Origin of the sequence: Bacillus halotolerans (genome assembly GCF_001517105.1) — a bacterium.
Lineage (GTDB): Bacteria > Bacillota > Bacilli > Bacillales > Bacillaceae > Bacillus > Bacillus halotolerans.
In genome coordinates this window covers 1-57,671 of record NZ_LPVF01000010.1, presented here as the reverse complement: position 1 = coordinate 57,671, position 57,671 = coordinate 1, and the positions used below count along the sequence as shown (strand labels likewise).

General features: G+C 45.8%; 17 protein-coding genes and 3 pseudogenes (1 of these 20 running past the window's edge). 3 read left to right on the top strand and 17 right to left on the bottom strand.

Annotated features, from left to right (window positions below; translation table 11 throughout):
• The 3 genes and pseudogenes from AU387_RS10960 to fabD form a co-directional block, all read right to left on the bottom strand.
• A protein-coding gene (locus tag AU387_RS10960; RefSeq protein WP_059335679.1) for a non-ribosomal peptide synthetase crosses the window boundary here: on the bottom strand, positions 1 to 11,337 show its 5' portion. The gene continues 4,752 nt to the left of window position 1, outside the view; 11,337 of the gene's 16,089 nt are visible here — the first part of the coding sequence; the start codon lies at positions 11,335 to 11,337; the stop codon falls past the left edge of the window.
• Positions 11,338 to 11,382: 45 nt separating this feature from the next.
• Positions 11,383 to 23,327, bottom strand: a pseudogene (locus AU387_RS10955) (non-ribosomal peptide synthetase/type I polyketide synthase).
• Between the two features lie 19 nt (positions 23,328 to 23,346).
• A complete protein-coding gene (fabD, locus tag AU387_RS10950; protein WP_059291722.1) occupies positions 23,347 to 24,549 on the bottom strand; it encodes an ACP S-malonyltransferase in 1,203 nt (400 codons plus the stop codon).
• Between the two features lie 891 nt (positions 24,550 to 25,440).
• On the opposite strand from fabD, the gene AU387_RS10940 reads away from it, so the two are divergent.
• The 3 genes from AU387_RS10940 to uptA all read left to right on the top strand — a co-directional run bounded on the left by AU387_RS10940 (position 25,441) and on the right by uptA (position 27,469).
• Positions 25,441 to 25,899, top strand: coding sequence for a GtrA family protein (locus AU387_RS10940; RefSeq protein ID WP_082687888.1), 459 nt, complete (start codon positions 25,441 to 25,443; stop codon positions 25,897 to 25,899).
• Positions 25,900 to 25,905: 6 nt separating this feature from the next.
• Positions 25,906 to 26,799: a UTP--glucose-1-phosphate uridylyltransferase GalU gene (gene galU / locus AU387_RS10935; RefSeq protein WP_059335677.1), complete on the top strand. Its 894-nt coding sequence runs from the start codon at positions 25,906 to 25,908 to the stop codon at positions 26,797 to 26,799.
• 73 nt (positions 26,800 to 26,872) lie between these two features.
• Positions 26,873 to 27,469, top strand: a complete 597-nt coding sequence (gene uptA / locus AU387_RS10930; protein WP_014113955.1) for an undecaprenyl phosphate transporter UptA — start codon at positions 26,873 to 26,875, stop codon at positions 27,467 to 27,469.
• 46 nt (positions 27,470 to 27,515) lie between these two features.
• Here the strand turns inward: uptA and AU387_RS10925 are convergent, their stop codons facing one another.
• The 14 genes and pseudogenes from AU387_RS10925 to fenE form a co-directional block, all read right to left on the bottom strand.
• Positions 27,516 to 28,715: a DHH family phosphoesterase gene (locus tag AU387_RS10925; protein WP_024121607.1), complete on the bottom strand. Its 1,200-nt coding sequence runs from the start codon at positions 28,713 to 28,715 to the stop codon at positions 27,516 to 27,518.
• Between the two features lie 168 nt (positions 28,716 to 28,883).
• Complete coding sequence (locus AU387_RS10920) at positions 28,884 to 30,413, bottom strand: acyl-CoA carboxylase subunit beta (protein WP_059335676.1); 1,530 nt, start codon at positions 30,411 to 30,413, stop codon at positions 28,884 to 28,886.
• A gap of 19 nt (positions 30,414 to 30,432) precedes the next feature.
• On the bottom strand, positions 30,433 to 31,215 hold the full coding sequence (locus AU387_RS10915; protein ID WP_059335675.1) for an enoyl-CoA hydratase: 783 nt from the start codon (positions 31,213 to 31,215) through the stop codon (positions 30,433 to 30,435).
• Positions 31,216 to 31,231: 16 nt separating this feature from the next.
• Positions 31,232 to 32,134: a hydroxymethylglutaryl-CoA lyase gene (gene ldeG / locus AU387_RS10910; RefSeq protein ID WP_059335674.1), complete on the bottom strand. Its 903-nt coding sequence runs from the start codon at positions 32,132 to 32,134 to the stop codon at positions 31,232 to 31,234.
• 15 nt (positions 32,135 to 32,149) lie between these two features.
• Positions 32,150 to 32,371 (bottom strand): acetyl-CoA carboxylase biotin carboxyl carrier protein subunit, encoded by a 222-nt coding sequence (locus tag AU387_RS10905; RefSeq protein ID WP_024121611.1) that lies wholly within the window; start codon positions 32,369 to 32,371, stop codon positions 32,150 to 32,152.
• 13 nt (positions 32,372 to 32,384) lie between these two features.
• On the bottom strand, positions 32,385 to 33,719 hold the full coding sequence (locus AU387_RS10900) for an acetyl-CoA carboxylase biotin carboxylase subunit (RefSeq protein ID WP_059335673.1): 1,335 nt from the start codon (positions 33,717 to 33,719) through the stop codon (positions 32,385 to 32,387).
• A gap of 13 nt (positions 33,720 to 33,732) precedes the next feature.
• A complete protein-coding gene (locus AU387_RS10895) occupies positions 33,733 to 35,382 on the bottom strand; it encodes an AMP-binding protein (RefSeq protein ID WP_059335672.1) in 1,650 nt (549 codons plus the stop codon).
• 41 nt (positions 35,383 to 35,423) lie between these two features.
• Entirely contained in the window at positions 35,424 to 36,566 is a 1,143-nt protein-coding gene (locus tag AU387_RS10890) for an acyl-CoA dehydrogenase family protein (RefSeq protein ID WP_059335671.1), read from the bottom strand.
• A 79-nt stretch (positions 36,567 to 36,645) separates the two neighbouring features.
• Complete coding sequence (locus AU387_RS21500) at positions 36,646 to 36,876, bottom strand: TetR/AcrR family transcriptional regulator (RefSeq protein ID WP_063623053.1); 231 nt, start codon at positions 36,874 to 36,876, stop codon at positions 36,646 to 36,648.
• Between the two features lie 331 nt (positions 36,877 to 37,207).
• Positions 37,208 to 38,743, bottom strand: coding sequence for a glycoside hydrolase family 10-like protein (locus AU387_RS10880; RefSeq protein WP_059335669.1), 1,536 nt, complete (start codon positions 38,741 to 38,743; stop codon positions 37,208 to 37,210).
• 144 nt (positions 38,744 to 38,887) lie between these two features.
• Entirely contained in the window at positions 38,888 to 39,280 is a 393-nt protein-coding gene (locus AU387_RS10875; protein ID WP_010334451.1) for a DUF1360 domain-containing protein, read from the bottom strand.
• Positions 39,281 to 39,403: 123 nt separating this feature from the next.
• On the bottom strand, positions 39,404 to 43,228 hold the full coding sequence (fenB, locus tag AU387_RS10870; RefSeq protein ID WP_059335668.1) for a fengycin non-ribosomal peptide synthetase FenB: 3,825 nt from the start codon (positions 43,226 to 43,228) through the stop codon (positions 39,404 to 39,406).
• Positions 43,229 to 43,260: 32 nt separating this feature from the next.
• Positions 43,261 to 54,058, bottom strand: a pseudogene (fenA, locus tag AU387_RS10865) (fengycin non-ribosomal peptide synthetase FenA).
• 25 nt (positions 54,059 to 54,083) lie between these two features.
• Positions 54,084 to 57,671: pseudogene (fenE, locus tag AU387_RS10860) on the bottom strand (fengycin non-ribosomal peptide synthetase FenE); the annotation flags it as partial.

The window sequence follows — 57,671 nt, the reverse complement described above, 5'->3', positions numbered from 1 at the left end:
CTGACGGTTCAACTTCCCGTTTGGCGTCAGCGGCATCTTATCCAGCTGCACAAAATGAGCCGGTATCATATATCCCGGTAAATGCCGTGCCATACTTTCGCGAAGTTCACTGATCTGTATTGGATTATCCGCAGTATAGTATCCGCATAGGAAATAATCTCCATCCGCATCTTTAAGGGCAATTGCGGCGGCTTCTTGAATATCGGGGATGTTCAACATTACCGATTCGATTTCACCGAGTTCGATCCGAAAACCGTGAATTTTCACCTGATGATCAATCCGGCCGATAAATTCAATATTTCCATCCGGCATAAGGCGGGCCAGATCACTTGTTCTATACATTCGGTCCGTCGAGACAAACGGATCGGCAGAAAATTTTTCATCCGTTAGTTCCGGCAGGTTCAAGTAACCCCTTCCGACACCGTCCCCTGCAATATACAGCTCGCCTTGAACGCCAGCCGGCTGCAGCCGTTTTTTCGAATCCAAAATGTACATGCGGTTGCTGCCTAACGGCTTGCCTATCGGAACATGAATTTGACTGCGTGCCCAAGCCTCGGCAGAAAATTCTATGTTGAACAGGGACGCGTCTACGCAAGTTTCTGTAGGCCCATATACATTGGAGATCGCAGGCGCATCCCCAGGATTGCCGAATACTTGCACGAACTTATTTACCGTCGTTTTGGAAAGCGCCTCTCCTCCGATTAACAGATGCTGAAGCGGGACTCCCTGCAAATCACCTGCAGCTATTAAAAGTTTTAAGTGAGCAGGTGTTCCGTCAGTTATATCAATGCAATGCTGCCGATAGTAACGGCATAATGCTGCGCCGTCTGACACGACATCCTTGGGAACAATAAACAAGGTATGACCTAACAGCAAGGAAGCATACATCTGCTGAACAGAAGCATCAAAATAATATGGCGCAAGCATGGCAACATTCAGCTCCGCATCATAGGCAGAGTAAACTTGGCTGCTCAGTCCTTCAATCAAGTGAATGACCTGGCGATGTTCAATTAACGTGCCTTTAGGCTTGCCTGTCGTGCCGGAAGTATAAATGGCATAGGCCAGTTGACTCGACTGATAAGAGAGCGCAAGGCCGCTGTCTTTTTCGTGATAGGCATGTTCCTCCATGAGATCGATACATGTTCCCGAGAAGCAGATATTATCCTGCAGCTTTCCGCGATAAAGCAATACACTGATGCCTGAATCACTAAAAATATAGCGAATGCGTTCAGGCGGAGAATCAGGATCTATCGGCAAATATGCACCGCCCGCTTTTAAAACTCCCAAGATGCCTACAATCATCTCCAGCGATCGTTCAGTCATAATGCCGACAAGCTGATCGGACTGTACTCCCTTTGCCTGCAAGGTTCGCGCAAGCTGATTGGCCCGCCGATTCAGTTCCCCGTAGCTTAATTGGTTACCCTCGAATACAACCGCCGTATGGGCCGGCGTACGATGCGCTTGTTCCTCGAACCACTCATGAATCGTTTGTTCGCGCTGATATTTCTTGCCGACAGACTGAAAATGGCTGAGCAGGTCTTCTTTTTCTCGTTGAGTCAAAAGCTCCAATTCGTCTAATTTGACAGATGGCTGCTTCAATACTTGCTGCATGAGCTGTTCAAAATGTCCGCAGATCTGCTCCACTTGTGATTTTTCATATTCATTTTCATTAAAACCGAAATGAACGGCCAGCTGTCTGCCAGGAATGACAACCACATTCAAATCATAATGGGAGTGTTCCTGCATATGAAAATTCATGACGTTCAGTTCCGTATCATAACGGCTTGCCTCTTCAACCTGCTGCCCTATCGGATAGTTTTCAAAGATCATGATATGGTCAATCAGGTTTTGCTTCAGTTCCGTCTGGGCCTGAATTTCGTATAAAGGATAGGTATCGTATGCTTGGGAAGCCAGTGCGTTTTGTTGAACCATTTGCATCGTATCAGCAAAAGAGCTGTCCTCATCACAGCGGATGCGAACCGGAATGGTATTGATGAACAGGCCGATCATCTGTTCTACACCAGGAATTTCCGCAGGCCTTCCCGACACGACACTGCCAAATACAACGTCCCCGGACCCGCTGTATTTCTGTAATAAAACCCCCCACAATGTTTGGATCAACGAATTTAATGTCACTTGATGCTGATTTGCGATCTGCTGCAACCGTTTTGTCTGTTCTTGGTCTAATTCGCAGATCACATTGGCATAAGCATATGCTTTTTGTTCATGCTGAGGTCGTTTATGAAGAAGCCTGGTTTCACCTTTATACCCTTCAAGATACTCGCTCCAGTACCGTTTGGCCGCTCCCTGATCTTGGAGGTCAAGCCACTCGATATAGTCGCTGTAAGGAGCTGCAGATGGTGGTTCTGTTTCCCTGCCTTCTTGCAAGGCGCTATAATGCTCAAACACTTCCTTCGTGATAAGAGACAGGCACCAGCCGTCCATAACAATATGATGGAAGCTCCAAATCAAATGATATTTGCTGTCTTCCATACGGATAATCGCTATGCGCATCAGCGAATCCCGAGCTAAGTCAAATCCTTTTGCCTTGTCTTCTCTTTCATAGGCTGCGATTGCATCCTCACGCAGATGCTCCTCTATGTCACGCAAATCTGCAAAATGAATTTGCGGTTTTTGCGTTTTATAGACAATTTGTAAAGGAGTATCGTTCCAGCCGCTGTAAAAACGGGTTCTGAGCACGGCGTATTTTTCAAATAATCGTTCCAAGCTTGCTTTAAACCAATCAATCTTTAACTCTCCCTGCAAATCGAATGATGCTTGTTCAAAATAAGATCTTGTGGCCTCATCCAGCAAGCTGTGGAAGAGCATTCCTTTCTGCATCGGAGTGAGCGGATACACGTTTTCGATCTCACCTGAATACGGCAGTTGAATGAGGAGCTGGTCCAATTCATCAATGGTCATGCCTTTTAACAAAATATCGCTTGGTGTCAGTTCCGATTGTTCTTTATGAACGCAATGCGTAATGATTGTCCGCAGGCAGCTTTGAATCGTTTCCGATAGCCGCTTGATCGTTTCTCTTGCGTACTGTTTGCTGCTATAACTGATCGCAATCCTCATCCGGCCCTCTGTTATCATTCCGTTTATATTCAATACATACGGTCTGGCTTGATTCCCGCTTGAGTCTGAACCGCAGGAGTAGGAGGATAATTGAATCGCATGCTGCTGCAAATCTTGGTCAAACTGCCCCAGGTAGTTAAAACTAATCTCCGGATTCAGTTTTGATGGCATTGACCCGCTTAAGTATCTTGCTATTCCATATCCGATCCCTTTATGCGGAATTTGGCGCAGTCCTTCTTTGGTCATCTTGATATAATCAGAGATTTCTTTGCCTGGCTGCGCGTGAAGCACAACCGGATACAGACTTGTGAACCATCCAACCGTACGGGAGATATCCATATCTTGAATCGTCTGTTCTCTTCCGTGTCCCTCTAAATGTATCGGAATCTGTTCAAGTCCTGACCAATGCGATATGGAAAGACCCAGAGAAGTTAAAAGCAAATCGTTTATTTGAGTGTTATAAGCGCGATTCGCTTGTTTTAATAACAGCTCCGTTTCTTCTATAGTCCATTCCACGGTTTCTGTTTGACTGTCCTTTGAGGTCGTATGTGTTTCATGAAAATCCTTAGGCAGCGGTTTCACATCGGTTTGTTCGATCTCTGTCCAATATTCCTGTTCTTGTTTTATGGTTTCACTTTGCGCATATTCTGAAAGCCTCTTGGCCCATAATTGGAAAGAGTCTGTTTTTTGCGGCAGTTGAATCACTTGCCCGTTCTCAGCTTGTTTGTAGCCATTAGCCATATCATCCAATAAAATGCGCCATGAAACCCCGTCTACAATCAAATGATGGATGGCAATCAGCAAGTGATCTCCATCTGCACATTGAAACAATCCGGCCTTCATTAACGGCCCGTCACATAAACGCATACAGCCTTGTATCTCATTAGCCTTGGCTTCAATTGTCTGCCCCGGGTCGGATTCTGCTTTCAGATTCAGGACTTCAAGGTGGTACAGCCCGCTTTGAGCAATCTCTGCAATCTGTGCCTCGTACCCCTTTTCCGTCTGCTGGAACGTCATGCGGAGCGCATCATGATGTTCTGCAAGCTTTTGCAGGGTTTGACGAAGCGGCGTTTCCCGAAAACCTTCCGGTGCATACAGCATGACGGCTTGATTATAATAATGCGGTTCTATTGTTATGTGATCAAAGAACCAATGCTGAATAGGAGTCAGGCTGACTTTTCCTTTGACTTCACCCTGATCGGCTATACGCAGATTCTGCTTGATATGCGGACTCAAATCGGCAATCGTTGCATATTGAAACAAGTCTTTGATTTCCATTTTGTATCCGCTCTGTTTTAATCTTGATGACACTTGGATTGATTTAATAGAATCTCCGCCAAGGTCAAAGAAATTATCCAGAATACTGACGTTCTCCGCACCTAATACAGCTTCCCAGGCGGAAACTAATATTTCTTCCACTTTTGTTCGGGGAGCCTTATACTCTGCTCTGTCCTGCAGCCCGAAATCCGGAGCCGGCAGCCCTTTTCTGTTTATTTTTCCGTTGGAGGTTAAAGGCATTTCATCCAGCTCGATAAAATAGGCCGGAACCATATAACTTGCCAGAGTATGAGACAATTGTTTCCGGAGCCGGGAAACCGTTATTTGCCCGCCGCTCACGTAATATGCACACAATTGTTTAAACCCGTGGATATCTTCTCTAGCTGTAACAACAGCTTCCTTAATCGCTTCTTCTTGATGCAGTGCCGCCTCGATCTCGCCTAATTCGATACGGTAGCCTCTGATTTTCACTTGTTCATCCATTCTGCCCGCATATTCAATGTTTCCGTCAGCCAGCCACTTCGCCAAATCTCCGGTCTTATACATCTTGGCTCCGGGTTCAAACGGGTCATCGACAAATTTCTCTGCCGTCAATTCCGGCCGGTTCAAATATCCTCTTGCCACACCGGCACCGCTGATATAGATTTCTCCTGGAACACCGACCGGCGCGGGTTTCATATTCTCATCCAGCACATAAATGCTCATGTTTGCTGCAGCCGTTCCAATCGGTACCGATTCCCGCCTGTCCTTCACGGCATCGTAACGGTAAATCATGCAGCCGACAACGGTTTCCGTCGGTCCGTACTCATTGCATATTTCAATTCGGCCTTCAAACTGTTTATGAATACTTTGGGCTAACCGGGTGCTTAGATTCTCCCCGCCCACAATCATTCTTCGGACAGCCGTTTTATGGGCGATATTCATTTCTTTCAAAACCTGTAAATGGGCCGGCGTCAATTTAATGATATCCACCCTCGGGTCCTGCACAATCGATGCAAGCAGTGCTGTTTTGTCCTCTCCGTCATAGACGATGATCGTATTGCCTGTGACAAGCGGTGTGAAAATAGAAGTCACCGTTAGATCAAAAGAGATTGACGAATACAACGAGAAGTTGGTTTTCTCGCCTTTTACATAAACCTCTTTCGCCCACCAAATATAATTGGTCAAACCTCGGTGCTCGATTAATACGCCTTTTGGCCGGCCTGTGGAACCTGACGTATAAATGACATATGCCAAATGGCTAGCATCACTTATCGGTGCAAGGTCAGAGTCATTTTGGTGATACGAGCTTTCATCATCCAGTAAAACCGTGACGCCTTCATAGGCAAGCTGTTCCCTGACATCTCGCTGCATCAAAACGATTCCGGCTTGAGAGTCATCCAGCATATACCGGATGCGGTCTTGCGGATATTCCGGATCTATAGGGACGTAGGCTCCACCTGATTTTAAAACGGCAAGGATCCCGACTACTGATTCGATACTGTTTCTGCTGATGACAGCCACAGGATGATCCGCCTGCACGCCCTTCGCTCTTAACGTTCGCGCCAGTTGGTTTGCCCGCTTATTGAGCTCTCCGTACGTGAGCTCCCTGTCCTTATCGATGACGGCCGCTTGATCGGGCGTACGCTGCGATTGTTTTTCAAATAATTGATAAACCGGCGTCTGCGGAAATGGTGCAGCCGTGTCGTTAAGAGTATGAAGAAGGGTTCTTTTTTCGTTTTCCGTTAACAATTCCACTTGCTCCACTTGGATATCCGCATCTGTCATGACTTGATGCAAGATTTGCATGAAATGTTCCCGAATCCGCTCTATACTTGAGCGATCATACACACTGGCATTGTATTCAAAATAGATGTTCATCGCTTCGCCCGGTACAACGGTCAAATGAAAATCATAGTTGGTCTGTTCTTCCATTTGCACGTTGGAAATTGTGATGGATGATCCGTTTTGCCGGCCTATGCTTTCCATATACTGATCAACAGGATAATTTTCGAATATCATTAAATGTGTAATTAAATCTTGCTTTTGCGTTGTACGTGCTTGAATATCGTATAGCGGGTACGTCTCAAATTTTTGAGACGCTACTGCTTTTTCCTGCGCTTCTTTCATAAGTTCGGTAAACGTTGTCCCGGCTTCACATCGGATCCGGACGGGAATGGTGTTAATGAATAAGCCAATCATGGTTTCCACGTTTGGAATTCCAGCCGGTCTTCCGGATACAACACTTCCAAAAACAACATCTCGGCTTCGGTTATATTTCTGCAGCAAAACCGCCCATGCCGTCTGCAGCAGCGTGTTCAGCGTGACATGGTGTTTGCCGGCCGTCTGCTTCATTTTCAAAGTGAGGTCGGTGCTTATTTCACATGTCACTTTCTCCGGAATGTATCGCTCATCTTCCGCCGCATGGTGATCCTTAGGGAGGATGGTTTGCTCTTCATATCCCTCCAAATACTGATCCCAATAACGCATGGCCTCTTCTGCATCTTGCCGGCCGAGCCATTCAATGTATTGACTGTACGGAGTAATCGACGATTGTTCAGGCTGCTTTTGCTGAAGCAAGGCAAAGTAATGCTCGAATATTTCTTTTGTAATCAGCGGCAGGCACCAGCCGTCCATCAAAATATGGTGAAAACTCCATATAAAACGGTATGTCGCGTCATCCGCACGAAGAATGAGTAACCGCATTAACGCGCCTCTTTCTAAGTCAAACCCCTGTAACTTATCTCTTCTGGCATATTCCTGAATCATCTCTTCTTTATGTGATTCCTTCATTTCGCGTAAGTCAATGAATTCAAAACCGATTTTTTTCGTTTTGAATATGATTTGCAGAGGCTGATCCTTCCAGCCTCTGTAAAAATTCGTGCGGAAAATATCATATTTTTTCGATAAGCCATCCAAGCTTTTCGAAAATGAAGCAATATTCAGGTCTCCATGCAGATCAAACATCGTTTGCTGAAAATAAGCACCAGAACTCGGGTCAAACAAGCTGTGAAACAGCATACCTTTCTGCATCGGTGTTAATGGATAAATGTTTTCCGTTTCGCCCAATTCACTCGTCTGCTCCAAAAGCTGTTCCAGTTCGTCTATTGTGATATCCTTTAACAGGATGTCACTTGGCGTCAGGGTAGTCTGCTGCCGGCTTATGCAATGCGCAATGACTTCCTGCAGACTTTCTTTCAAACTCCGTGCAAATTTCGCCATAGTCGATCTTTCGTATTGTTTGTTGCTGTAGCTCAGCGTCAGCGATAATTTCCCTTCTGCAATCATGCCATTCAAATCTAGCACGGCTGTTCTCTCTTGGTTTTCATTCATCGATAACCCTGTGGAAAAAGGTGATATGCGGAAAGCTTGATGCTTCAGATCTTGGTCAAATTGTCCCAAGTAATTAAACGATATTTCCGGATTCAGCTGCAGGCTTACGGCTTCCGGGCGCCCGGATACATATTTGACGATGCTGTAATTCATCCCTTTATCAGGGATACGGCGCAGCCCTTCTTTCACGCTCTTAATTCGCTGCGACAGGTCTTTGCCGGCTTCCATCTTCAGTACGACAGGGTATTGGCTTGTAAACCATCCAATCGTGCGGGAGATATCCGCATCCGGAATAATTGGCTCTCTCCCGTGGCCTTCCACATTCACGACAATGTCTTCTATGCCAGTCCACCTGTGAACGGCGAGTCCTAATGAAGTCAGCAGCAGATCATTGATTTCCGTGTTATAGGCGCGATTCGCATGTTTTAATAATTGCTCTGTTTCCTCTTTTGTCCATTGAATCTTTACTTCTTCGCTGTCTCTTAATAACGAACCTTCGCTTATGTTGTCCTTTGGCAATGACTGCGGCTTTATGCTTGTAAGGTCAGCCCAATAAGCGATCTCCTGTTCTATGTCGGTTTCCGCTGCATACTTGGACAATTGATCCGCCCAGAATGGAAATGAATCTGTTTTTTGCGGGAGCTGGATTGTTTGCCCGTGCTCTGCCTGCTCATAACCGCTTGCAAAATCCTCAAGTAAAATGCGCCAGGATACCCCATCAATCACCAAGTGATGAATCGCAATCAGCAAATGATCTCCGTCCGGACATTGGAACAAACCAAGCTTCATCAAAGGCCCCTGGTCTAATACCATGCTGCTTTGAATCTCATTCGCTTTATCGGCAATCGCTTGAGCCGGATCGGTTTCCCCTTTATAATTCATCACGTCCAGATGGTATAATTCACTTTCATCTGTCCCTGTAATTCGCGGAGCGTATCCATTCGGCGTTTCTTCAAAAATCATTCTCAAGGCATCGTGATGAGATGCGACACGTTCCATCGTCCGGCGAAGCGGCTCCTCTTTAAAGCCTTCCGCCGAATATAACATGACGGCCTGATTGTAATGGTGTGCATTCGGCATTTTTTGTTCAAAAAACCAATGCTGAATCGGGGTCAGATTTGTCCGGCCGTTCACTTCCTCTTGATCAGCCTTCCTGCCAACCGGCGCTACAAATTGACTTAGGTCAGCAATCGCAGGGTATTTAAACAAATGCTTCATATCAACCTTGTATCCGGCTTGATATAATCTCGAAGACACCTGAATTGATTTAATCGAATCTCCTCCAAAATCAAAGAAATTATCGAGAATCCCTATACGCTCAGCCCCTAATACTTCTTGCCAGATAGACGCCAGCAGTTCTTCTGTTGGGTTTCGCGGGGCTATGTATTCGTTATCCATCCGTGTTTTTTCTTCGGCAGCAGGCAAAGCTTTCAAATCAATTTTTCCATTGGAAGTGAGCGGTATGTGTTCCAAATGGATAAAATAGGAGGGAATCATATAATCCGGCAGTTTACGGGACAAATCGTCTCTGAACTGCGCAGCGGTCAAAGAAGGCTCACCGACATAATAGGCATACAATTGCTTGGCTCCGTCTTCGTCTTCCCGCGCAACGACAGCAGCTTCACGAACTTTTTCAAGATTGAATATGGCGGCCTCTACCTCGCCGATCTCGATACGGTAGCCGCGAATTTTCACTTGATGATCGATTCGCCCTAAATATTCGATTCTTCCATCTGGCAGCCACCTGGCAAGGTCACCCGTTTTATACATCTTTTGACCAGGGAGATGCACATGCTGAACAAACTTTTCTTCCGTCAATACAGGCTGATTGAGGTAGCCGCGGGCCACTCCCGCTCCTCCGACATACAGTTCTCCCGGTACGCCGATCGGCTGGATTTGAAGGTGCGCTCCTAAAATATAGGCTTGGTGGTTGGCCACCGGTTTGCCGATTGTGATCTGTTCATCTGCGGACTGAACAGGGTGAAATGTAGATACCACACTATTTTCGGTCGGTCCGTATTCATTATTGATTTGAATGTGAGGCTGCAGAGAATATAGCTTCTCAACTGTATCTATTTCCAGCTGCTCGCCGCCTACAACAACATGCTGAACATGAATAAAGTCCTCTGCGTTCATTTGTTCGATCATCGTTTTCAGAAGACGGGGAGAAGTTGAAAAATGTGTAATTCTCTCTTGTTTCATCGTGTTTTGAATGGCGAAAAGGTCTTTGTTCTCTTCATTTGGCAAAAGGTGCAAGGTTGCACCTGATATAAGAGGGCTGAAGAAATTTAAAATGAATGCATCAAAAACATAGGGATATAAGACAAGCACGCGATCCTTGGCAGAATGCTTGAAAAACGCCTTCTTCCACTGAAGCGAGTTCACAATGCCGCCGTGTTCAACCATGACCCCTTTCGGCAATCCTGTTGTGCCTGAGGTATAAATGACATAGGCTAAATGGTTGTGTTCCGCTACGGGTGATAACAATGAGCAGTCCGTATGATAAGATGATTCATCATTCAGATCGATTGTTGGTCCGTCAAAGGTGAGGCTGTTTTTGAAATGACGCTGAACAAGGAGAACGTCTGCATTCGCATCATGAAGCAGATATTGAAGCCGCTCTTTTGGATATTCAGGGTCCAGGGGCACATAAGCGCCCCCCGCCTTCCAAATGGCAATAATAGACACGATCATTTCTAATGAACGATCAGCCAGAATGGCGACCAACGTATCAGCTTGAACGCCGCAGTTACGCAATGTTCTTGCCAAACGGCTGGCCTTTTCATTCAATTCTCTGTAGGTCAGATGGCTGTTTTTGAACTTGACGGCTGCATGCTCAGGCGTTCTTTGTGCTTGTTCTTCAAATAATTGATAGACGGTTCTGCTCCCGGAGTAATCTGCGCCGGTGTCATTAAAATCGAACAATAGTTTCTGTTTTTCTGTTTCGGGTACGACCTCTGCCGTATGGATCGCAGCCTGAGGCTGAAACAAGATTATAGAAAGCAGCTGATCTAAATGGGCTGCAATTTGATCCATATAGCCCTCGTCGTACAGATTGCCGTTATAAAAAAGCTTCAATTGAATTCCATCGTTCTCCAAATCGAAGTGAAATAGCGTATCGGTCGCAACATCTTCTTTAAATTGCAAGGAATGAATTTCGTTAAGCGAAACGACGGTATGAATCAACGGCATACGCTCGTCATTGTATTGCACATTTAGATGCTGAACCATTTTTCGGAACGGCAGGTTTTGATTTTTCAGCGAATCATGAACGGCTTCTTTTAATTGCTCGAATACGGTTTTAAACGTGCTCTGGCTTGTAAGCCTGTTTTTCAAGAGGACAATGGTGTTAACAGCTGACTGGCTGCTTTTTTGCTTCGATATCGTTGGAATGCCAAGAATCAGGCTCGTTCGATCCGTATATTTATACAACAAGCATTCAATACCTGCCAATAAAATCAAATAGGCAGCCATGTCAGAATGATTAGCCATTGTCATTATTCTTTGAGATACTTCCGGAGATAAGGAACGGCAGATGCATTTTTCCTGATAGCCGGTACGGGACAATGACGTGTTGTCCGCCGCTTTAAAGTAAGGGAATGCGCTTAGGCCGTCATCTTCATCAAATAAGTTATCCCAGTACATTTCTTGAGTTTTAAAAACCGACATTGGAGCACCTCATTTTGTATAATGTAAAGAAATAAATACTTTTCTCTAAAAATTCAATTGAATAGAATCCAGCATGTTCTCTTCTTCCTCATTGCTCCCGCTCAATTCGATTTGTTCGATTAGAATGCTTGGTTGTTCCAGAATCACGGATAGAATGTGTAAGTAGTCGTTTGATAAAGCCTCAATTCTGCTTTTCTTAAACAGTTTTTTCGAATATTCAAACAGGCCGTGATAGTTGTCTTGGTCTGCCTGAATCGACAAGGTTAAATCGAATTTGGCAACCGGATGATGAAACTGATACGGCTTGAGTTCAAGAGAATCGAATGTCAATTCAGCGTGATCGAGATTTTGCAGCACAAACATCGTATCGAACAAAGGATTGCGGCTTGGATCTTTCGAAAGCTGTAAATCCTGAATCAATTCTTCCAACGGATAGTCTTGATTTTTATAGGCATTCAGCATGTTTTCCTTTACTTCGTTTAAGTAGGCATCAAATGTTTTACGGCCCGCCGGGTGATTGCGGATGACTAACGTATTGACGAACATTCCAACGACCGCCTCCACATCCAAATGAGTCCGCCCGGCAGATGGCGTTCCGACGACAATATCCTCTTGTCCGCTGTATTTGGACAAAAGAACCGTATAGGCGGCCAATAAAATCATATACAGTGTTGCTCCTGTGTTTTCTTCCATTTGTCTTAAGCGCTGTTTCAAGTGTTCCGGTATAACAAATTCAAAGGATTCGCCTTCGTAATCGCGTATGGCAGGCCGTTCGTAATCCGCAGGCATATCCAGTACAGGAATATCATCGCGAAACTGATCGACCCAGTACGCCTCCTGGCTCTTGATACTCCGTTTCTGAATGTCCGATTGCTGCCAAACTGCATAGTCTTTATATTGAACAGGAAGCGGATCGAGTTCGTATCCCTCGTAGAGCCGGCTTAAATCTTTCATCAGAATATTGACGGACACGCCGTCAGAAATGATATGGTGCATATCAACCACAAGCACATGTCGCGAAGGCTCTAGTTCAATCAGTCCGGCCCGCATCAGCGGCGGCTTAGCTAAATCAAACGATTGGATGAAATCAAGCACACGAGCTTCCGCTTCTTCTTCGCTTGCTTGAATTTGTTCTATTGTAAATTCGACGGTCTGATGGATACGCTGTGCCGGTTCGCCTTCATATAATTCAAAGCTGGTCCGCAAAGCTTCATGGCGCTCGATTAATTTTTGGAAAGCGGCGTTTAACCGGGCGGGATCGACCGTCCCTTCCACGCTCATGGCACCCGTCATATTGTAAGTCAGCTCGCCGCCTTCTGCGTGACTTAACAAATACATCCGCCTCTGAGCAGAAGAAACCGGATAATAGGGCATTTCTTTTGCGGCCGGGATCGGTGCATATCGATTTTTTTCCATGTGTAACGCCTTGTCAGCCAATTGTTCAATGGTAGGAAACTTGAATATGTCTTTGAGAGACAGATTCACATCCAGCTCTTTGTGAATTCTGGCGGCTAAGGCCGCCGCGCGAATGGAGTTTCCTCCAAGATCAAAGAAATTATGTTTGATCCCCGCATGGCTTATTCCGAGTACTTCCTTCCATAAATCTGTCAGTTTGGACTCCACCTCATTGCCCGGCGGAACATATTCAGCTGTCTGATGCAGACTCGCTTCGGGCGCGGGCAATACTTTACGGTTTATTTTCCCGTTGGATGTTAAGGGCATATGCTCAAGGCGGACAAAATAGGAAGGAACCATGTAGTTCGGAAGCTCCAATGACAATTGTTCCCTAAGCTGGGCAGCAGGTATAGATTTTTCACTTACGTAATACGCGCACAATTGTTTTAAGCCGTCTTCTTCTTCCCTGACTGTAACGGCGGCCTTTTGCACCGCTTCCACGTTATGCAACGCTGCCTCGATTTCACCCAGTTCGATTCGGTGTCCCCTGATTTTGACTTGTTCATCGATACGGCCCACATATACGAGATTTCCATCTCTCAATCGCTTAGCCAAGTCTCCTGACTTGTACATCTTCGCTCCCGGGATATACGGATTTTCAACGAACTTCTCTGCCGTCAAATCCGGGCGGTTCCAATACCCTCTGGTAACACCGGGTCCGCTGATATACATTTCGCCGATTACCCCGATCGGAACCAGATTTTTGTTTGCATCCGCCACATAAATGTCCGTGTTGGCAGCCGGAGTGCCGATCGGCACAAATTCCCGCTTGTCCCGTTTTGCGTCGTAACGGTAAATCATACAGCCGACGACAGTTTCCGTCGGTCCGTATTCATTGAAAATGTCCAGCCGTCCTTTAAACTGTTCGCTGACACTTTTGGCCAACCGGGTGCTTAAATTTTCTCCGCCCACAATCATTTTTCGTATGGCGGTGCCATCGGCTACATTCATTTCCTTCAGTACATGCAAATGTGCCGGTGTTAATTTGATTATATCTATTCTTGAGTCCCGCATAATCGCAGAAAGCACTTCACTTTTGTCTTCTCCATCGTAGATAATGATGGTATTTCCCGTAACCAGCGGTGTAAATATTGAAGTCACTGTTAGATCGAAAGAGATGGAAGAGTATAATGGGAAGTTGGTTTTCTCGCCCCTCACATAAACCTCTTTCGCCCACCAAATATAATTGGCCAGTCCCTGATGCTCAATGAGCACACCTTTCGGATTGCCCGTGGAACCCGAGGTATAGATCATGTAGGCTAAATCATGCGTATTGCTGAACAAGTCAAGATTTGAGCGGTCCTCATGATAAGAGTTTTCCGCATCCAAAAGCACAACGTCACCATCATACGGTAATTGATCCAGCAGGCGTCGCTGTGTCAACACAATCTCCGTTCTTGAATCACTCAGCATATATTGGATCCGATCCTCCGGATATTGAGGGTCAATGGGCACGTATGCGCCGCCGGATTTCAGAACAGCCAAAATACCAACAATCAGCTCGATGCAGTGTGGAGAGATAATGGCAACGAATTGGTCCGCTTGTACGCCTTTTGTCCGTAACGTTCGCGCCAATTGGTTCGCCCGTTCATTGAGCTGTCTGTACGTATACCGCTCATTGCCAAAAATAACGGCATCATGATCAGGCCGCTGATCCGCCTGCACTTCAAACCATCGGGAAACCATTTCGTTATGCGGATACGGTGTCTTTGTGTCATTAAACTCCGTGAGCAATTGCTGAAGTTCGGTTTCAGACAGCATGGGAATGGAGGACAACATCATCTCCGGCTGTTTTGCAAGGCTGTTCAAAATGCTGGTATAGTGTCTCGTGATCTGTTCAATGGTGTCTTTTTCAAACTGTCCCGGCTTAAAATCAAAATGCAACTCTATCTGTTGCCCGGCATCTTCGACCGTCAGCATCAAATCATATAAAGAGACTCCGGGGTTTCGCTCTCTTACCTTAAACGTACATTCATTGTGCCGGATTTCATGAAATTCAATATTTTGAAACACAAACATCGTGTTAAACAGTGATTTTCCTGTTGTTTCCCGCTGCACTTTTAATTTCTCCACAAGCTTGTCGAATGGATAGTCTTGGTTTTCGAAAGCATTAAGCGTTTGCCGCTTTACTTCTTCCAAATAATCCGTAAACGTTCTATTGGCGCGCGGCTTCGTCCGGATTCCGACCGTTTGAATGAAAATACCGATGATATTTTCAATATCCGGATGATTTCTTCCTGAAGCAGGCGTGCCTACGACCATGTCTTCTTGTCCTGTATATTTGTGAAGCAGCACTTTGTAGGCGGCCAGCAGCACCGTATAAAGAGTGGTTTCCGTCTTTTTCGCCAGATCTTGCAGCGAACGGATGACATCCGGCTGTAGGGAGCACGTCACGCGCTGTCCCTCGGAAGACCGTTCCGCCGCTTTTGAACCGTCTGTCGGCAGTTGAAGGACCGGAATTTCGTCTTCAAATTGTTCCAGCCAATATGTCTCCTGCTGCTTCATGGCATCCTCATTCAGCCATTGGTTTTGCCATTCTGTGAAATCTTTATATTCAAATTCAATGTCCGGTAATGGTTTCCGGTGATATAAAGCCAGCAATTCATTTGTAAGTATGTTGATGGAGTAACCGTCCGAAATGATATGATGCATATCGATGAGCAGCTCAGCCTGTTCGTTATCAATCTTGATCAGCTCCGCGCGAACCAAAGGAGCTTGTTCCAAGCGGAACGGTTTTACAAACCGGTCTGCATAGGTGTCAAATTCGTCCCGGCTCATCGTTCGGACATGAACGTTAAAATCAACTTCGTTTTCAAGTTTCTGGACGATTTCGCCATCTATAATGTCAAAATACGTGCGAAACGCTTCATGCCGCTGCATGACTTGCTGAAGAGAAGAAATCAGGGCTTGCTCATCGTACTGCCCTATAATTGATATTTGCCCAAACATATTTTGAGCCAGTTGATCCGGCTCTATTTGGTGCAGGAAATATACCCTTTGCTGCGCCGATGATGTCGGGTAATACGCTTTTTTCTCAGCAGCCTTCATCGGGAGGTGCATGACTTTCTTTTCATTCTCAATGAAACGCGCTAATTCCTTAACAGTCTGGTGATTGAAAAATTGTCCGATAGAAACTTTTTGGTGAAATGTCTTCTGAACTTTGGAAAGCATAAGCGTCGCTTGGAGTGAGTTTCCGCCCAGATCCAGAAAGCGGTCTGATCTGCCAACCCGCTCAAGGCCGAAAAGTTCCTCCCAAATCTGAGCCAGCTGCCGCTCTGTTTCATTTGCCGGCGCCTCGTAGGCGTCAGAAAAGTTAGCCGTCTTGCTTACGATTGAAGAGACCCGCTGCTGGTGATCGGCATACAGTTCTTGTAAAACATGCTCTTCTTCATTGGAAAACATCATCATGGCGTCAAGAGGAACTGAACCTCCCTCAACCATTTTTTGCAGCAATTTCGTAAAGCCTGCTCCCCACTTTTTCATGATTTCCGGACTGATAACATTCGTATTAAAGTCAAAATCAAGAACATATTCTTGATTTGCGTCTGTTATGTTAAGAAATAAATCGTACAGCATGCATTTCACCGGGTATGCAATGGGCTCCGCCTCCGCCTTTCCAAAATGCAGCTTTCGAAAAGGTCTGTCCAAATTAAAGATAATACGCATATCCGGCACTTGATCGTGCGGAAGCTGTCTGGCTACCAGTGTCATCGGAACGGCTTGATGGCGCATTGCGTGATCCACGCTTTCTTTCATACTGCCAAGATAACCGGATAAAGTGCTTTCCGAAGAAGACGTGTTTTTCACGGGAATCATATTGACGCAATTTCCAATCAGATCATGCTGTTTCATATGCGATTGACCTGCAGCGGGGATCCCGATCACAAGGCCTGACTGTTTGGTAAGCCGGTGCAGAAAAAGATGAAATGCACCCAGCATCGTCACAAATACGCTATTTTTCATCTGAATGCTTAATGACCTTAAAGCCTCGCTCAATGGCCGTCCAAGCCTGACGGTACAACGTTCTCCCTCATATCCGTTCGGATAACGGGCAGAAGCGGCGCTCGGCAGGACTGCCTGCTGTATCGGTTCAGAGAAATGATCCCGCCAATAACGGACTCCTTCTTCATAATGTCCGCTATCAATTTGCGCCTGCTGCCAGTCTAAATACTGTCGAAACGAAGCAGGCGCTTCTTTTGGCGGAAACGATTGTCCTTGTACAATTGCCGTATAGTTGCTCTCCAGCTCTTGAACAAAAACGGCGATTGACCATCCATCGGCAATGATATGATGGAACGTGAGCACAATCAGATGTTCATCTTGAGCCGATGTAAGTACATGGATTCTAAACAAGGGCTTTTGTTCATGAAAATGAAATGGCCGCTTGGCATCTTCTGTCAGCCATTTCTGAATTTCCGATTCCCGTTTCTCATCTGGGTGACCGGTAAAGTCAATGACAGGAATTTCCATATTCATCCGTTCCTGCACTTGCTGTACCTCGTCATCGACATGAATCACCGTACGTAAAGCCTCGTGGCGGTCGACGATATGCTGCACGGCTTGTGTTAAGGGCGGATGCTGCAGTTCACCCTTCACTTTTAGCATAATGGACTGGTTTAAAGCTGCAGAAGCCTCGTTCCCATAATGGGATGCCATAACCAATTGTTTTTGTTCAGGTGAAAGCTCGTAATTCCCGGATTCTTTATGGCCGCCGTCGTCAGGGGAATCCGGGCCTTCCGGGATAAATCCGCCTCGGCGAAGATCCTTCACCGTATCTTTAACGGCTTGAATGATATGTTCAATATCATCCGCGCTATGTGCCGTAGACAAGAAGCAGTTTCGGCCTTCCCATACATAGACTCCTTTATAATTGAGATGGTAAAAGAACAAGTCGTTATCAAGTGATGAGACAAACCGGAACAAGGAACCGAATTGAACCATGCGGATAGGCACTTGTGATTGTTCAAAGTAGCGATTTAACTGATCGACCAGGGAGGCTGTTTTTTGATTCAGCTGCTCATACAGGTGTTCTCCCTCGGTTTGTAAATGGCGAAGCACGGCTAACGACATTCTCATGGTAAGCGGGTGAGTATTGAAGGTGCCGGCCACAAATGTGCGTTTCGCCTCGTCTTGTGGATAGGAGTCGTCTCCATATTGCCAGGTTCCCCCGTCGATCGCATTCATGAACTCAGCTTTTCCGGCAACTATTCCTAACGGCTGCCCGCCGCCGATGATTTTCCCGTAGGTCACTAAATCCGCTTGAATGCCGAACCATTCCTGGGCGCCTCCGAGACCGATCCGAAATCCGGTAATGATTTCATCCATAATCAGGGCTGTACCGGATTGCTGCGTGATCGCCCGCAGTTCTTTCAAAAATGCTTCCGGCTGCAAATCCGGTCTGCGGCTTTGTACAGGTTCCACCAATACGGCTGCCAATTCATCTCCAAGACTGCGAATTACATCGAGCGAATCGGGATTGTTGTAATGCAAAATAATCAAATCATCCATAAAGCTCTGCAGTATGCCCGGAGCAAGCGGATTCGCAGACGCAGCCCCGCCTTTTGTACTGGCCAATCCTAATACGCCGTCAAACGTGCCGTGATAAGAGCCTGAGAACGCCACAACTTTCTTTCTTCCTGTTGCCGCTCTTGCCAAACGAAGGGCAACCATGACGGCTTCTGTTCCTGAATTATAGAAAGCGACCCTTTCTACTCCGGTACATGTGCGGATTCGATCGGCAACTTCACCGGCGACGTCCGACATTGGGCCGAGCGGAGGCAATGATGAACGGATTGAATCATCGATAACTTGTGTAATAAAGGACGGATGATGGCCGAAAAGGTTAACCCCGAATCCCATGGTGATATCGATATATTCGTTTCCGTCAATATCCCACATCTTGGAACCGTCAGAACGTTCGGCAATAATCGGGTACACGATTTCCTTCCAATATGAACGGAAACTGGACAAGTTGCGGTTATTTGCATGAGCAAATCGGGTTTTGTCCGTATATTGTTTGGAACCTTTCGTTTTGTCTGCGTATTTCCCGATGAAATCTGCTAAGTATTGTCTTTGCTGTGCGGTATAGTGTCCCTGTTCATGCAAGTTCTGAGGCTGAAAAGGAACATAGGGCTTCGCATCTTGAGCCAATTTCTTTTCTGCAGTGACGGTCGGATTCCCCTGCTTGACAGAAGGAATTGATTTTTCCTGCGCTTTAGCGTATTCTTTCACATTGGAATGTCCGCTGTTTCTCAGCAAATTAAAGCTATTTAATTGAGCTTGCAAGGTATCCTGAATTAATTGATTCTGAGAAGCGATTATTTTTTCAAGCATATGCCCTTGATGCTCTTCTCTGTGACTAGATTCAGGCTGTGCTTCCGAAATGGACAGTTTTTCCTGCGCCGGAACATTCTCTTGAGGCGGGGCGGATTCAAAGGACGATGGTGCGGTCTCAGCCAAGTAATCTATGACACTTTGAAGGTTGTTCATCGTATCAAAAAAACGATCCATCGGGATGTCTACACCAAATTCGTCAGCAATGGCTTTTTTGACCTGTGACAGCATAATGGAATCCATTCCGAGCCCGATAAAATGAGCATTCAGATCAAGCTCATCCGCTCTGATTCCCGAAGCATTGCCGATTACAGTTTTCAGGAAGGATTCAATATGCGCCTTCGTTTGATTCATATTCAATGCCGCTTCTCCTCTCTCTTCGCCCTTGTTTAAGCGCAAATGGTCCGCTTCAGCCCAGCAGCGGTTCCGTTCAAACGGATACAGGGGCAATGGCGTTTTTTGTACAGTTTCACCGGCATAAAGCGTGCGCCAGTCTATAACGGCTCCTTGCACAAATAATTCGGCGGCGCGATTCAGCCATGTGATTCGTTCATCATGCGTGCGGATTCGCTGCTCAATCAGATTAGCGGCTTGTTTATTCAGCTCTTCTTTATGGACAGGCTGCATTTCCTTCAAGTTCTTATACCCCATGTGTACCCCGGGAAGATGACCGTCTCCCTGAACCACGGAGGCCAGCTTGTCACGTAATTCTTGCTTATTGGATACAATTAATGCAATACCATGATCCAAATGAGCTCTTCCCGTACTGGCTGTATAGCAAATGGACTTCAATGAAGCTTGGCTGTCATCCGATGCATATTGCCGATACTGCTGTGCGAGTTCATAGAGTGAATGTTTAGTATGGGCGGATAAAACAAATAGGTGCGGCTCATTTTCATTCTCGGGTGCATACTCACTTTGAGAGGTGTATTCTTCCAACACCACATGAGCATTCGTTCCGCTGAAACCGAACGAGCTGATTCCGCCTCGCAGCGGCTCGTCACCAGGTGTGAACTCCGCAACTTCCTGATTTATATAAAACGGTGAAGAGTGAAAATGAATGAGCGGATTAGGCTCCTTAAAGTGCGCTAACGGCGGGTTTTTTTGTGATTCAGCATGAGGACAGATTTGATCAGCCCAACGATGCCTGCCGCTTCGAACAAATGGCCAATGTTCGACTTAACAGAACCAATCGCGCAAAATTGTTTTTTTGCCGTATACTTTTCAAACGCTTTACAAAGCCCGTTAAATTCAACAGGATCGCCAAGCTTGGTTCCGGTGCCATGCGCTTCGATGAAAGACAGCGTTTCAGGATCGATTCCCGCGTCTTTCCAGGCCGTCTCAATAACCTCAGTCTGAGCTGCCGGGTTCGGTGCGGTAATCCCGGCGGTTGTTCCGTCTTGATTCATCGCGCTTCCTTTGATCACGCCGTAAATATGATCTCCGTCGCGAACCGCATCCTGCAAAGGTTTTAACAGGACTGCCGCCGCGCCTTCGCCTGAGCCCGTGCCGTCTGAATCTTTGCTGAACGTTTTAGTGTACCCATCCGAAGATTCCATATCAAGCCCGATACGCAACGGCAAGAGCGATGTCCGGATACCTCCGGCAAGAGCCATTTCACACTCGTCAGAAATTAAAGATTTGCATGCCATATGAACGGCAGCAAGCGATGAAGAACAAGCTGTATCCACTGTGACCGCCGGCCCTTTTAAATTTAAGAAATAAGCGATTCGGCTGGCTAACACGGAAGGAAGATTGCCTACAATATATTGATGAAGTTCCTCCGGATAATTCGCAGAAAGGAGGCGCTCATAATCGTAGCCTACCTTCGAGTACCCTGCATATACCCCGACCCGACTCCCGTTCATACTGTCGCCGGCATAGCCCGCATCTTCAATCGCATGCCATGCAGACTGCAAAAACAGTCTTTGATTGGGATCCATAAACTGAGCCGTTTTAGGAGCTAAACCAAAGAACGAATAATCAAAGCGGTCGATTTCATCTAAATAGCCGCCCTTCACAAACTGATTTCCATTGAATTCACTTTGGATGGACTTTAAATAATCCGCCGCATCTTTCAGCCGGGATGCAGGGAATTCTCGAATGCCGTTCTCTCCCTTTTCAAGCAGATCCCAAAAATCACTTTTAGTCGATGCTCCTGGGACATTGAGCGACATCCCGATAATGGCGATATCTTTCGGCGTCACATGGCTTGGTTTCGCTGTCACGTCATGCTTGATTTCAGCCCGGCTTTCAGACAGATATGCAGCTAAATCAGTGATAGAAGGATAGGTAAAGAGATCTGAAACGGCAAGCTCGCGTCCAAATTTCTGTTCTACGCGCTCGGCAATCTGCGATAACTGCAATGAATTTGCCCCCATATCAAAATAACTATCAGTGAGGTGAACCTTTTTTCCATCGAGCACGTGGGAAAAGATAGATAGCAATTCCGTTTCTATCTCATGAATGGGAGTCTGTCCGGATTTCTCCGGGCTGCTCTCCAGAAATTGATTGATGGCGGCAGACTCTATTGAAAAATTCCCTGCCTCATACTGTCTGGCAAGTTCATAGCGCTTAACCTTTCCACTGGTAGTCTTAGGGAGTTTTCGGATCGGAAGGACTTCTTTTATGCTCCAGCCGCCCCGCTTGTACAAATGCTTTTTAATCTCTTTGACTAGCGGCGCGAATTTTTCTGGTGATTTTTTGAAAACAACAAAGAGCACGATGTCTCCGCTTCGCGTTTTTTGATCATATACACCGCAGGCGGCAACCCTTCCTAAGTCAACCTCTTCCATTTCAATCGCGACCCGTTCAATATCGTGCGGGTAGACATTTTTTCCGTTCACAAATATAATGTCCTTTTCTCTTCCGGTTACGACTAAGTTACCATTTTCACTAATGAATCCGAGGTCTCCTGTTTTTATCCAGCCGTCAGAAGTTAGTGCTTTGTCCGTACTTTCGGGGTTGTTATAATACCCTTGCGTCACATTGTCTCCTTTGATCTCGATATGACCGATGATTCCGTCTGCTACTCGTTCATTTGCTCCGTCGGAGATTCGAATCTGGCAATAGTCTATGGGTTGTCCCACTTCGACGAATGAGGCGCAATTTTGATCCTCTTTGCTGACGTTTACAGCTCTTTCACCGAGGTTTAAATAGTCGCGATGCAGATAAACGGGAACGAATTCTTCCTCTGGTTTAGAGGACGCTGCGCCAACCGAAGCTTCCGCTAAACCGTAAACATTCAAAATGGCGGATCTCTTCATATTGAATGCTGCGCATCTGGTCAAAAATTCGTCACAGAGCTCCGGCAATATCGGTTCTGCACCGTTTGCGATGACTCTGATGTGGGATAAATCCCAGTCTGGTTCGTTTTTCAGAAATTTAAGGAAGTAGTTGTATCCGAAATTAGGAGAGGATAGAATGCTAGCTTTGTGTTCATGGGCTTTTTTCATCCAAAGAATAGGTCTGCGAATAAATAATTCTGTAGGCATCAGATGTTGGTTGATTCCGACTAAGAAGGGAACAAGGTGGTAGGCGATGAGCCCCATATCATGCGTTAAAGGCATCCAGGATAAGAAAGAGTCTTTCGAGTCAATGGACAGGACATTCCGAATGGCGCACGTGTTATGTATTAAGTTGTGATGCGTTAACATGACTCCTTTTGGATCTCCTGTCGATCCTGAAGAAAATTGGATAAAAGCCAGTTCATCCGCATCAGGTTCATATAACGAAGCGGGGTAATCGTAGGTTTGATCTTGAATGATGTCAGATTTCCCGTTTAATTGCTGATGGAAATCATGTAAATCGTGTTCTTCAGCGTATTTCTTTATTTTGTTCAATACTTTTTCAGAGGCAATCAAATACGGGTGATTTAATATATTCCAAATGCGCCAGACCTTCAGCTTATGGTCATCATCTTCTCCGATACTGATCGGTACCGGGATCATTCCTCCTAATAAACAAGCCCAAAAAGCAACGACAAATGATTTGTTTTCTTGGATTTGAAATACAATTTCCTGCTTCGGCTGAATGCCGATATGCTGTAAATAACCAAGATACCCTTGCGCCTCATCAAACAATTGGCGGTAAGAGACAACTGTCTCGTTTTTATCGGATTCGATAAAACGGATCCCGCGATCTGAAATATTGCTTCTTTCCCGAATGACATCGACTAAGGTTTGGAATTGACTGGTATACATAGGTACCCTCCTGGGCGCTTTATTTTAAAATCCGTAATTGTTCCCAAGCCGGAAGCTGTTTAGCCTTGCAAATTAATTTGCATAAATGGATCGAATGTTCGAGTTCTTGTTCTGAAAGCTCATCTCCATGTCTTTCCATTCTCTCCTTCAGCTCATGGATTTGCGTAAATAATGGGGTCGTCATGTTGGAATAAGCCAATGAATCCTTGTTGTAATTTCGCGCAATGACGGTTTGAATCATCAATTTATTCAGTTGTTTTTTGCGTAAACGGACAACAAGTTTATTTCTTACCGCTGAATTGGAAAGCTGGTGAATATCAGATGTCTGTCCTAAAGGATAAGGTGCAATGTGATTCGTTATTTTTTTCAGCAGACCGGATAAGACATTGTTCGGCCCCATTTCGATGACTTCCGTGACTCCTTGTAGAAGCAAGTAATGTATTGATTCCGCCCATCTAACCGGCATCGTCATGTGCTGCTTGAGATGTTCGTTGATCGAATTTCCGCTGCTGTATGGGTGTGCGGTGACATTCGAAATGATCGGCCATGCGGCATCCCGGAAGGAATACTGGTGTAATACAGTCTGGAATTGTTCGGATGCTGATCGTATCATCGAACTGTGAAAAGGCGCACTGACATTCAAATAAGTATATTTAGCCCCCTTTTCCTCCGCCATCCTGATGACACGTTCCACAGCTTCTCTATGTCCGGAAACCACATGCTGCTGGTCTGAATTCATGCAGGCGACATCTGCCGGACATTCTTCCGTCGACACTTTTGAACATATTTCTTGCAATGTTTGAAGAGAAAGCTGAGTCACGGCGGCCATCGTCCCCTGCTGCTGAGGGTCCGCATTTTGCATAAGAATTCCCCGCTGTCTTACAAGTGTAACGGCATCATGAAAAGAAAGGGCGCCCGCACAGACAAGCGCTGAGTATTCTCCTAAGCTATGACCTGCAAGAAAGCGAGGCTTAATCCCTATTTCCTGCATATACACTTGAAAAGCAATCACACTGACCGTTAAAATAGCGGGCTGTGCATTCATTGTCTTTGTCAATTCATTCATATCACCGTTAAAACACAGTTTTTTTATATCAAAGGAGATCGCATCGCTCGCTTCTTCAAATAACCTCTTTGCGAGCACAAAATCATTCCAAAAAGGTTTGCCCATTCCTACAAATTGAGACCCTTGTCCAGGAAATAAAAAGGCAAGATTGTTCATGAGCTTCCTCCGATCACATTGAAGATGGATACAATTTTATACAAAATATCCCTATATCTAACATCCTAGCATGATTATAATAAATGTGTATAGAATACTTTTGGAGGAGTTATTGTTCGATTTTACAAAGGGCCTGGATACATTTATTCATGAAATATAAGCGTGGGCTGACACTGAAAAATCAGTCTTAAAGAGAGATGATAAAAGCCGGGATGGAAGTCTGTTACCGACTCTTCTTCACTTAGATAGCGCCCTTGATGTTCATTGTTTTAGGGCTATTGACATAATTGTGTCGGAAATTACATATTTTCTTTTTTATTGTAAATGTTAATTTGTATATTTGTGAAGGATTGTAAATTGATTGTGGCTGATTATAGATGTTGCGCGCGGAACTTCTCAATCTATTGAATTTTGACAACTTCTTCTGCTGATTCCTGTTTCCATTGTTCTCTTCTTTGTAAGACACTTCTTTATCATTCCGCATTCCCCTTTCGAAATCCGTCATATTTTGTCATCTTTCTGTGAACAAAGTTTTCAGGCACAATAAAACAGCCGCGTTCAGAGCGGCTGTTTTTTTCAAGATCATAAGAACTATTGAGCAGTATTCCCGCCGTCCATGACCTGTGGCGCCTTTTGCTTTGTCGCTGCTCAAGCAGCGATCTCTTTCTCCTTCCCTGACAGCAGATGTTTTTGGGGAACGACCTGGAAGATGACGTCCTCTCCCATCTTGAAAAAAATGATTAAAAGTTAACACTTATACAGAACATTAAAATTCCTAGCAAAATGTTAACTTAATGAATCTGCAAGGCCTCATTACTTTTTCATGTTTTGTTCATATTTTATTAATTGTTTATTCAACACTGTCCGCTAAAGTAATCCATATCAACAAATATGACAGCCATATGCATCTTTTATGAAGGGAGGTCAAAACCGGGTGCCGTTATGTTGAAAGAAAAAATAAAAACATTAGGCCGTTTTTGCACCGTGGGCGTCGGCAATACGCTGATAGATTTTGGTGTCTTCTTTCTTCTCACCGCTTGTCATGTCCCTTATCTTCCGGCACAGATCTGCTCCTATTCGGCAGGTATCATCAACAGCTATGTGTGGAACCGGAATTGGACGTTTCGTGTAAAACGTAAGGCTGACGGAAAAGAGATCGTGCGCTTTCTCATGATTAATATTGCCGCGTCGGGGATCACCTTTTTGCTGCTTTATTTGTTTCAAAAAGGCGGCTGTTCGCTTTTGGTGAGTAAGCTCGCCGCCACTATCGGCGGAATGATGATGAATTTTATCGGAAACCGAATCTGGGTATTTGGAGATTCGCTGAAAAACATACAGGATCAGGAGTGAAGATGAATGAGAAAAAAAGTAAGAAAAGCGGTCATTCCCGCAGCGGGTTTAGGAACGAGATTTCTGCCGGCGACAAAGGCGCAGCCGAAAGAAATGCTCCCGATCGTCGACAAACCAGCCATTCAATACATTGTAGAAGAGGCCGTAGAGTCAGGAATTGAAGATATACTGATTATTACAGGAAGAAACAAACGCTCGATTGAAGATCATTTTGACCGGTCGGCGGAATTGGAATTCAATCTGCGGGAAAAAGGCAAGACGGAGACGCTTAAGGAAATGCAGCAGATTGCTGATTTGGCCAACATACATTATATCCGCCAGAAAGAACCGCTCGGCTTAGGCCATGCGGTGCTGTGTGCGGAGCATTTTATCGGAGATGAGCCTTTTGCCGTTCTATTAGGTGATGATATTATGGTGTCTGAAAAGCCGGCTCTTCGGCAATTAATGGATGTATACGCCGCTTATGGCACAGAGATTGTCGGCGTACAGCCTGTTCTCCCTGAGGATGTCAGCAAATATGGCATTATTCAGACATCAGGCTCTCAAGGCCATGTGTATGAAGTGAACGATTTAGTTGAAAAGCCGTCTCCGGAAGAAGCCCCTTCCGAAATTGCAGTGATGGGACGATATGTACTGAATCCTTCTATCTTCCCTGTTTTGAAGTCGATCGGGAGAGGCGCAGGCAATGAGATTCAATTAACAGATGCACTTCGTGAGGTTTGCCGTACCCAGCCTATTCATGCGCGGCTTCTGGAAGGAAAACGATATGACATTGGCGATAAATTGGGCTGTTTTAAAGCAAGCACCGAAATCGGCTTAATGCGTCCTGAAATGAGATCTCAGCTTTTAGCTTATTTAGAAGAAGTGCTCAAACGGGAAACAAAAGAAGTGCTGCGATAAAAAAATTTGTAACCATCTTGCTCGTCAATCAGTCATATAATAGTGAAAAAGATAAGGACAGGTTGTGAAGAATGTGGGCAGTTTGATAAGCGAAATTTTAACTTGGCTGACGAATATGGGATATGCGGGCATTGCAATTGGGTTGATGATCGAAATCATACCGAGTGAAATTGTATTGGCCTATGGCGGCTATATGGTATCGGAAGGCACGATTGGATTTATCGGCGCCATCATTGCGGGGGTTATCGGGGGCACCATTGCCCAGATCTTTATTTATTGGATCGGACGCTATGGCGGCAGGCCGTTTTTGGACAAATACGGGAAGTACTTATTGATTAAAAAGCATCACATTGACATGTCAGAAAACTGGTTTCAAAAGTATGGTACGGGAGTTGTCTTCTCGGCACGTTTTATACCGGTTGTCAGACATGCGATATCAATTCCCGCAGGCATTGCCAAAATGCCGTTTCTCAAATTTGTGGTACTGACTGTACTTGCTATCATTCCGTGGTCTATCCTGTTTGTTTATTTAGGCATTCAGCTCGGAAGCCAGTGGGATGACGTTGAGAACATTGCAGGCACTTATACAACACCGATTATGATACTGGCTATAGTGGTCATTGCACTTTATTTTGTCATAAAAAAACGCACAGCCATTTTTAAACGATAGCTTATGGATATGCATAGGGAGGACTCTCCCCTATGCATATTTTTTGTTATTTTCGATGATGATTTGAAAGCTTCATATGTTCCGCTAAAAATGCGACAAACACTTCATCCCGTACAAGAGATGCCGCGTAATTCCTTTTAATAAACCATTCTGCTTCCTCAAAAGCCGCGAAGGTTTCGTCCTGTGTCTCCCCGTTAATTTGAATGTTCCATGCGTTGTCCAAAGGAAACAGGAAGAATCTCATTTGTTCGCGATTTTCGTATAATGAGCCGTTTGCCGACCCTTTCAGATTATAGAAATTACGGAATGCATCTGGGCGGACCGGTTCCATTCGGAATGCTTCAGCTACAAACAAATCGTATACTTCGTCCGTTATGGAACAGCCTGAAGCCTTCGCATGCCCCCCGCCTCCGTACCGGCCTGCTACTTCTGAAACATCAATGTAATCATGAATGGTACGCAAGCTGGCTCGTTTTGATCCCATGCTTAAAATGGCAATGTAATCAAGATGCGGATTGTCTTTTCCGAGTCTGTTTCCGAGTTCAGAATGGTATGATTCTGCGTGAACGATACCTACACAGTGTTCGTGAACAAAGGTTTGCACCATTTCTCTTTTTTTCCTGCGAAGGTAGCGCTCGATTTTCTCTTCTTCTAAATCAAGCAGTTTCACTTCAAATTCATCAAAGAAGAATTCGTCATGGGCAGAAAGCCGCTGAATCATTTTTTGTTCAAATTCATCGATTGAAAGCAAAAAGAAAAGGTCATTGAGCCGCTTTGCCTGTTTTTGATCGTACTGCTCCCATTCCCAAGTGTCGTATTGGCGGATGAGCTCTGTAAATTGATCTAAGGCGTTTGTCGGCTTCATCAGATCATTTTGGACAAGATAGTCGTATAAAAGAGATGTGGCCGATGCAAGACGTCCGTCATCGTATTCCACCTGGACAAATCCCCACTCATGCTCATTCAAATGAAGGGCTGTTTTATGGTGGTCAATCAGTTTCACTTTTCCGCCCGCATGGACATACTCGTTCAGCCTCTTTTCATTTTCTTCATTGACAGCCAGATCCGTGATAAATAAGGCATCGTGTCTGCTGCTCTCTTTTGCTTTTTCTAAAAAGTATTGGACTTGAGCGTTTAAGCCGTTGACAGAGTTATAACGGACCTCAACTTCTTTCCCGAAAGCCAATTTCGCAACGATCCCGCACCCTACTCCGTCCAAGTCGTTATGTGAATATAAATGGTACATAATAAAGGCCCCTTTTTATCATACTGGAGATTGCCGCTATAGGTGTGCGGCAGCCTTTATTTACTATTGTAAAAAACAGAGGGTTTTATGCACAGTTGATTAGTTTACATAATAAAATTATCTAAAACAATAAAAAGAGCGCTTATTTCACGCTCCTGGTACTTCCTTTTAAACTGGATAGACCGGATGTTTTCGATTGGTGAATGTTATTTCCTTTGTCATGTAAGCCATAAGCCGTTTGTGCAATTCCTCGCGCAATGAATTGGCTGGGATTACCGCGTCAATGATCATCTCTGAAGCCAAGCGGTAGATATTGATGTCCTCTTTGTACTCCTCCCGTTTGCTGCTGATAAATTGAGCCCTCTCTTCTTTCGGCAGCTCGGAGATTTTTTTGGCGTAGACAGCGTTTACGGCTGCTTCAGGGCCCATTACGGCGATTTGTGCGGTTGGAAGCGCTATACAGCAATCCGGTTCGAAAGCCGGTCCGGCCATAGCATATAATCCCGCTCCATAGGCTTTTCTGACAATTACAGAAAGCTTGGGGACGGTTGCTTCTGACATCGCTGAAATCATTTTGGCTCCATGACGGATAATTCCGGCCTGTTCTACCTTTGTGCCGATCATAAAGCCGGGAATGTCCGCTAAGAACAGCAATGGAATATGAAAGGCGTCGCATAATGTGATAAATTTAGCGGCTTTGTCTGCAGAATCGTGGAACAAGACGCCGCCTTTTACTTTCGGCTGATTCGCGATAACTCCGACAGGCTGTCCGTGAATCCTCGCAAGACCTGTAATGATTTCCGGTGCGAATAAAGCTTTGATTTCAAAAAAAGAGCCTTCATCTATTACACGATCGATCAGCTCAAACATATTAAAAGGTGCATTTTGGTTTTGCGGAATAACGTCGGAAAGCGGTATCTCAAAGGGCTTTGGCGGCCGTTTTTCTTGTACAGGCGCTCTTTCTTTATAATTTGCCGGAAAGTAAGATAAATATGAGCGTGCCAAGTGAATGGCTTCTTGTTCAGTTTCTGCGAGAATATCTCCGCAGCCGGAAACTGAACAATGCATGCGGGCGCCTCCCATCTCTTCAAGTGACACCTTTTCGCCGATCACCATTTCTGCCATCCGCGGCGAGCCTAAATACATAGATGCGTTACCGTCTACCATGACGACAATATCGCAGAAGGCAGGAATATACGCACCCCCAGCTGCGGACGGGCCGAATAGAAGGCAGATTTGGGGAATGCGCCCTGACAATTTGACCTGATTGTAAAAAATTCTCCCTGCGCCTCTTCTGCCCGGAAATACATTGATCTGGTCGGTGATTCTGGCGCCTGCCGAATCGACTAAATAAATGAGCGGACAGTTTAATTTTTCTGCTGTTTCTTGTATTCTGATGATTTTTTCGACTGTTTTTGCTCCCCAGGAGCCTGCTTTCACTGTAGAATCATTTGCCATGGCGCAGACGGTTTGGCCGCCGATTTTACCGATGGCGGTTACGACTCCGTCGGCGGGAAGCCCGTCTGACATACATTCTGCAAAAAAAGCGTCCTCGAGCTCGATGTCATCGTCAAATAAAAGGGCAAGCCGCTCTCTAACAAAGAGCTTGCCTTTTTCTTGGTTGCTGCGATGATACTTCTCCGCTCCGCCTTTTTGTATTCTTTCCGCCCGTTCTGTTCGTTCTTTTTCATAATCCATAAGGCGTTCCCTCCGATCTTTATTCTCCCGTGTATACGGCACGTCTTTTTTCTTGAAAGGCTTGAAGTCCCTCTGTCCTGTCCTTTGTCGGGATCGTGTGTTCATATGCTTTTTGTTCAATTGATAATCCCGTTGCAAGGTTTGTTTCCAATCCTTTATTGATCGCGAATTTAGCCTGGCGGACGGCAATTGGTCCGTTAGCTGAAATGGCTTCTGCCAGTTCCTCTGCTTTCGCCATAAGCTCACAAGAAGCCGTAACATGCTCTACAAGGTTTATCTCTTTGGCTTCATGTGCGGTTATGCGTCTGCCTGTATAAATGAGTTCTTTTGCTTTTCCTCTGCCGATCAGACGCGGAAGTCTTTGTGTCCCTCCTGCGCCCGGGATAATGGCTAAAGCCGTTTCCGGAAGGCCTAACGTAGCGTTCTTGGCTGCTATTCGGATGTCGCATGCCAATGCCAATTCAAGCCCGCCTCCTAAAGCACTTCCGTTTATGGCTGCTATCACCGGCTGCGGCAAGGCTTCGAGTAAAGCAGCGGTTCTGTGAATGAGGGAAACACTTTTGAGAACCTGATCTTGTTTCATTTTTATTCTTTCTTTCAAGTCTGCTCCCGCACAGAACGCTTTTTCACCGGCGCCTGTCAGGATGACGCAGCGGATTTTCGTGTTGAATTCGATTTCTTGGAGAGTGGATTGCAGGTCTCTAAGCATTTCTGCCGAAAGGGCATTTGCCGCATGGGGCCTGTTAAGGGTGATGACAGCAATTTGTTCTGTTTTTGCAGTGAAAAGAATAGATTCTCCCATTGGTATTTCCTTTCTTTTATAAAGATGATTTATACACCTGTAAATTTCGGCTCGGAAGATGTTTCCCGATTTTCTCCTCGATCCATTTGGCTGCTGGAAGCAACTTGGCGAGCTTTACGTTTGTTTCAATTCCCATTTGATCAAGCATGTACACGATATCTTCTGTCGCAGCATTTCCCGATGAACCTGGAGCATATGGGCAGCCGCCAAGACCGCCCGTTGAACCGTCAAATGTGGTGATGCCCATTTGCAGAGCGGTGAGAATGTTGGCGAGAGCCGTTCCCCTTGTATCATGAAAGTGGAGGGCGAGCTGGCTTGCCGGGAATCGTTTCAAAAGCGCTTCAAGTATGATTTCAACCTGTACAGGATTTGCGGCGCCGATCGTATCTCCAAGCGATAGTTCAGAAATTCCGAAATCAAATAAAGATTCTGCAAGGCGAATCACTTGTTCGATCGGTACATGTTTTTCATACGGACAGCCGAAAACTGTGGAGAGATAGGCTCTTACTGTAAGATTTGCTTTTTTTGCGTCGTCTGTTACTTGTTTGAGAACTTGGAGAGTGTCAGCAGTGGATTTGTTGATGTTTTTTACGTTGTGTGTTTCGCTTGCGGACATAAAGACAGAAGCTTCGTCAATACCCCCTTCCAGCGCATTCTCCAGTCCCATTTGATTAGGGACAAGTGCTGCGTACGTGACGCCTTTTACCCGGCTGATGCCTTTTGCCACATCTAGAGCATCTCGAAGCGCGGGAATCCATTTTGGATGAACGAAGGATGTTATTTCGATATAGGAGAGTCCTGTCTGGGAAAGCTGGTTGATCCAAGCGATTTTGTCTTCTGTTGCAAGCCACACCGGTTCGTTTTGCAAGCCGTCCCGCGGGCCGACTTCTCTTAACATGACTTTTTTAGGATAGGACATGGTAAGCCTCCCCGATTATTGAGTTGGATCGTTCAGTTCGAGCAGCACATCACCTTCATTCACGAAATCACCTTCCTTTTTTTTCACTTCTTTGACTGTTCCGCTTCTCTCTGCAACAATCGGGATTTCCATTTTCATTGATTCTAAAATGGCGACTTCCTGGCCTTTTTCAACGTGGTCTCCGGCTTTGACATGCACCTTCCACAGGTTCCCTGCCATTTGAATGTGTATCGTCATGACAGCTGCCTCCTTATAAGTTGTTTTTCAAAAAATCAGTCGTGACGTCTCCTTTTTTGAATGCTTCTGATGAAGCAGCCTGTAAGAGAAGCGGAATATTCGTTTTGATGCCTTCTATCCGATAGTCACGGAGCGCCTCCTTTAGCCTCTCAATCGCTTCCTCTCTGTTTGGGCCTTTGACGATCATTTTGGCGATCATCGGATCGTAAAAAGGCGTAACTGCGCTCCCTGTTGCTACTGCACATTCGTGTCGGACTCCATATTGTTCCGGGAGAGAAAAAGCGGTGATTGTTCCCGGTGACGGATAGAAGGTTTTCGGATCTTCCGCATATATTCTGACCTCTATGGCATGCCCGTTTCGTTTTATGTCCTGCTGAGAGAATCTGAGAGTCTGTCCCTCCGCAACCCTTAATTGCTGCTCAACTAAATCTAAACCTGTAATTTCTTCAGTCACGGGATGTTCTACCTGCAATCTCGTATTCATTTCCAGAAAATAAAAGTTTTTATTCTCATCGACTAAAAATTCGATCGTTCCCGCATTGGCATAGCCGATCGCTTTGGCTGCTTTCACTGCCGTTTCTCCTATCTTCATTCTCAGCTCATCATCAACAAATGGAGATGGGGCTTCTTCAATGACCTTTTGGTGGCGCCTCTGGACAGAACAATCACGTTCAAACAGATGCACGGCATGCCCGTGGTGATCTGCAAGAATTTGAATTTCGATGTGGCGGGCGTGTTCAATCACCTTTTCTATATACATGGAGCCGTCTCCGAAAAAATCTGCTGCTCGCTTTTTGTTTCCTTCATACGCCTTTATCAATGCTTCTTCGTCAGGAACGAGCTGCATTCCGATGCCTCCTCCCCCTGCTGAAGCTTTCAGCATAACGGGGTAGCCGATTTCACTCGCGGCGAGGCAGGCTGCCTGAATATCTCCAAGGGATTCGGAAACACCCGGCACTACAGGAACACCTGCCTCCTCCATTGCCTTTCGTGCTTTAATCTTACTTCCCATTTTGGCAATCACAGCGGGTGAAGGACCGATAAATACAATGTTTTCTTCTTTGCAGCGTTGCGCGAAACGGCTGTTTTCTGACAATAATCCATATCCCGGATGGATGGCGTCGGCATTTGCCTTTTTCGCCGCCTCTATGATTCTCTCAATATTTAAATAGCTCTCACTGACTCTCGATTCTCCGATATAATAAGCCTCTGTTGCTGCCTTTGTATGGAGCGCATCTCTGTCTGCTTCAGAATATACCGCTGCCGTTTTGATCCCAAGGCGGCTGCACGTACGTATGATTCTCATTGCGATTTCTCCGCGATTGGCAATCAGCACTTTTGTAAACAAATGAAATCACCCCTCATTGACTTGATGGTAAGCGAAACAGCTGAATCGTTTTTTCACGCAGCTTATATTTTTGAATTTTGCCTGAGGCCGTCATAGGATACTCGTCTGTAAAGATGAAATAGCGCGGAATTTTGTGGCGGGCGATTTTCCCTTTGCAATAGGTTTTCAGCTCTTCGGGTGAAGCTGTTTTTCCCTCTTTCAGCTTAATCCAGGCAGCTGCCTCCTCCCCGTATTTTTCGTCAGGCACACCAACTACCTGTACATCTAAAATATTAGGATGGCGGTATAAAAATTCTTCTATTTCTCTCGGATAAACGTTTTCACCGCCTCTGATGAGCATGTCTTTTAATCTCCCGGTGACGCGGCAGTATCCGTCTTCATCCATCACAGCGAGATCACCGGTAAAGAGCCATCCTTCTGGGTTGATTGCCTTTTGGGTAGCTTCTTCGTCTTTATAATAGCCCTTCATCACATGATAGCCGCGGGTGCAAAGCTCTCCCTGTACGCCTCTTTGAACCTCATTAAACGTGCCGGGCTCTACAATTTTCACTTCGACCTCTGGCAAGGCTCGGCCGGTTGTTTCCACTCTTCTTTGGAAGGAATCATTAGCTCTTGTTTGTGTGATCACCGGCGAAGCTTCCGTTTGTCCGTAGGCGATTGTGATGTCTGTCATGCCCATTTTTTCAATGACAGCTTTCATCACCTCACTCGGACAGGATGATCCTGCCATGATGCCTGTTCGCAACGATGACAGATCATAAGAATCAAAATCTTGAAGATGAAGCTCCGCGATAAACATCGTCGGAACACCGTGCAGTGCTGTGCATGTCTCGTTTTCAACCGTTGTAAGGACTGTGGCAGGTTCAAATTCTACAGCAGGTACCATGGCTGCTCCGACGGACACACATGCCAAAACGCCAAGCACGCAGCCGAAGCAATGGAAAAACGGAACCGGGATGCACATGCGGTCAGATGAGGTTAATTTCATACATTCAGCGATATTTGCGGCGTTGTTGATGACATTAAAATGAGTTAGCATCACTCCTTTAGGAAATCCTGTCGTTCCTGACGTGTATTGCATGTTAATGACATCATCTTTTTCAAGGCTGCTCATTCTTGCTTCCAGCTCGGCATCTGACACTGTTTGTGCCAACATCTCTGTATCGTCCCAATGATACATACCAGGTAAACGTTTTTCACCGATATAAATCAATGTTTTTAAACACGGATAGCGTTCTGATTGCAGCTGCCCGGGCTCTGCTTCCTTCAGCTCGGGAATTAAGCTGTTCAGGATCTCAGTATAAGAAGTGCCGCGATATGAATTCATGACGATAAGTGCATCCGCATCTGATTGTCTCAGCAAGTAATCAAGCTCTTGGGATTGGCAATTTGTATTTACGGTAACGAGCACGGCCCCGATTTTTGCGGTGGCGAATTGAGCAGCAAGCCATTCCGGTATATTCGAGGCCCATATGGCTACGTGGTCTCCCTTTCCAATCCCCATCCCCATGAGACCTTTAGCGGTTTGGCGGCACAGCCTGTTGAATTGCGCGTACGTGTAGCGAATATTCCGGTCGGGATAGACAACCGCTTCTTGATCAGGATAGGCTGCTGCCGTTTGTTCCAGCAGCCTGCCGATTGTGCAATGGATGAGTTCGGACATGTGACGGTCCTCCTTTCACGAGATCAGAAAGCGTTTACATTTTATTTCAGAAGCTGTCTGGCGATCACGATACGCTGTATTTCTGATGTGCCTTCTCCAATTTCCATCAATTTTGCATCCCGCAGCATCCGTTCAACCGCATATTCTCTCATGTAGCCGGAACCGCCGTGAATTTGAATCGCTTGGTTGCATGCCCTTGTTGCCATTTCAGATGCAAACAGCTTGGCATAAGCCGCTTCTTTCGTAAACGGGCGCTTATGATCTTTCAGCCAGGCAGCTTTTAATACCATTTGCCGGGCAAGATCGATTTCCATCGCCATGTCGGCAAGTTTAAACTGAATGGCCTGAAAGGAAGAGATCGGCTGTCTGAACTGCTTTCGTTCTTTCGCATAGGCTAAGGAGGCTTCAAGTGCTGCTTGGGCAATGCCGACTGCAAGAGCGGCAATAGAAATACGTCCGCCATCTAGGGTATGAAGAAACTGTTTAAATCCTTTTGAAGGGTCGCCGAGCAGGTAACTTGCGGGTACACGGACATCCTCAAGCAAAATTTCCGCTGTATTTGATCCGCGCACGCCCATTTTATCGTACGGGCTCGTTATCGTAAGGCCGGGTGTGTCAGTCGGAACAATCAATGCGGAGATGATATTATTTCCGCTCTCATTTTTGCCTGTCACTGCTGTCACAATCACCGTACGTGCATAGCTGGCATTTGTGATCCAGCATTTTTCGCCGTTAATCACATATTCATCACCATCTATCACCGCTTTCGTTTGCGTGCCTCCTGCATCAGATCCGGCATTTGGTTCTGTCAGGCCGAATGATCCGAGTGCTTTTCCGGAAGCCAGAGGAATCAAATGCGCCCGTTTTTGTTCTTCTGTCCCGAAGTAATATAGAGGGCTTGCACCGAGTGAAACTGCAGCTGCATAGCTTAATCCTGTACTGCCGCATGCTTTGCCGATTTCTTCAACAGCTAAGGCATAGGAAATCGTATCTCCGCCTGATCCTCCATATTCCTCAGGGAAGGGGATGCCCATCAGTCCGAGATCACCCATTTTTTGAAACGTTTGTATCGGGAATTCACCCGTTTGATCTACATGTTCTGCGTGAGGAGCAATTTCTTTCTTTGCAAAATCCTTTACCATTTCACGAACCATTTGCTGTTCTTTTGTCAGCTCAAAATTCACTTGGTTTCCTCCTTCACATCTTTGTAACATCCTATTAAGTGAATTCAGGAATCATTCCCTGACAAAAGAAGTCTGAAAATTAAAACGTCAGCATTAAAATTAAACGGTGATAATAAGCATTTTCATTCGTTCGGGCTTTTGCTGATTTTAGCTTTTCGATTGGCGGACGCTGATTGTTCTTTACGTTTGCCCATGAACTGTCGCACACATGACGAACCACCTCCAGCATCAGGTTCTTTTTTGTGCGAAAATGATAATAAACCGTTCCTTGCGTAACATTTGCTTGTTCGGCAACTGATTTTAACGTCATTGTAGTTCCTTGATACTTCTTATAAATCCCCCGCTTTTTTCTGATCATCTCGATCAAAATGGCTAATCATTTTATGTACTGTCTTTTATGTTATGTTTAGGAATGATGCCGCAGTTTTCAAATACTTCGTCATGATCATAGATTGAAAATACATTTTGCAAGTGTGTCTCTTCGATCTTTTTTAATACGAAATGCTCAGATTCCAATACAGGAAATCGTTAAAAATCATTTTCTCTTAGTAATTCAGCACCGGCAATACGTTTCTTGTCTCATTCATAAAAAATGCAATTTGTTGAAAAAGACGGCTAGTAAACAGCCGTCTCTCTGCGGGCTATTGATTTATTTTTCTTTTCGAGGCCTTGCTTTCGTTATGAAGCCGGTCTGCGGACGTGACATAATACGAATATGTTTTATTTGGTTCTGCCGTGTCATCCAGGAAGGTTTGCTTGTCGCTTGTTTTTCTTGCTGTGGCCAGCAATGTTTGCTCCTGTTTTCCTTCAGCTCTGTATATTGCATAATAGGCTGTTTCCTTTGTTTTTCGATTTGATGGGTGGTCTTGTATGTGCAGGAGGTTTCCGTTATCGTCTGCGGTTACTTTGGTCAGTTTCGGTTTTTTTGGCGCTTTGCTGTCGAGCCAAGGCATTTCGGGTACCAATGCAGGCTGACTATACAGGTCGGTAATGAGTCTGTCTTTGATGCCGAGCGGATTTTTATTGAGGTCTTTGAGGCTGAAATGCATGCTTCCTTTCACCAGCTCCAGCTGACGGTTGAGGTTGATTTGTTTGGCGTATTCTTCAGGGTCGGACCAAGGCGGGTCAAAATTGTTATTGATTTTATAGGCTGCCTGCCCGATGTATAAATGAACGGGTCTGTTTTTGACCTCGTTGCTCCACCAATCAGCCAGCACGTCATAAGCGGCTGCGTTGAAGCCGATGCTCCAGTAAATTTGCGGGGCAATATAGTCGATGTCGCCTTGCTGGATCCAGTGTCTCGTATCTGCATAAAGGTCATCATAATTTCTGACGCCTGCTTTGGTATTCGATCCGGTTGGGTCGTCTTCTGCGTTTCTCCATACACCGAATGGACTGATGCCGAATTTGACATATGGTTTTTCAGCTTTGATTGTTTGATTGATTTGGCTGACAAGCTGGTTTACATTATCTCTTCGCCAGTCATCAATATCGGGAAACGTGTCTTTCCCGTATTGTTCATACTGTATGGTATCAGGAAATTCCTGTCCGGCTATTTTATAAGGGTAAAAATAATCATCCATATGAACGGCATCAACGTCATAATGCTTTACGACTTCTTCAATGCCCTCGACGATAAAATCCCTTGCTTCAGGAATGCCGGGATTATAATAAAGCTGCTTTCCGTAAGCCACGACCCAGTCCGGATGCTTTCTTGCCGGGTGATCATCAGACAATTTATTGAGATCTGTATGGTTCATCGTAATGCGGTAAGGATTAACCCAAGCGTGAAATTCAAGATTTCGTTTATGGGCTTCTTCAATCATAAAAGCGAGCGGATCATAACCTGGGTCTTTTCCTTGAACACCAGTCAAATATTCAGACCAAGGCCCGTAAGCGGACGGATAAAAGGCATCGGCCGTCGGCTTAATTTGAACAATGACGGCATTCATTCTCATTGACTGAACGTCATCTAGCAGGCTGAGATACTCCTGTTTTTGCGCTTCAATCGATAAGCCTTTTTTTGACGGCCAATCAAGGTTTAGTACGGATGCAATCCATACGGCTCTCAGTTCCCTGTCCGTTTGTGCTTTGGCCAGATACGGAACGGAGATGATTAACGTTCCGATGAGCAAGCTGACAAGAATACGTACAATCGGCTTTTGACAACCCTTCATTCTGTTTCTTCTCCCCCATTACATCGCTTTCACTATTCGTTATTACGGTATTCCCGGGCTGTAAAAGGGTGCTTAATCGGATTGAAGAAACCGGATTTATAACCGGCTGAACGTAAAAAAGTCCCGAAGCCTCTTTACCCTGCTTTAGGACTTTTTATCATTTATGAGAATTTGGACACTTTTTAACACGTCTACGAGTTTTACGCCTACGCCGACAGCTGATTCAAGAATGGCCTGTGCGCCTGCGATCGATAATATGAAAATCACCGGAACAGCGATATCAGGTAAAAAAAGATAGCCAAGCCCGATCAGGATGGCACACCAAACGCCGGCGCACCAGTAGCAATTTAACATATAGCCAAAGTTTGAGGCCGGCACGTTTTTTTCATTCACGTGCCCGTTTGCATCAACGGTTCTTTTCTTTTTCATAAAAGGTTTTCGGATGAATTCTGTAATTTTGTCGAATACAATTAAGTGTGTCAGCCTGTAACTCGCCAGTATCAGCATAAAAAAAGTAAGCCAAGAAAGATGTTCCATGACAAGCCTCCAAGAAAAAGGATGATGTTATCATTCCCCGCTTTTTTGCATCCATTCTTATGCGCGACTCTCTTGCAAAAAGAAAACCGGACAGAGATACGCTTCTGTCCGGCAAGTATTTGTTTAATGCTTATTTGGCAGCACTTTTTGATCTGAATTGATCTTGTCTAAAATATTGAGGATAATATTTGCATTCTTTTCAGCAAATTCACCTTCCAGCATGTCTTTGTGCGCGCCGTACCCGGTGTATTCAGCATAGCCTTCCTCAGCGGCGTCTTGCCATTTCTGTAATACCATAGCCCCGCTCGTTTCGGTTTGAATGCCAGCTTCAATGAAATGAATGTTTGATTTAATGCGGCCTTCATTTATTAACTGAGCCCAATATTCCTGATAGCACCTTTTTTTCTGCATCACTGTTTCTCTGATTGCTTCCGGCAGGTATGCGGCTGAGTCGTCGTTTTCGGTATCTGCTGTTATAGACTGATCCTTTTTGTAGGCGTCTACGATAATGAAGTCACTGACTTCTAATCCTTTCTTCTCCATAGCCTGTACAACCTCAAAAGCCAAGTTTCCGCCCGCGGAGTAGCCTAATAGAACGTACGGCCCTTCTGGCTGTATTTCGGTAATGCGGCTGACATATTGTTCGATGCGGCTGTCTTCCTCAATAAAATGAAAGCCATACACGGCTGCTTTGTGATTCAGCTGCAATGCCAGGTCTTTAAAATAAATCCCGAAGCCTGAAATCGGCGGGAAGCAGAACAGGTTTTTTCCGCCTTGCTGGTTCAGTTGGATCACATGCTGTTCACCGGCCGCTGACAGCTGATTAGAATAAAGCTTTTCCGCAAGCTGGGCGATCGTCGGATTTTCGAATAAGACATCAATCGGTATATCAACATGCTGATGATGTTTAAGCATGTGTATCACTTGAAGCGCTTTTAGTGAATGTCCGCCAAGAGCGAAGAAATCATCATGTATTCCGATCGTTTTAACGCCGAGTACGCTTTTCCAAATTTGCGTCAATTCCTGTTCGACCCAGTTTCTGGGCGGTGTGAGGTCCTGACGATTTTCAGACTCGTTTTCTGGAACAGGGAGTGCGCTGCGATTGATTTTTCCGTTTCCGGTAAGCGGCATACGGTCAACCCGAACCCAGCGCTGCGGAATCATGTAGTCAGGAAGCACACGTGCCAATGCAGCGCGAATTTCCTTTTCGTTTCTGCTTTCATCACTAACATAATGCGTGTATAGCTGCGCCTCTCCATCTGTTTCCAGCAAAGTAACTGCTGCTTCACGGACCCCTTCGATTTCTAACAGCCGCGCTTCAATTTCAGCGGGTTCAATCCGTTTTCCGCGAATTTTAATCTGTCTGTCAATCCGGCTGATATATTCTAGGTTCCCATCAGGCAGCCACCGCGCCAAATCACCGGTACGGTATATTCTTTCTCCAGATATGAAAGGATCAGGAGAAAAAACGGCAGCTGTTACATCATCTCTGTTTAAATAGCCTTTTGCCACCCCGTCACCGCCCACACATAGCTCTCCGGGAACGCCTATTGGCAAGAGACATCCTTTTGCATCTAAGATGAAAGCGGTACAATTGCTGATCGGTTTCCCGATCGGGATAGGAGTGGCATAGTCTCTTTTAATTTCAAAAAAGGTTGAAAACGTCGTGTTTTCTGTCGGTCCATAGATATTATAAAGCGAAAGGTTCGGACACGCGCGCCTGACAGCATTTATAAGCTCAGGCGACAGCGCTTCGCCCCCGACATATAGCGTATGAAGCCTGTGAAACATATTAGCTTGAGCTTGTGCCAGCTGATTAAAAAGAGCGGTTGTCAAAAACAGCACAGAGATGTTGTTTTCAATTAAATACGCGCCAAAACGATCTGGTGTCAGCATTGTTGATTTATCAATGATATGCAGCGTTGCTCCTTTTAAAAGCGCTCCAAACATTTCAAAGGTGACGGCGTCAAAGCTGATGGACCCTGTCAGGATAAACCGGTCATTTACAGAAGCTGATGTGTAATTGCTGTTGCAAACAAGGGACACGACATTGCGATTGGTAATCATGACGCCTTTAGGCCGGCCTGTCGAACCGGAAGTATACATGATGTACGCGAGATCATCCGGGCCAGTGACGATTTCCAAAGGTTTCGTATGTTCTTCAATCATCGCCTCCGCATCTGCAGAAATAAAGGTTCCTGCAAACGCTGTGTTTGGCTCCAGTCCTTTTTGAACAATCAGAATAGCGGCTTTTGTTTCGCCGAGCATATAGCTGATCCGTTCAGGCGGAAGCTCCGCGTCAAGAGGAAGGTATGTCCCCCCTGCTTTTAAAACAGCCAGTACACTAATGATGAATTCAGGAGAATGACCAGCCAAAATACCGGCTGTTCCGTTTCGGCGCAGCCCGTTTTCATACAATGTTCTGGCCAGTGCATCCGATTTTTGATCGAGTTCACGATACGAAATGGACCTATTTCCGTAAACCAGAGCTGTTTGATCTGGTGTTTTTACTGTCTGTTCGCGGAATATATCTATCACTGTTTTGTTTTTCGGATATGCCGTCGAAGTGTCGTTACATTGTGTTAAAATCTGCTCTTTTTCTTTCGGATCAAGAAAGGAAAAGTCTGCAACGGGAATGTCAGGGTGATCTGCAGCGGCTTGTAACGCTTGAGTCAGCTGTCTTTGGATGCAGGTCATCCAGGCAGCATCATACACGTGCGCATTATAGCTGAACTTGATGACGAGTTCATCACCGGGAGCAACGACAAGGTTGAAATTGTATCCTGACTGTTCAGACACTTTTACATTGTCTATTTGCAGAGGTGAATCAATCTGATCAGCTGAGTCAGCCATTTTTTGCTGTAACGGATAATTTTCAAAGACAATAATGTGGTCAATCAGTTCCTGTTTTAAGGCGGTGTTTGCCTGAATATCGAATAAAGGATGGCAGGTAAACGGCTCAGCGTCCAGCATATCTTGTTGACAGCGGCTGAGCAGTTCTGCAAACGTTTCTTCTTTGCCTGTTTTAACACGAACCGGAACTGTATTGATAAACAATCCGATCATTGACTCAACACCCGGAATTTCAGATGGTCTGCCTGAAACGACCGCGCCAAAAACGACATCGTCCGTTCGGTTGTAGCGCTGGAGCATGACACCCCAGACCGTTTGAATAAAGGTGGCAAGCGTGACGCCTGTTTGTTTGGCGGTCTCTTTCAGCTTGTCCGTCAGCTTTTGATTTAGAGTGAAAATTAATTCTTCACGGTAATACCCTTCTTTTGCTTCTCTGTCCGTCACCCGAGGCAGCTGTGAGGGGGTGCTGTAGTTTTTCAGATAAGCACGCCAGTAGTCTGCTGCCGTTTCTTTGTCTTGTTTTGTCAGCCAAGAAATATAGGTGCTGTAGGGACGAACAGGCTCCAAAGCAAGGTGATTTCCTGTATGGATAGATTGATAGATTTGCATAAATTCCTGCAGAATGATTCCGAGACACCAGCCGTCCATTAAGATGTGATGGTGGCTCCAGACACAGACATGCTCATTTTCCGCTGTTTTGAGCAGAGAAATCCGCATCAGCATGTCTTTTTGCAAATCAAACCCTTTTTTCTTATCTTTCTCCTTAAACTGTTCAATATAATCATTTTGCTCATTCGTTTGCAGGCTGGAAATGTCCTCAGTGTGCAAATGGAAATTCCGTTCTGTCATCACGACCTGCCGAGGCCCCGACAGATTGGGGACGTGCGGCAGAAATACAGTTCTGAAAATATCATGGCGGTCGATGATGGCTTGAATACTGCGCTGAAATATCTCATAGCTGAGGCTTCCTTTTATCGTAAAGAGCGACTGCTCAACATAAGCTCCCTCCTCTTTATGGAGGAAGGAATGAAACAGCATTCCCTCCTGCATATGACTCAGAGGATAAATATTCTTGATTTTTTTGGTTTTAACCATATCGCCTGCACCTTTCTATACGGTTTCATTAGTTAGTGAAAACTGAGCATATCAGCGATTTCTTGGAGCGCGTCCTCGGTCAGTTCATGATCATCAAAATCGCTGATGGTTTTTTTCTGTTTCTGTTTTGTTCAGACAGTGATCAATCAGCTTCAGTAAGTAGTGATGGCAATTCTCACAAAGCTGTGCGATTGTTTTATGCTGGAAACGGGATGTTTCATACGTCATGTTGACTGTCATTTTTCCTTCTGCTGCCATCGCACTGATGTCAAGCGTTTGCTCACGGTTCCAAGAAGTGCTGATATCTTCTCCGGTCCCGAGCGGAGAAAACGAGAAGGTGTTTTCATCAGGCGCTTCAGTTGTACGGCTGTTTTCAAATTGACCCAGATAGTTGAAGCTGATGTCCGCCGTGCCGGTGAAATCGACGCCAGTTTTCTCAGGCGGGGTCAAATATTTGAGTACACCGTAGCCGAATCCTTTGTCCGGAACGCGTCTCAGTGTATCTTTTGTTGTTTTTAACACATGAACCAAGTATTCTTCTTGATCCTTGTCGGTCAAGTCTGAATCTAGTTTGACGAATAATGGATAAATGGCGGTAAACCATCCAACCGTGCGGCTGACATCTATACCGTCTAACACATCCTCGCGTCCGTGGCTTTCTAATGACAATTTGACGGCGGATTGGTTTGTCCAATCCCGCAAAGCTAGAATCACGGAAGCCAGCAGCATATCTTGCGTATCTGTGTTATATGTGCTGTTGACACGTTTTAAAAGCGCCTCCGTCTCTTTTGTATTTAGAGAGAATGAAACTGTGTCCCGTTTTCTCTCATTTGCCGTTTGAGCGTCCATTTGATCAAACGGTAGTGCTTTTGCCTGATACTCTTCAGCTTCGCGCCAATATGAGAGCTGTTTCATAAGCTGACGGCTTTCAGCATAGTCAGCGAGTTTTTCCGTATATGCTTTGAAAGAGCTTGTTTTAGGCGGCAAATCAATGTCTTCTCCGTTTACAGCCTGACGGTATCCGGTTGCCAAATCCTCCAGCAGGACACGCCATGAGACGCCGTCAACGATGAAGTGATGAGCCGTTAGGAACAAAAAGTCTCCATCATCTGTACGGAAAAGTCCGGCCTGCAATAGCGGCCCTTTTTCCAAATTGATGTTCTGCTGAATGTCACGTACATGATGTTTAATCAGAGATTCATATTCATTGACTTCTGAACCTTTAAGATTGATGATCTGTAGGCTGTACAGCGCGTCGTCTGAATGACTGACCGGCCGATTATATTGAACCCATTTGCCTTGCTCAGACTGTGTGAACACCATTCGCAGCGCATCGTGGTGGATTGTGATGGCTTTTAACGTTTTGCGCAGCGCGTCTTCTTGGATGGAGGTGCTCCGGTGCAGCATAACAGATTGATTAAAATGGTGTTTCTCTTTTATATCTTGAGAAAGGAACCATTTCTGAACCGGTGACCACTGTACTTCCCCTTCAACCGGAGCTTGGCTGGCACTAGTATCGGAATCACGGATATAAGCTGCCAGTTCTTTAATGGTCGGATGGCTGAATAAATCTTTAACCGACATTTGTTTCCCGATTCGATGAAGCCGAGCTGACACCTGTAACGCTTTAATGGAATCTCCGCCGAGCTCAAAGAACGAATCATCAATTCCGATTTTCTCTGCACCGAGCACTTCACCCCATATATCTGCCAGTTTTTGTTCCATCTCGCTGTTCGGTGCATGAAATGTACGTACTTGATTGAATGCAGGTTCTGGAAGTGCCCGGCGATCCAGCTTGCCATTTGGTGACAAAGGAAGCGAGTCCAGCGTTTGAATAAACGCCGGCATCATATATAAAGGCAGCTGTTTATTTAATTCGGCACGCAGCATTTCTGTATTAAAGTCTTGCTCTGCCACAATGTAAGCACATAATTCGGTTTGAGCAGGCGCTGTTTCTCGAGCAAGGACAACAGCCTCTTTTACTCCATTTATACGGCGGATAACCGATTCAATTTCTTTCGTTTCTACACGGTGGCCTCTGATTTTGACTTGATCGTCCATCCGTCCTAAGTATTCGATTGTACCGTCTGCCATCCATCTGGCTGCGTCACCTGTTCGATACATCCGTTTTTCGGGCTGGAATGGGTGCTGAACGAACGTTTTTGCTGTCAGTTCCGAAAGATTGACGTACCCTCTCGCAAGCCCTGTTCCTGCTATGCAAAGCTCGCCGGCAACGCCGATTGGCTGAAGCTGATCCCCGTTTAAAATCAGCACTTCAGTATTGTCGATCGGCCGGCCGATGCATACGTTTTTCTGCCGTTCCATATGTCTCATGGCTGTGGTTGCCACACTGTTTTCTGTCGGCCCATATTCATTTGCTAGCTCTGTATTCGGGCATATTGCCATGCTGCGGTCTATCAATTCCCGGTCAGCTGCTTCTCCTGCAAGCGTGACTACTCTAAGCGTCTTCGCATCTTCCGGCTGTATGACGTCCAAAAGTGCCCGATATAAAACAGGGACGATAATCATATGTGTAATCCGATGATGAGATAGATCATGCTTAATGGACAAAATATCTTTCGCTTCGTTTTCATCAGGCAGCACTGTCTTTGCACCTGACAAAAGCGGTGTAAACATACTTGTTAAAAAGCCGTCAAACGAAAAAGAAAAGAGCTGAAGGACTGTGTCTGTCTCATTCAAAGCATAAGCATTTCGCCGCCACTGCAGGGTGTTGGCTATTCCTTTATGCTCGACCATCACTCCTTTTGGCTGGCCTGTCGTTCCTGAAGTGTAAATGATATAAGCCAAATGCTGAGGGCGTGACACTTGCGGAAGCGGTGATCCGTCGTATGTCTTCGCGTTCTCTATGGCGAATATCTCACCTTCAAAATCTTTAAGTGCTTCTTGGTCCGCAGCAGGTAAAGTGATGAGCAGTTTGGTTCGGCTGTCGCCCAGTATATAGCGTTTCCGTTCCGCCGGGTATTCCGGATCAATCGGCACATAACAGCCGCCGGCTTTCCAAACGCCCAGAATGGCTGCAATCATGCTGAATGAACGAGGCATCATAATTCCGACTGGTGTGTCCGGTTTAACCCCGCGGTCTCGCAGGGCCCATGCAATGCCATTGGACCATTCGTCCAGTTCCTGATAGGTGAGCGTGTTTTCTCTGCTGACGAGTGCAGGAGCATTCGGAGTCAGCGCTGCTTGTTTTTCAAACAGCTGATCGATTGTTTGCACTTTATGTTCATTTTCTTGCCCGCTGTTAAACTCATTCAGCAGTTTGTTTCGCTCTTCATGAGTCAGAATGTCGATATTGTTAAGACGTGTGTTCGGATTTTTGACAATATGACTCAGCAACTTTGTCAGGTGATATGTCCATTGTTTTATCGTTGCTTCTTGAAAAAGTGCAGTCGAATATTCAAATTTCAAATGAATTTGCTCGTCACCCTCAGAAGCCTGCAATGTGATATCAAACTTAGAAACATGATGAGAAACGCCGGCCGGCTGGAGTTGTATGTCAGCCAGCTCAAAAGTCTGTTGCTCTGTATTTTGAACGACTAACATCGCATCAAACACTGGATTTCGGCTCATATCCCTTGTTACGCCGAGCTTGTCGACAAGCTCTTCGAACGGATAATCCTGATGTTCGTAAGCTTCCAATGCAGTCTCGCGCACTTCCTGCAAAAATTGCGTAAATGGCTTACCGCCCTCCGGGCGTGTCCGAAGCGCCAGGGTGTTGACGAACATTCCAAGTATCGGCTCAAGGTCTTTGTGAGGACGTCCGGCAATTGGTGACCCGACGATGATGTCTTCCTGTCCGCTTAAGCGCGCCAATAACGCTGTGTAAGCTGCCAGGAGCACCATGTACAGGGTGCTTCCGTTCTCGCGTGCGAGTTTGTGAAGTCCGGCTGTGAGTTCTTGATCGAGCATAAATGAGACTTGATCACCCGCGAAGCTTCGCACCGGCGGCCGGGCGTAATCAGCCGGCAGGTCCAGTACGGGCAGCTCGCCTTCGAGCTGCTTCAGCCAGTACACCTCCTGCGTCTTGTACGTGTCTCCTTTTTTAAAGGCCTCCTGCCATACGGCATAGTCTTTATATTGAATGTGAAGCGCAGGTAGCTCTTGATTGGCGTACAGCTCCCCGAATTCCCGAATGAGCGTATTGACTGACACACCGTCTGAAATAATGTGATGCATATCGACCAGTAATAGATGCCGCCCGTCTGATACCTTGACGACCCCCGCTCGGAACAGCGGAGCTTGGCTGAGTTCAAATGGCTGGATAAACGCTGCCGCGGCTTCCTGTTCAGTTTGTCCGCCGAGCACAGAGGTGCGGAATGTAAACGGCACTTCGTCATGGATGCGCTGAACAGGCTCGCCGTCTGCGGCCGTTGTAAAGGACGTGCGCAGTGACTCGTGGCGTTTGATCAGCTTTTTGAATACGGCCTCCATTCTTGTAAGATCCAGCTTTCCTTCCAGCTCCAAGACTGCCGGCATATTGTAGCCTGTGCCCCCATCCTCCAGCTGCTGGAGCACATACATCCGCTTTTGGGCGGAGGAAACCGGGTAGGTCTCGCGTTTTTCAGCCGGCTTAATGGCTTCATACGGACTTTCCGTTCCTTCGCTGATGACAGAAGCCAAACCTTCTACTGTCGGATGGGCAAACACATCCTTCAGCGGCACTTGGACGCCGAATTCCTTGGCGATCCGGGAGACAAGCGCGGTGGCTTTTAAGGAATGGCCGCCCCGGTCAAAAAAGTTGTCGTGAATGCCGACAGGGCCGCTTTTCAGCACTTCCTCCCACAGCTGGGAAAGCTTCATCTCTGTCAGATTTCTCGGCGCTGTGTAGGTTTCCCGATCTGCCGCTCCGTCAGGAGCAGGCAGCGCTTTTCGGTCGAGCTTTCCGCTTGGGGTAACCGGCCATTGTTCCATCTCAATGATATGAGCAGGGATCATGTAGCCCGGAAGCAAAGTCTCAAGCTGCTTGCGCACTTCATTTCTGCCGAGTCCTTCCGCATACGCACATAATTCCGCCTCGCCGCTTTCTGTACGAACGGTTACAGCCGCTTCCCGCACACCTTCAATGCTTCTGAGCGCCGCTTCAATTTCTCCCGGCTCAATTCGGTAGCCGCGGATTTTCACCTGGTCATCCAGACGGCCGAGGAATTCAACCTGTCCGTCTGGGAGCCAGCGCGCCAGATCACCCGTTTTGTACATGCGTTCACCCGGATAAAATGGATCATCAAGAAAACGTTCTTCTGTTAATTCCGGACGATTCAAGTAGCCTCTGGCGACGCCGGCTCCGGCGATATACAATTCTCCGATACATCCAGCAGGCAGCATCTTCTGCTTCTGGTTCAGAATATACAATCTGACATGATGAATAGGTTTGCCAATGGGAATGCGGTCAAGTTTTTCATCCAGCGGGCAATCAAAGTATGCCGCTTCTACAGTAGCTTCGGTAGGCCCATAGGAATTGGTTAATGTAACATCTGGCAGCAATTCACAGAACCGAGAGACAAGATGTGCCCCCAGCTGTTCGCCTCCAGAAAACACCCTCTTCAGCCGGTTCGTTTTGATCGGTACAGGGCCATTTTTTAGATATTCTAAAAACGCATGAAGCATAGAAGGCACAAAATGCATCGCTGTAATCTGCTGTTCTTCTATGACCTTCAATATCATGTCAGGTTCTTTTTCGCCTCCTTGAGGAAGCAGATAAACAGAGGCGCCAGCGTACGGCCACCAAAACAGCTCCCATATCGAAGCATCGAAGGAATACGACGTTTTATGCAAAATGACGTCCGATTGGTTCAAAGGATAGCGGAACTGAAGGGAATTTAAAAAATTCACTGCAGATTGATGCTCAACCTGTACACCCTTAGGTCTTCCAGTAGAGCCGGATGTATAAATCATATAGGCTAAAGAATCCGGATAGACTTCAACATTTGGATTGGACAGACGACGTTTCAGCCCGCTGTTTAATTGACTGAGATGAACGATTTCTCCATCAAAAGCCGGAATGTCTAGATTGTCAGATTGAATAAGGAGAATGTCAGAATCGCTGTCCTTCAGCAAAAAGCGGATCCGTTCCTCTGGATAATCCGGGTCAATAGGAAGATAAGCACCGCCTGCTTTTAGAATCGCATAAATCCCGATCAGCATTTCAGGGGAACGCCTTCCCATAATGGCAACAGTCGTTTCGGCTTTTACTCCCCGGTCGATCAGCTCCCAGGCTACACGGTTAGCCTGTTCGTTCAATTCCTTGTAGGTTATCTCTTCGTCTTCAACGATCACGGCCGGTTGGTCAGGTGTTTTTGCCGCTTGCTGTTCGAGTGCATGGTGCAGGGTCTGTTTCAACCGATAGCCTGTCTCTTCAAGCGGCTGGCATGAGTCAATGAAAGACCTTTCTTCTTCTAAAGTCAGGATCGGAATATCGTCCAATTCCATGTCAGGACTGGAAACTGTGTTTTCCACAAGTGTCGTAAAAAGGCCGGCCCACCTTTGAACGGTATCTTCTTCAAACAAAGCGGTACTGTATTCAAACTGACAGTACAGCTCAGCTTCATGCTCTGTGACATACAGGGAAATATCGAACTTAGATATCGGATGCTGCAAATCGTTCCATCTAAGCAGCAAATCATTCATTTTCAGCGTTTGCTTTTCCATATTTTGCAGCACAAGTGTTGTATCAAACAGCGGATTCCGGCTCATTTCCCGCTGCACACCGAGTTGATCAACCAGCTCTTCAAACGGATAATCCTGATGCTCATAGGCTTCCAGTGCAGTCTGCTTGACTTCCTTCAGAAAATCCGTAAATGTCTTATTGCCGGCTGGGTGCGTCCGGAGCGCTAATGTATTGACGAACATACCAAGGACTGCTTCAAGATCGGCATGCGGGCGTCCGGCAATAGGTGAACCGATCACGATGTCTTCCTGACCGCTTAACCGCGACAAAAAAGCTGAATACAATGCGAGTAGCGTCATGTACAGCGTGCTCTCATTTTTGCGGGCTAGCTCCTTCAGGCGGGACGTGATTTCTTCATTCATTTGAAATAAAACTTTGCCGCCTGTGAAATTCCGTTCTGCCGGTCGGCGCTTGTCTGTTGGGAGCTCGAGCACCGGCAGCTCACCGCTAAACTGTCTCAGCCAGTAAGTCTCCTGCTTTTTGTATGTGTCTCCCTTTTGAAATTCCTGCTGCCAAACGGCGTAATCTTTATATTGGATTCGTAACGGCTTAAGCGTCCGATTTGCATAGCGCTCAGTGAATTCGCGGATTAAAAGCTGAACGGATACACCATCGGAGATGATATGATGCATGTCCACCAGCAGCAAATGCTTCTCGTTCGCCAGTTTCACAAGGCCAGCTCTGAATAACGGCGCTTGACTGAGGTCAAATGGACGGACAAATCCAGCAGCAGAGGCTTCTTCACTTAACGTGAACGGAACCTCACTGTGAATACGCTGTACGGGCTCGGCATCTTCTCCCGGCACAAAGGACGTTCGAAGCGGCTCATGCCGGCTGATCAGTTCCTTGAATACAGCAGCCAGTTTTTCGCGATCAAGCTTCCCTTCCAGTTCTAAAACTGCCGGCATGTTGTAGCCGACTCCTCCATTATCTAGATGCTGGAGCACGTACATCCGCTTTTGAGCTGATGATACTGGGTACGTCGGTTGTTCTTTTGCCTGTGCAACCGACGCAAAGGGATTTTCCTCTGCATGTCGAATAATGAGAGCCAATCCTTCCACTGTCGGATGGGCAAATACGTCCTTCAGCGGGACTTGAACATGAAATTCCTTGGCGATTCGCGACACAAGCACCGTTGCTTTTAACGAGTGTCCGCCGCGGTCAAAAAAGTTGTCGTGAATGCCGATCGGGGCTTCCTTCAGCACATCTTCAAACAGCTGCGAAAGCTTTACCTCTAACAGGTTCCGCGGAGCAGCGTATGTATTACTGCTGATTGAAGCTTCCGGTTTTGGAAGAGCTGATTGATCGACTTTTCCGTTCGGCGTCAAAGGAATGCTGTCAACCCAGACCCATTTGGCCGGAATCATATATTCCGGGAGCTTATTTGCCAGATATTGTCGTAAAGCCGAGGAATCCAGCCTGTGCATACTGCAATAATAAGCGCATAACTCATGTTCTTCACCTTGATTTTGCCGGATAAGAATAGCAGCTTCTTTGACCTCTGGATGATTCATTAACGCGATTTCTATTTCTTGCGGCTCGATTCGATAACCTCTGATTTTCACTTGATCGTCGGCTCGACCGATATATTCAAAGCTGCCGTCTTCACGAATTCTCGCTACATCTCCCGTTCGGTACATAACCGCTCCGGACCTGAAGGGATCGGGTAAAAATTTCTCTCGCGTCAGTTTATCGTTATTGATATAACCTCTGGCGACACTTGAACCGGAAATATATAGTTCTCCTGATACCCCCCGAGGCTGCAGCTGTTTTTGGCGATTTAAAATATACAGATCAGTACAATCAATCGGTTTTCCGATCGGAGGAAACTCCGGAATTTGGTCACCCGGATGTATGGTATATGCCGACACTACATGAGTTTCTGAAGGTCCATAATGATTGTGCAAGTACATGCTGCGCTGGCGCAAAACATCTTGGAGAAGACTGGAAACGATTAATTGCTCACCGGCTGTAATCAGGTGTTTTACATCATGAGGAAACGCGTTCGCAAATTCCTGTTCGCTGAAAATCATTTTGATAAAAGCCGTTGGGAGAAACACAATAGTCGTCTGATGCTCTTTTATAAATGCAAACAGCTGAGGTACGTCTCTTTTTATAGCTTCTGGCACGATATGAAGTGTGCCGCCTCCCAGCAATGTTGAAAATATTTCTTGATAGCAGACGTCAAAGGCAGGAGTTGCAAATTGCAAAACATCATTTTCAAAATCAATGCCAGAGCGAGTGAATTCGAACTGCAGCAAGTTAGCCATATTTCGATGTTCAAATTGAACGCCTTTTGGTTTTCCTGTTGTGCCTGATGTGTAAATCATATAGAGCAGGTCGTCCGCACTATTCACTGAATGTAAGCAGCTGCCGTCTTCGATTTGAATATCTTCCATATAGATAACATTCAGGCCAGTCTCAAGCAAAGGTGCAAAATGCGCTTGTGAAACGACATGAGAGCAGCCGCAGTCATTCAGAATATAATTTATTCTGTCAGACGGATAATGGGGATCGATTGGAACAATGGCGCCTCCAGCCTTCAATATACCGAGAATACCTGTAACGAACTCAGTTGAGCGTTCCATCATGATTGCGACAGGTTCCTGCCTCATAACGCCTTTTTTCCGCAAATGCCGTGCCAATCTGTTGGCGGATTCGTTCAATTCTTTATAGGTCAGAGAATGCGCTTGATCAATCACAGCCCGCGCGTCAGGCGTCTTTTCTGCCTGTTTTTCAAACATGGCATGGATGGTTTCGTAAACTGGTTTGTGATCTTTGATTTCCCCAATCAGCTGCAGCTTTTCAGTGTCTGTTGTGATATCGATGTCTTCGGGTGAGAGATGCGGATGATCTAAGATTTGGGAAACAGTGTTCAAAAGATGCTCCTTAACAGAAAGCACAAAGGATCGGTCGTGCAGTGCTGCATCATAGCTCATTTTTATATGGATTTCTTCCGCTGGCGCCACCATAAGATAAAAGCTGTAATTGGTTTCATCCGCTACTGTAAAGTTATGAATCTGAAAAAGATCTGAATCAAGCTCCTGGCTGTTCAGCATTTCTATTTCTTTCTGCACCGGATAGTTTTCGAATACAAGAATGTGATCAATCAAACCTTGCTTGACTGCTGAACGGGACTGTATCTCGTATAGAGGATGGTAGCTGTATGCTTCTGCAGCAAGGCGATCCTTTTGCATGTCTTTTACGAGCTGTAAAAATGGCGTTTTTGATCCATGCAGCCGTATGGGAATCGTGTTGATGAAAAGCCCGACCATTTGTTCAATTCCTTCAATGTCTGAGGGCCTTCCTGAAATGACAGAACCGAATACCGCGTCATCACTATTGTTATATTTTTGAAGAAGAATTCCCCATAGAGTATGGAAAATTGTACTGAGTGTGACTTCTTCTCTTACGGCAAGCTCTGACAGCCTGCTGCTGTCTTCTTTTGAAAATGAAAATGTAATTTGCTCCTGCCTGCTTGTGCTCTTTGTTTTTTTCTGCTTCGGGAGCAAGGTTTGCTGCTCAATGCCGGAAAGATAATTGTCCCAATAGGAAACAGCTTTCTCTTTGTCTTGCTCCATCAGCCAATTGATATAAGTTCCGTATGGCTGAACGGGCTCCAATGATAATGGAGCCCCTTTTATTTTTGATGCATAAATCTGAAGGAATTCTTTTAGTACAATGCCGAGGCACCAGCCGTCCATCATGATGTGATGAAAGGTCCAAATACAAGTATATTGCCGCATTCCGGTTCGAATAAGTGTGATGCGCATGAGCATATCTTTTTGCAGATGAAACCCTTTGGCGCGGTCCTTTTCTTTTATTCGTTCGACAAACGCAGATTGGCCCGCTTCATCTAAATGAGCAATGTCCTCCTCCAGTACACTGACACTCCGTTCCCTCAGGACAACCTGCTGAGGTGAAGAGACATTTTGGCTGATGAAAATCGTTCTGAAAATGTCATGTCTTGCTACTAAAGCATTGATGCTCTCTTGGAAAAACTGCAAATTGACTTCTCCCTCTATTGTAAAAGAGGCTTGTTCAACATATGCCCGTGAATCTTTTTGCAGGAGGGAATGAAAGAGCATTCCTTCCTGCATATAAGACAGCGGATAAATATCCTGAATTGAATTCGCTTTTGTCATGTTCATATCTCCCTGTCACGATTTTCTACAAGTCTTCCACCAAGCTGGATATACTGTCCAAATCCTCTGCCGTTAATGATTGGCTGCTGAAATCGCTCAGCGTCTTTTCTGTGTTCTGTTTTTCAGCACAGTGTTTCATAATATCCTGCAAATAGCATTCAATCATGGTGATGAGCCGCTCCATTGTACCCCTGTGAAACCGTGCCGGAGGATAGCTGAGCTGAAAATGAAGCTGATTTTCTGCTGCCATCGCACTCATCTCAATAAGCTGCTCCCGCTTCCAAGTAGGAGTGATGTCCTTACCGCTCCCAAGACCGGATGGGCGGAAACGGTCTTGACTTTCTATGTCGTTGAACTGCCCTAAATAGTTAAAGCCGATTTCAGGTGTTTTTGAAAACACCATGCTTTTATGTTCGGGAGGTGTAAGATATTTCAACATGCCGTACCCTACCCCTTTGTTCGGTATCCGGCCCAATGTATCTTTCACGGTTTTAACTGCGGTTCCAAGCTCATCCGCTTGATTTTCAAAGTCAATAAGGACGGGGTAAATGGATGTAAACCAGCCAACCGTCCGGCTGATGTCTAAATCCGGCAGAATGTGTTCTCTTCCGTGTCCCTCCATTGCCATACGGAGCTTGCTGCCCCCTGTCCAGTCACAAATCGCTAAGGAAGCCGCCGTCAATAGAATATCTTGTGTATCTGTTCCATAAGCGTGGTTTACCTTTTGCAGCAAGACCGCGGTGTCTGCTTCAGTGAGTGAAAAGCGCAATGTTTCCCTTTCACTGCTGTTCATATTCTCCATATAAGGCATTTCATATGGCAGTTCCGCTGCTTGTTCCTCTTCAACCGTCCGCCAGTACGTTTCCTCGCGAATCAGCTTGCTGCTTTGGGCATAATCTTGAATTCGCCGTGCGTATTCCTGATAGGAATCTGTTTTAGGCGGAAGCTGTATAGCCTGTCCTGAAGCTGCTTGATGATATGCCGCTGACAGGTCCTCCAGTAAAATTCTCCATGATACCCCATCAACGACCAAATGATGAATCGTGAGAAATAAATAATCTCCGGACAGCGTTTTAAACCAAGCGGCATGCAGTAATGGTCCTTGTTGGAGATTGATACTTTGCTGAAGATTTGCCACTTCTTCTTTAATGCTCGTTTCCCAATCGATTCCCGAATCTGAAAAATCAGAAATCCTTAAGCTGTACAGTTTGGATTCATGAATATCTTGGTTGATTTGCATCTGTTGTCCGCTATCTTCCCGATAAATCATCCGCAGGGCATCATGATGCTCTGCCAGTTTTTTTAATGATGCGCGCAGTGCATTTTCCGACAAACAATCAGGGCTAAACAGCATGACAGACTGGTTAAAATGGTGTCTTTCTTTTATATCCTGAGAGAGGAACCAATGCTGAATAGGTGTCCATGGAACAGCTCCCTGAACAGATCCTTGGTCTATTACTCTTTCTGTCTTCCGGATGACTGCTGATAAATCTTTTATTTTGGGATGGCGGAATAAATCGCTTGCATGCAAGCTCCATCCATAACGTCCGAGGCGCGCGGATACTTGAAGAGCCTTAATTGAATCTCCGCCTAGTTCAAAAAATGAATCTTCTATTCCGATCCTCTGTGTCCCGAGAACCTCCTGCCATATGATCGCAAGCTGTTCTTCAAGGTCATTTCGAGGCGGGACGTACGTTTGTTTAGATGTAATATCTGGTTCAGGCAGTGCTTTTCGGTTCAATTTTCCGTTGGCAGTGAGCGGGAGAGCATCCATTTCTATCACATAGGCCGGCATCATATAGCCTGGCAGCATTTGAGAAAGGTGAGTACGCACTTGTTCAGCATCAGTACCCTCTTTTACGCTTATATAGGCGTAAAGCTCCTTGGTGCCTAATTGTCCTGTTCGCGCCAATACGGCTGCTTCTTTGACACCGTCTATATGACGAAGCGCTGATTCAATCTCACCGAGCTCAACCCGGTACCCCCTTATTTTTACCTGATCATCGACACGGCCTACATATTCAATTGTGCCGTCCGGTAGCCAGCGTGCCAGATCACCGGTACGGTACATTTGTTCGCCGGGCGCAAATGGATTTGGCACAAATTTCTCTTTCGTCAGGTCTGGTCGACCAAGATAGCCTCTTGCCACACCATCTCCGCCGACACACAGTTCACCGACAGCTCCGATCGGCTGCAGCATTCCCCATTTATTTAAGATAAATGCGGTTGAATTACCAATCGGCCGGCCGATCGGAATAGAATGTTCATACAGTTTTTCAATGTGAAAACAAGTCGAAAATGTTGTATTCTCAGTCGGCCCATATCCGTTCCAGATTGACAATTCCGGGCATGCTTGCTTGATTCGATTGACATGACTGGCTGACAGAGCTTCTCCGCCAATAATCAGATTTATGAGCCGGGAAAATATTTTCTCATTCTGTTCTGTTAAATGGTTGAAAAGAGATGCAGTCAGCCACATTGTGGTGATTCCGTTTTGTTCTATGTATCTCTTAAGCTGATGGGAATCCAGAAATGTTTCTTTATCTGTGAGATGCAAAGCAGCGCCATTTAGCAGCGGCCCGAGTATTTCAAATGTAACGACATCAAAACCGAGTGAAGAAGTCAGCAGAAGCCGGTCTTCAGGTGTAAATTCAATGTAATTGCTGTTTTTGACAAGACGGATCACACTTCGCTGCTCAATCATGACACCCTTCGGTTTGCCGGTTGATCCCGAGGTATAGATGATATAAGCGAGTGAATGTGGCCCTGCTGGAGATTCAAAGTTCTTCGTTTCTCCTTGCCCTTGAATCTCTTCGATGACGATTTTCTCACATTTAAGCTCTAAGTCTAATCGTTGATTGTTTGCTTTTTCAGATTGAAGGAGTATTTTTGCACCGCTGTCAGACAGCATATATGATATTCGTTCAGCGGGAAGATCCTTAGCAATAGGCAGATAGGCTCCTCCAGCTTTCAAAATGCCGAGCATTCCTGCTGCAATTTCTGGAGTTCGTGTTGTCAATAATGCAACTACAGTTTCAGGTCCAACCCCTTTTCTCCGAAGAACAGCAGCAATCCTGTTTGCCCGGATGTTCAGCTCCTTATACGTTAATGTTTGTTCATCGCCGGCCACAGCTATGGCATCAGGCGTTTGTGCAGCCTGTAACTCAAACAGCCTGCTGATGGTTTCATGTCTCGGATACTCTCTTTTTGTACAGTTGAGTTCATGGATAAGGAAATGGGTTTCATTCTCGTCCAATACATGTATTGTTCCAAGTGCTGCTTCGCTGTCTTGGATGATGGCGCGCAGCATATTCATTAAATATTGAAGCCACATTTCAATCGTATTTTTCTGATAGAGATCAGTGCTATATTCCACTTGAAACATCATAGAACCATTAGCTTCCTCGTACGCATATAGGGTTAAATCGAACTTTGAGACCTGATGTTCCACATTTGTTGCGGGCCGGAGACACAGGTCCTTCAGCTGCATGGATTCTTGGTCCATATTCTGAAGCACAAACATCACATCAAACAGCGGATTTCGGCTCATATCCCTTGTCATGCCGAGCTTATCGACAAGCTCTTCGAACGGGTAATCCTGATGTTCGTAAGC

What these genes read in the sequence shown, in the direction of transcription:
- fenB (WP_059335668.1), bottom strand. Translation starts at nt 43,228, where the DNA reads ATGGTTAAAACCAAAAAAATCAAGAATATTTATCCTCTGAGTCATATG.
- AU387_RS10925 (WP_024121607.1), bottom strand. Translation starts at nt 28,715, where the DNA reads ATGTACCATTTATATTCACATAACGACTTGGACGGAGTAGGGTGCGGG.
- AU387_RS10915 (WP_059335675.1), bottom strand. Translation starts at nt 31,215, where the DNA reads ATGGGAGAATCTATTCTTTTCACTGCAAAAACAGAACAAATTGCTGTC.
- AU387_RS10880 (WP_059335669.1), bottom strand. Translation starts at nt 38,743, where the DNA reads ATGAAGGGTTGTCAAAAGCCGATTGTACGTATTCTTGTCAGCTTGCTC.
- galU (WP_059335677.1), top strand. Translation starts at nt 25,906, where the DNA reads ATGAGAAAAAAAGTAAGAAAAGCGGTCATTCCCGCAGCGGGTTTAGGA.
- fabD (WP_059291722.1), bottom strand. Translation starts at nt 24,549, where the DNA reads ATGAACAATCTTGCCTTTTTATTTCCTGGACAAGGGTCTCAATTTGTA.
- AU387_RS10920 (WP_059335676.1), bottom strand. Translation starts at nt 30,413, where the DNA reads ATGGATTATGAAAAAGAACGAACAGAACGGGCGGAAAGAATACAAAAA.
- AU387_RS10940 (WP_082687888.1), top strand. Translation starts at nt 25,441, where the DNA reads ATGACAGCCATATGCATCTTTTATGAAGGGAGGTCAAAACCGGGTGCC.
- AU387_RS10875 (WP_010334451.1), bottom strand. Translation starts at nt 39,280, where the DNA reads ATGGAACATCTTTCTTGGCTTACTTTTTTTATGCTGATACTGGCGAGT.
- AU387_RS10895 (WP_059335672.1), bottom strand. Translation starts at nt 35,382, where the DNA reads ATGTCCGAACTCATCCATTGCACAATCGGCAGGCTGCTGGAACAAACG.
- AU387_RS21500 (WP_063623053.1), bottom strand. Translation starts at nt 36,876, where the DNA reads ATGACGTTAAAATCAGTTGCCGAACAAGCAAATGTTACGCAAGGAACG.
- ldeG (WP_059335674.1), bottom strand. Translation starts at nt 32,134, where the DNA reads ATGTCCTATCCTAAAAAAGTCATGTTAAGAGAAGTCGGCCCGCGGGAC.
- AU387_RS10905 (WP_024121611.1), bottom strand. Translation starts at nt 32,371, where the DNA reads ATGACGATACACATTCAAATGGCAGGGAACCTGTGGAAGGTGCATGTC.